Genomic DNA, 54576 nt, shown 5'->3' with positions numbered 1-54576 from the left:
ATAGGTCATGGTCAGGCGCACCTTTTTGTCCGGCCCGATGATGAACACCGTCCGCACGGTGGCCGAGTGTTGGGGCGTGCGGCCTTCGTTCGGCAGGTAATAGTCGGCGGGCAGCATGTCATAGGCCTTGGCGACCGTCAGATCGGTGTCGTCGATGATGGCGAAATTGGCCGGAACGCCAGCGACTTTTTCAATGTCGGCCTTCCATTTCCCGTGATCCTCGACCGAATCGACCGAGACGCCCAGCACCTTGGTGCTGCGCTTTTCGAACTCGGGGACCAGTTGCGCCACGGCACCGAATTCCGTGGTGCAGACCGGGGTAAAGTCCCGCGGATGCGAGAACAGGATCGCGTAACTGTCGCCGATCCAGTCGTGGAAGCTGATCTGCCCCTCGGTCGAGTTGGCAGTGAAATCGGGGGCGATATCGTTGATGCGCAGGGACATTGCAGGTCCTTTCGGTTGGCTCTCCCGCGTCAAGATAGTCATGCGTATCGGATTGTCCAACACGATCTTTCAAGTCGTGATAAAAATCGGGGCGGCTGCTGTGGCTTGCAGCCCGGCTGTCCGGGTGCCAGTCTGCTGGCCAATCGCAGATCAAGGGAGGCTCTCATGAGCGGACTTGCCGACAAGCGGAAATTTTACATCAACGGCGCCTGGGTTGCGCCCAGCCAGCCGCGCGATCTTGAGGTGATCGACCCCTCGACCGAAGAGCCGGTGGCGGTCATCAGCCTTGGCGATCAGGCGGATACCGATGCGGCGGTTGCGGCGGCCAAGGCGGCTTTCCCGGGCTGGTCCCGGACGTCTCCGGCCGAACGGCTGGCCTATGTCGAACGGATTCTGGAGATCTACAAGCGCCGCGCCTCTGATATGGCCGCCGCGATCACCGCCGAGATGGGCGCGCCGCAGGACATGTCGTTGAACGACCAGACCGCAGCCGGCAGCTATCATATCGAGACCTTCATCGAGGCGTTCCGCAACTTTGAATTCATCCGCCCGCTGGGTCCGCATGCCCCAAACAGCATGGTCGCGTGGGAGCCGGTTGGCGTTGTCGGGCTGATCACGCCGTGGAACTGGCCGATGAACCAGGTGACGCTGAAGGTGATCCCGGCGTTGCTTGCGGGCGATACCGTTGTGCTGAAGCCCAGCGAGATCGCGCCGCTTTCCTCGGTCGTCTTTACCGAAATCGTGGATGAGGCCGGGTTGCCTGCGGGTGTGTATAACATGGTGAACGGGGACGGCTTGGGGGTAGGGACCCAGCTTTCCACCCATCCTGATGTGGATATGATCAGCTTTACCGGCTCGACCCGCGCCGGGATTGCGATCACCAAGGCTGCTGCCGACACGCTGAAGAAAGTGGCGCTGGAACTGGGCGGCAAGGGTGCGAACCTGATCTTTGCCGATGCCGACGAAAAGGCGGTGGTGCGCGGGGCCCGGCATTGCTTTTACAACAGTGGCCAGTCCTGCAACGCGCCGACGCGGATGCTGGTCGAGCGTTCGTTCTACGAAACCGCGGTCGAGCAGGCCCGTAAGGTTGCCGAGGAAACCCAGGTCGCCAGCGCCCATCAGCCCGGCCGTCACATCGGTCCGGTGGTCAGCAAGCAGCAATGGGACAAGATTCAGGGTCTGATCCAGCAGGGCATCGACGAGGGCGCGCGTCTGGTCGCCGGTGGTCCCGGCCTGCCCGAGGGCGTCAATCGCGGCTATTTCGTCCGGCCGACCGTCTTTGCCGATGTGACCAATGAGATGACCATCGCGCGGCAAGAGATATTTGGTCCGGTGCTGTCGATCATCCCATTTGACAGCGAAGAAGAGGCGGTCGAAATCGCCAATGACACGATCTATGGGCTGACGAACTATGTTCAGACGCAGGATGGTGCCCGTCGCAACCGACTGGCACGCCAGCTGCGTGCCGGCATGGTCGAAATGAATGGCCAGTCGCGCGGGCGTGGCGCGGCCTTTGGCGGGGTCAAGGCTTCGGGCCGGGCGCGTGAGGGTGGTGTCTGGGGGCTCGAAGAGTTCATGGACAGCAAGCAGATCAGCGGCTGGGACCCCGAGGCCTGATTCCCGCGCCTTTGCCCGAGCGGCCCTTTTCCTGGGCGGATGTTGTCGCTAGCATCCGCCCACGACGGGAAAAGGGGGGCATGCGATGAAAACGATCCTGATTACCGGCGGTGGCAGCGGCATTGGTCGGCTTACCGCCCGACGGTTTCTTGATGGGGGTTGGAAGGTCGGGCTGATCGGCCGACGCGAGTCGGCTTTGGCCGAGACGGCGGATGGCCATCCTGATGCGCTGATTCTGCCCTGCGACGTGACGGATGAGGCGGCGGTCGATGCCGCCTTTGCCCGTGCGGTGGCCGAATGGGGGCGACTGGATGTTCTGTTCAACAATGCAGGCGCGATCCTGATTTCGCGCCTGATCGACGAAATTTCCTGGCAGGACTGGCAGGGCGTTGCGCGGGTCAATATCGACGGTATGTTCCTGTGTGCCCGTGCAGCCTTTCGCCAGATGCGGCGGCAGGACCCGATGGGCGGGCGGATCATCAACAACGGCTCGATCGCTTCCGAGGCGCCGCGCCCCGGTTCGGTTCCCTATACGGTTTCCAAACATGCGGTGACGGGGCTGACGCGGACGCTGGCGCTGGATGGGCGGCCCTTTAACATCGCCTGCGGTCAGATTGACGCCGGCAATGCCGCGACCGAGATGATTACGGGTGTGGCGACGCAGGGTGCGCCCCAGGCCGATGGCTCGATCCGGCCCGAACCGGTGATGGACGCGGCGAATGTCTCTGAGGCGGTGTTTCATATGGCGAACCTGCCCGAGGGCGCAAATGTCCTGCATATGACTGTCATGGCGACCAACATGCCCTTTGTCGGGCGCGGTTGATACGCCGCCCGAGCCATAGGCGAACAAGCGAAAGGATCAGCGATGAAACTGCTGCGCTATGGCCCGGCGGGTCAGGAAAAACCGGGGCTTCTGGATGCCGAGGGGCGTATTCGCGACCTTTCGGCCCATATCGCCGATATCTCGGGCGAGGTGCTGGGCCCCGATGGGCTGGCGCAGTTAGCGGCGCTGGATCTTGATGCGCTGCCCATCGTGTCGGGTCAGCCGCGCCTTGGGCCCTGCGTCGGCCATGTGCCGAAATTCGTGGCTATCGGGCTGAACTATGCCGATCACGCGGCCGAGGCCGGTTTGCCAGTCCCGGCCGAACCGGTGGTGTTCAACAAATGGACCAGCTGCATCATTGGCCCGGATGATGATGTGATCATTCCGCCCGGCGCGCAAAAGACCGATTGGGAGGTCGAGCTGGGCGTCGTCATCGGCGCGCGCGCAAGTCAGGTGTCCGAGGCGATGGCGCTGGAACATGTCGCGGGTTATTGCGTCGTCAATGACGTGAGTGAGCGCGAATGGCAGGCCGAACGCGGCGGCACCTGGGACAAGGGCAAGGGTTTTGACACCTTTGGCCCCATCGGCCCGTGGCTTGTCACCCGGGACGAGATCCCCGATCCGCAGGCGCTGGACCTGTGGCTTGAGGTGGACGGGGTGCGTCGCCAGCATGGCTCGACCGCGACGATGATCTTTGGCGTGGCCGAGATTGTTGCCTATTGCTCGCGGCTGATGACGCTGATGCCGGGGGATGTGATCACGACCGGCACGCCCCCGGGTGTGGGCATGGGCGCGAAACCCCCGGTCTTTCTGCGCGGCGGCGAGGTGATGCGGCTTGGTATTTCAGGCCTTGGCGAACAGTCCCAGAGGGTACGGCGCTCGTGACAGGCCGGGCGCGGCTCAGCTTTCAGCGGCGAGGGTTTCGGCCAGCGTGTCGGTTTTGGTGAAATAGTTCGGAGACAGGCGCAGCACGCCCGGCAGCTCCATCAGTACCCGGCGCAGGTGGTCGCGGATCGCGGCCTCGGCCCGGTCGGGGTCCTGGGCGGCGATGGCCTGGGCGATCTCCCGGTGCTGGGCCAGCATATCGTCCTTGGGCGTCATCGCCGCCAGCAGGTGGCGGGCACGGTCCAGATGCACCTTGAGCTGTTGCAGATGGTTCCAGACCATCACCTTGCCCGAGATCCGGGCCAGCATGGCGTGAAACTCTTCGTCAAGCTGGGCGAGGTTGGCGGGGTCGGTTTCGGCCTCGTGCCGCGCGATCTGGGCGAAAAGCGCCTCGTGGTCCTGCGGCTGGGCGCGGGTCGCCGCCAGCCGCACAATGTCGGATTCCAGCGATTCGCGAATAAAGCGAGTACAGAGCACCCATTCCATATCAATGCGGGTGACAAAGGTGCCGCGCTGGGGGCGGATCTCAAGCAGGCCCTCTCCGGCAAGGCGGATGAAGGCTTCTCGCACCGGCTGGCGGGAAAGCTCGTATTGATCGGCGATTTCCTGTTCGGACAGGCGCGTCCCGGGCGGCAGTTCGCCGCGAATGATGCGTTTCCGCAGCCGGATCTGTAGCTGCACCGCAAAGGGCGCCTGCACGAAAGGCTCGGAATAGGCGTTTATAATCGGTGCAGGGTCCATGGCTCCTCCCTGTCCCGCATTAGGGGCTTGGTTGATGTAAGGTCAAGCTACCCTGCCACGAAAGCTCATGACCGTGGTTTGGCGGTAAAGCCGCCCCGGCTCTAACCGCGCCGAGGGATAATCGGCGTGGTTCGGTGCGTCAGGCCATATCTGCGATTCCAGCGCGACCCCGGCATGACGGTCATAGGGCCTGCCGCCGTGGCCCGGCGCCCCGGGGGACAGATGTTCAGCGGTATAGACCTGCAGGCCCGGTTCAGTCGAGCTAAGGTCCATACTCAGCCCACCTGCCTGCAGGGTTGCGACCTTGCGCGGCAGGACATGGCGCTGGTCCGACAGGCAAAGATTGTGGTCGATACGCGGCCCGCCCAGCCTTTCCCCCAGACGGGTGGGGTTCTGGAAATCCAGATGGGTGCCCTGAACAGGTGCGGGCGCACCAAGGGGAATCAGGTCATCATCCACCGGCAGATAGGTCGCAGCGGGCACGGACAGGCGGTGATCGGCAATCGTATCCGAGCCGTCGAGGTTGAAATAACTGTGCTGGGCAAAGTTGCAAAAGGTCGTGTCGTCCGATGTGGCCAGAATGGTCAGCATCAGGACCGGTCCGGGCAGGATCGACCAGGTCGCCCGAATCAGCATCGCCCCCGGAAAGCCCATGTGGCCGGCAGGCAGGTGATCGGCCATCGCAACCGAGCTTTTGTCCCAGTCGGCAAGTATCCAGTTGCGGGTGCCGCAGCCGTCATGGCCGCCGTGCAGCATGTGGCGACCGTCCTGATTGCGGTCAAGCTGCAGCTTTTGCCCGTCAAGGACGGCCCGGCCATGGGCGATGCGGTTGGCATAGCGCCCGACCACGGCCCCGAAATAGCGCCCTTCGTCAAGATAGGGTTCAAGCCGGGGAAAGCCCAGCACCAGAGAATGCCCGATCCCGTCGAGCCGCAGTTCCTGAAGCGAAGCCCCAAGCGTGATGATCGAAGCCCTTAGCCCGTGCCCCGAGATTGTGACCTGCATGACCCTTTGCCCATCGGGCAGAGTGCCGAATTCGCTGGCCATCACGCGTGGACCCGTGGTTCGGCCCGCCCCCGTGCGTTGGGGGCCAACAGCCAGGTGCGACCGTCATCGGGGCCGTGCCGGCCTTCGGCGGCGCTGGTGACGATCAGCCGTGTCAGGTCGGGTCCGGCAAAGACCGGGCAGCTTGGCTGGACGGCGGGCAGGGCCAGCTGTTTCAGCAACCGTCCGTCGGGCGCGTGGCAGGCGACCGTGCCGCTGCCCCAGCGCGCATTCCAGAACCGGCCCTGATCGTCGGTCACGGCCCCGTCCGGGAATTGATCGGTGCCGCTCAGGTCCAGAAAGACCCGTGCCTCGGCCAAGGGCCAGCCCTGCTCATCAAGGTCTTGCGACCAGACGACCTGGGCGGCGGTGTCGGCGAAATAGGCCAGTCGGCCATCAGGAGAAAAGCAGATCGCATTCGGAATCGACATGTTTCCCCGCAAAAGGCGCAACTCTCCGTCAAGATAGCGATAAATTGCGCCCTGGCCAGCCTGAGCGTTCCGCGCCATCGTGCTGATCCAAAATCCGCCGAAGGGATCGGCGCGCCCGTCGTTCGAACGGTTGCCGGGCCGGTCGGCCTCAAGCGCGATCAGCCGCTTTTGCTGGCCATTGCGCAGGTCAAACCGGATCAGCGCGCTTTCGCTTGCGATCAGCAACTGGTCGCGGCCGATCCACCCTGCGGCCGAGACCATTTCGTCAAAGCGCCATTCCAGTTCGGCCCCGTCCTGACGCGACAGCAGTCGCCGGCCAAGGATGTCGAACCAGAAAGGCTGGCCGCGTTCGGGGTGCCAGAATGCGCCTTCGCCCAATTCACAGATGCGAGGGTCAAAGACCTGCGCACTCATGTCAGGGCCTGTAGTGCCGCCACTACCTCTCGTGCCCTTGCTGCGACTGTTTCGGGGGTGTCGCCGGGGCGATAAAGGGCGCTGCCGATGCCAAAGCCCTGCGCCCCCGCCGCGCGCCACTCGGCGAAATTATCAGGGCCGACGCCGCCCACGGCATAGACTGCGACCTCGCTGGGCAGCACCTGCCGCAGCGCCTTCAGCGTTCCGGTTCCGGCCTGATCGGCGGGGAACAGTTTCAGCCCGGTCGCCCCGGCAGCGATGGCGGCAAAGCATTCGGTGGCGGTATAAACGCCGGGCCAGGCTTGCATCCTGCGCGAGCGCGCCTCGCGGATAACCGCCGGGTCGGTATTGGGCGAAACGATCATCCGCCCGCCGGCATCGGCGACTTGGGCCACTTGTGCGACTGTCAGAACGGTGCCCGCCCCGATTGTTGCCTGCCCTGCCAGCGCCGCCGCCATCAATCGGATGCTGTCGAGCGGCTGGGGTGAGTTCAGGGGCACCTCGATACAGTCGATCCCCGCTTCAACCAGAGCGCGACCAATGGGTAGGGCCTCCGCGGGGGTCAACCCGCGCAGGATGGCAATTATAGGCTGGTTCATGTGTTCTCCGGCAACGCTAAGCTGGCGGCGACAAGACCGGCAAGGACAAGGGCCGCGCCATCCTTTTGGCACGCCTTTGCGCCCGCTGCCAGCAGCAGATCTTCGTAAAGTTGTGCCAACCCTGCTGTGCCAATTATCACGGTTGAGTTACCTTGCCAGAGGTCGCGCGCTGCGGCGAGTTCGGCGCCGATCAGCAGGCCTGACAGCCGCCCCGCCGCCTGTTCCGGCGTAAGCCCCTGCAACAGCGCGGCGGCGCGCAGCGTGAAAAGCTGCGCGTTCGCGGCATGGGGGTCAGCCAGCGCCAACGCGCCGGCCCTGGCAAAGGCCGTGGCGTCGGGCTTTGCCGTCCCGATCGTCAGCCGCAGTACCGATTGGCCGGCGAGCAGAGAGAACAGCTCTCCGGTCAGGAAGGTGCGGAAACCAACGACACGCCCGCGCGCCAGCCGGACCCATTTGCAATGGGTGCCGGGCAGACAAAGCGTGCCGTCAAAATCCGGGTTTTCAGCCAGAAAGCCTGCGATCTGGGTTTCTTCGCCGCGCATGACATCGGGCGGATCGTTCTGTGACAGGCCGGGCAGGATGCGGACATCCAGCCGTGGATCAATAGCGGGGGCGTGAATGGCTTGCAAAGGGTCAAGCGGGGGGCAGGGGATGGCGCGGTAGGCGGCTTCGGTCCAACCGCCCCGCGCGCCGACCATGCCGCAGGCGATGACCCGTATCCGACCCGAGGCGGGCAGCCAGTCGCTGACAAGATCAAGCAAGGCCGGCTCGAACCCTGCGGGGCTAAGTGCACCCATCCCCCTGTCCGAGGCCCGTGCCTCGACCGCTTGGGTCCCGCGCATGGCCCAGGTCCGCAGCCGGGTGGTGCCCCAGTCGACAGCGATCCAGTCGACAGCGATCCAGTCCGGGGTCACGTCTTGCTCTTGTTCGAGACGTCGAAGATCACGGCGGCCATCAGCACCAGCCCCTTGATGACCTGCTGATAGTCGATGCCGATACCCAGGATCGACATGCCGTTGTTCATCACGCCCATGATAAAGGCTCCGACCACTGCGCCGATCACCGTGCCGACGCCGCCTGCCATCGAGGCGCCGCCGATAAAGACCGCCGCGATCACGTCAAGTTCGAACCCGACCCCGGCCTTTGGCGTGGCCGAGTTCAGCCGGGCCGAGACTACGATCCCTGCCAGCGCCGCCAGCATCCCCATGTTCATAAAGGTCAGGAATACCACACGTTCCGAGTTGATGCCCGAAAGCTTGGCCGCCTTGGCGTTGCCGCCGATCGCATAGATGCGCCGCCCCAGCGTCGTGCGCTCAGAGATAAAGGCGTAAAGCGCGACCAGCACCGCCATGACGATAAAGACGTTGGGCAGACCGCGGAAATTCGCCAGCACCCAGCTGATCCACACCAGTGCCAGAAAGATCAGCGTGTTCTTGGCGGCAAAGAAGGCAAAGGGTTCATCCGCGATACCGACGGCCTCTTCGCGGCGGCGGGCCCGGATCTGTAGCCACAGGATCAATGCCGCCGCCCCCCAGCCAAGCAGCAACGACAGGGTGTGCTGTTTGTCGGGGCCAAAGATATCCGGGATGAAGCCCGAGGCGATCATCTGAAAGCCACGCGGAAAGGGGCCGATATTCTGGCCCTGCAGGATCCACATGGTCAGCCCGCGGAAAATCAGCATACCCGCCAGCGTGACGATAAAGCTGGGGATTTTCCAATAGGCGATCCAATAGCCCTGAATGCCGCCGATAACTGCGCCTGCGGCAAGGCTAAGGACAACCACGACCGGAATGGGCAGTCCCAGCCGTACCACCATCAGCGCCGCCAGTGCCCCCACAAAGGCCGCGACCGAACCGACCGACAGGTCGATATGGCCCGCGACGATGATCAGCAACATGCCTACCGCCATGATGACGATGTGGCTGTTTTGCAGGAACAGGTTGGTCAGGTTGACCGGCCGGAACAGGATGCCGCCGGTGACCACCTGGAAAAAGGCCATAATGATGATCAGCGCGAACAGGATGCCATATTCGCGGATGTTGCGGCGGATGAAGCCGAACGTATCGCCGGAGCGTTCAGTGGTCGTGTCAGACATGTGCGGCCTCTGCCTCGATTTGCTCGGGGGTAACGTTTTCGTCGGTCAGGTCCTGGCCCGACCTGATGATGACCTGCATGATACGTTCCTGCGTGGCCTCTGCGGTCGGCATCTCTCCGACCAGACGGCCCTCGTTCATGATCAGGATACGGTCGGTGATGCCCAAAAGCTCGGGCATTTCTGACGAGATGACGATGATCGACTTTCCAGCGGCGGCGAGGTCGCGGATGATCGTATAGATCTCGTATTTCGCGCCTACGTCGATGCCGCGCGTCGGCTCGTCAAGGATCAGGATCTCGGGCCCGGCGAAAAGCCATTTCGCCAGCACTACCTTTTGCTGGTTCCCGCCCGAGAGGTTGACGGTCCTTTGCTCGACCGAGGGCGAGCGGATGTTGATGCGCTGGCGAAAGTCGCGCGCGACCGCACCTTCGCGCTGACGGTCCACCACCCCCTGGCGCGAGATACCGGGCAAATTCGCCAGCGGAATATTGCGGCGGATCGTGTCCTCAAGCACGAGGCCCAGCGATTTTCGGTCCTCGGTCACATAGGCAAGGCCGGCCCTGATCGCCGCGGGCACCGTGGACAGATCGACGGGCTTACCGTGCAGCGCGACCGATCCGGATCTGAACTCGCCCATCGAGCGGCCAAAAATGCTCATCGCCAGTTCGGTCCGGCCAGCGCCCATCAGTCCGGCGATGCCCAGCACCTCGCCGCGCCGCAGTTCAAAGCTGGCCTCTTTGACCAGCAAACGGCCATCGCGCGCGGGATCTGCAACGGTCCAGTCGCGCACCTGCATCACCACCTTGCCGATCTGAGGCTGGCGCGGCGGATAGCGGTCATTCATCGAGCGACCGACCATATCGCGAATGATGGCGGATTCATCGACCATACCGTCGTGATGTGCGACCGTCGCGCCGTCGCGCAGCACGGTGATACTGTCGCAGACCTGACTGATCTCGTTCAGCTTGTGCGAAATCAGGATCGCGGTCATCCCCTGTTCGCGGAACCGCTCAAGCAGCCGCAACAGCGCGTCCGAGTCATGTTCGTTCAGCGATGAGGTCGGCTCATCAAGGATCAGAAGATCGACTTTTTTCGACAGGGCCTTGGCAATCTCGATCAGTTGCTGCTTGCCCATGCCCAGCGTGCCGACCTTGGTCTCGGGGCTTTCTCGCAGCCCGACCTGGGCCAAAAGCTCGGCCGTGCGGCGGTTGGTCTCGCGCCGGTCGATGACGCCATGTCTTGCGATCTCGTTGCCAAGAAAGATGTTTTCGGCGATCGACATCTGCGGCACCAGCGCCAGTTCCTGATGGATGATGACGATGCCTTGCTCTTCGCTGTCCCTGATCGAGCGAAAGGCCATCGGCTTGCCGTTATAAAGGATATCGCCCTGATAACTGCCATGCGCATAGACGCCCGACAGCACCTTCATCAGCGTCGATTTTCCGGCACCGTTCTCGCCCACCAAAGCACGGATCTCTCCGCGCCGGATGGTCATGTTCACATTGTCGAGGGCTTTTACACCAGGGAATTCCTTGGTGATTCCCCGCATTTCCAGAATAGCGTCCATGGCCACCCCTTGCGGTCACGCCGAAGGCGCCGCCGCGAGAGGGTCCGCGACAGCGCCGGTTGGTGTCACTTCAGCTGGTCTTCGGTGTAATAGCCTGAACCGATCAGCGCCTCTTCGAGGTTCTTTCCGGTCACGGCCACCGGCTCCAGCAGGTAAGAAGGCACGGTCTTGACGCCGTTGTCATAGCTTTCGGTGTCGTTCACCTTGGGCTCTTCGCCCTTCATCATGGCATCGACCATGCTGACGGTGACTTTGGCCAGTTCGCGCGTGTCTTTGAAGATGGTCGAATACTGCTCGCCCGACTTGATCGACTTGACCGACTGGATTTCTGCATCCTGACCCGAGACGATGGGCATTTTCAGGTCGCCCGAGCCATAGCCGACCCCTTTGAGCGAGCTGAGGATACCGATGGACAGCCCGTCATAGGGAGACAGGACACCATGCACCTGTTTGTCGGTATAGTTTGCGGACAGGATGTTATCCATGCGCGCCTGAGCGGTGGCGGGGTCCCAGCGCAGGGTGCCAACCTTGTCCATGCCCATCTGTCCCGAAGGGATCACGATCGAACCGTCATCAATCAGCGGCTGGATGACCGACATCGCGCCGTCATAAAAGAAATAGGCGTTGTTGTCGTCCGGGCTGCCGCCAAACAGCTCGACGTTCCACGGCTTCACCTCCGGGAAACGTTCCTTGAGGCCGTCTACCAGAGTGGTCGCCTGCTCGACCCCGACCTTGAAGTTGTCGAATGTCGCGTAATAGTCGATGTCGGGCGTGTCGCGGATCAGCCGGTCATAGGCGATGACCTTGATATCGGCGGCTTTGGCATTGGCCAGTGCGTTCGACAGCGTGGTGCCGTCGATCGCCGCGATCACCAGAACGTTCACGCCCTTGGTGATCATATTCTCGATCTGCGCAAGCTGGTTCGGGATATCGTCGTCAGCATATTGCAGGTCGGTCTGGTAGCCCGCATCCTGGAACTGCTTGACCATATTGTTGCCGTCGTCGATCCAGCGCGCCGAGGTCTTGGTCGGCATCGAGATCCCGACCATGCCTTCGGCCACAGCAATGCCGGGCAGCGAAAGTGCTGCCGCCGAGGCCAGCGCCAGGGCGTATTTCCTGAGGTTCACCATCATTCCTCCCACTCCATTTGCCCGGGTGGCGGCTGCCTCCACAGCCGGGGTCCAGCCCGTGCCTTCCCCTTTCTGCGCGGGTGCAGGGCGGTCCTTTCGGGACGCATCCGCGACGCGGCGGTGGCCAGGCCACCTGCCTCCCCGCGAAGCTAGACATGGACGACATGTCCGTCAATTATTCAGAAATTGAGTTTACATACCGGTACTGATATGTTTGTTTGCGCTAACATAGCAAAGCGTACAATGTGACGGCGCGTCAATCGCGGTCAGACCTCTGCCTGAAGGTCGGACCATTCGGGATGGCGCCTGAACTGGGCACGGACATAGGAACAGGCCGGGATGATGCGCAGGCCACGCTCACGGGCATCAGCGATCAGCCGCTGAACCATCGCTGAAGCCGCGCCGGTGCCGCGCATCGAGTCGGGGGCGTAGGTATGGTCGGCCACGATGATCCCCGGGCCGGCACTGCGCCAGGTCAGCTCGGCCTCGCCCTCGACCCCGGGCAAGGTGACGACGTAACGGCCTGAATTTCCTTGATCTTCATGCGCGACATGGATGGTTGGTTGCGCCATGTTGATTTCCCTGTCCTTGATAAAAAATTACGGGGAAACCTGATCCTGCCATATCGGCTGATTTCCCGTCATTGACTAAATCTACGCTAATTCTAGGCTTGCAAACCTGCGCTTGACCATAGCCGGAATAAAAACTGGCGGAATATCTGTTATGCGCAACCATTGCAGTAAGCTAAAGAATCGCTGATAATATCGTTGCGCGTTATTTGCAGACGGCGCAATTAATGGCGGGCAAGCCCGCATAATTCCGCGACAGCTTTGACAAGCTTGCAGGAATTCCGCCTCGCGAGGCTTGAACCGTGGGGGTAAACGCCTATATCCACCCCCGTGTCCTTCGGAAACCCGATCACGCTTGCAGCGTTGTCAAGGGGGCCTGCGAACTTCCGCTTGTCGCAAGACCGTTGCTTTTGGCGGCTATTCTTTACATCCGCCGGGGTTTGCACAGTGTGCATGGCGGACATGCGGTGGGGGGCATACCGAATCATGGCCTGGATCGGCTAAGCCGACCAGCGCCGCCTGGAGGCAAGACCATTAAGCAGCCTTGGCATTGTTCAAGGTGCGGTGGCACCGCAAGAAAAACAGGATAACGATGATGCGCGATTTCGTGGATGGCTCGGCTTTCAACTTTGAACAAGGACAGCGGGCCCGCAAGCTTTTTGCTGCGGTTGTGCTGGCCGCGCTGGACGATGCGATCGCCGATGATAAAAAATACGGCAACGGGCCTGAACAAATTGCACGTTGGGCACGGTCGCGCGACGGTCGCGAGGTTTTGTCCTGCGCCGGAATTGATCCGAACGAACGCGTGGTGAAAGGTCTGATGGAATTCGTGGCCAAGGGTGTGCGCACCTCTGTCGCGCTGTCGCGCGAGGAAAGTGAGCGCCGCCATGCCGCAGAAGAGGCCGACGCCGCATAAGCGCGCCTTTCATTCCTACTGCGATGGGCCGTCCTGCGGGCGGCCTTTTTCGTTGGGTGATCGGGCCCGGTCAGGGGATCAGCGCCAGGGCGATCCCGCCAGGCACCGACAGGATCACCACGACCCATGGCGGCGATTTCCACGCTGTCAGCAGCACGAAACAGATCAGGGCCAGTGCGAAATCCCGCAGATCCCCGATGGCGCTGGAAAAGACGGGCGTGTAAAGGGCCGCGCCCAGGATACCGACCACGGCGGCATTCGCGCCCTGCATCAGCGATTGCGCCTGCGCTATTGATCGAAAGCGGTTCCAAAAGGGCAGGGCGGCGATCAGGATCAGAAATCCCGGCAGAAACAGAGCCAGCAACGCGAGAACGGCTCCGGTCAGGCCATTCGGCGCAGGTCCCAGAACAGCGCCGAGATAGGCGGCAAAGGTAAAAAGCGGCCCCGGCACCGCTTGCGCCGCGCCATATCCGGCCAGGAACTGATCTGGTGTAACCCAACCAGTAGCAACCGTTTCGGCCTGCAAAAGCGGCAGGACGACATGCCCACCCCCGAACACCAGGGCCCCGGCGCGGTAAAAGCTGTCGATGACGGCCAGCGCCTGCCCTTGGGTCGCAAGCAGTGGCAAAAGGGTGAGCAGACCCAGAAAGGCAATCCCCGCCCCGGTCGCCAGTTTGCGGGAAATAGGCAGGATGGCGGGGCCATGGACCTTGGTCACTGTCCCCCGGCCCAGTGCCAGGCCAAGGATTGCGCCAATCAGAATTGCCCCGATCATCCCCAAGGCCCCTGGGACAAAGGCCAGCACTGCCACTGCGACGGCTGCAATCGCCGCGCGTTCTTTATCCGGGCACAGGTTGCGGGCCATGCCCCAGACAGCCTGTGCAACGATTGCCACTGCGACAATCTTTAACCCGTGCAGTGCGCCGTCTCCGACCGGGCCAGAAATGCTTGCCGCCGTCATGGCAAAGACCAGCAACACCAGCGCCGAGGGCAGTGTGAACGCGGCAAATGCTGCCAGCGCACCTGCCCAGCCCGCGCGCATCAGTCCCAGCGCAAAGCCGACCTGGCTTGAGGCCGGGCCGGGCAGGAACTGGCAAAGCGCCACCAGATCGGCATAGGCGCTGTCGTTCAGCCATTTGCGCCGCGTCACCAGCTCGTCGCGGAAATAGCCCAGATGGGCGATCGGGCCGCCAAAACTGGTCAGGCCCAGTTTCAGAAAGGCCGCAAAGACCTCGGCCGGCGTTCCCTGCCGGGGCGGTATGTTTGTCGGCTGATCTGTCATCCGGCCTCTCCGCTTTGATTGGCAGGGGCTATATCGCTGGCGCGTTTCCCGGATATGACATTCCGCGCAGAGGGCGCGGCAATCTTTACTGGAACAGATAAAGAGCGAGCGGCGCAATGATCGCGGTCAGCACCGCGTTCAGCCCCATGCCGATTCCGGCAAAGGCGCCGGCGGTCTCATTCACCTGAAAGGCGCGGGCAGTGCCGATGCCATGCGCGGCGACCCCCAGTGAAAAGCCGCGTGCCCGCCAGTCGGTGATCTTGAGCGCGTTCAGCAGCGGTGTTGCTATAATCGCGCCAAAAATACCGGTCACCAGCACCAGAACGGCGGTGATGGTCGGCTCTCCGCCCAGACCTTCGGCGATGCCGATGGCAACAGGTGCTGTGGTGGATTTGGGGGCAAGGCTTGCCAGCATCACCTCGGACAGGCCAAAGGCCTTGGCAATCGCCAGCGCCGAGACCACTGCAGTTATCGACCCCGCCAACAGTGCCGCAATCAATGGCAGCAGTGCCTTTTTGACCCGGTGGAGGTTGTCATAAAGCGGCATCCCCAGCGCCACCGTCGCCGGGCCCAGCATGAAATGCACGAACTGAGCGCCTTCGAAGTAGGTTTGGTAGCTGGTGCCGGTCACCCCCAGCACGCAGGCCAGGATAATCACCGCACACAGGACAGGGTTCGCCCAGCTTTGCCGGCCCATGGCGCGAAAGAAGGTATCGCCCGCCCAATAGGCCAGCAGGGTCGCCGTCAGCCACAAAAGCGGGCCTTCGGTCAGATAGCTCCAGATCAGGGCTGCGTTTGTCATTCCCTGGGTCCGCCCATCCACTTAACCACGGCACAGAATACAAGCGCCCCGGCAGCAATTGCTAATGCGGTCGATACCGCCAGCGCCACCGCCACGGCTAACCCATCGCTGCGGAACTGTCCCAGATGCGCGATCACACCGACACCAGCAGGGACAAAGAACAGCGACAGATGCCCAAGGATCCCATTCACAACCGGGCGCAGCAGTTCAGCCAACGCCGGGCGCAGACTGCACGACAGCACCAGCAGCAGCAGCCCCAGAACCGGCCCCGGCAACAACAGGTCCAGACTGCGGGTCGCGATCTCGCCCACAAGTTGAAAGATCAGAATGATGGAAAGCGCTGGAATCATGGCGCCAGATTAACACCAGTTTTCCCGGCGTGAACCAGAATCTTGTGGATAGATCGGTTAAACCCCGCGATATATGGGGTTTGTGTTGACTTGTTGGCCGGTATGGCCAAAAATCCCCAGCATCTGGATGACCCTCAGGGACCCCCCTTTTGCGCTTTGACCGCCTGCGCCTCAATGGTTTCAAAAGCTTCGTGGATCCGACCGATCTGGTCATCCGCGAGGGCCTGACCGGTGTGGTCGGGCCGAACGGCTGTGGCAAGTCGAACCTGCTTGAGGCATTGCGCTGGGTCATGGGCGAAAACCGTCCCACCGCCATGCGCGGCGAGGGGATGGAGGATGTGATTTTTGCCGGCACGGCCCGCCGCTCGGCCCGCGCCCATGCCGAGGTCACGCTGACCATCGACAATAAGGACCGCCTTGCCCCCGCCGGGTTGAACGACAGCGATGCGCTGGACATCACCCGCCGCATTACGCGCGATGCGGGCTCGGCCTATCGCATCAATGGCAAAGAGGTGCGGGCGCGCGATGTGCAGATGCTGTTTGCGGATGCCTCGACCGGGGCGCATTCGCCGGCTCTGGTGCGTCAGGGGCAGATTTCCGAACTGATCAACGCCAAGCCCAAGGCCCGCCGGCGGGTGCTGGAAGAGGCGGCAGGGATCTCGGGCCTTTATCAGCGTCGGCATGAGGCTGAGCTGAAGCTGAACGCGGCCGAGGCGAACCTGACCCGTGTCGACGACACGCTGGACCAGCTTTCCAGCCAGGCGGCGAGTCTTGCCCGTCAGGCCCGTGCCGCCGCCCGCTACCGCGAAATCGGCGCTGCTTTGCGCCGGGCCGAGGGGATGTTGCTTTACCGGCGCTGGGCCGAGGCAGACCGTGCCAGGGCTGCGACCGCCGAGGCGCTGCAGGCTGCGATCCGCGCCGCTGCCGAGGCCGAGGGTGCCGCCCGCCGCGCCATTGCCGCCCGGCAAGAGGCCGAAGAGAAACTGCCCCCCCTGAGGGAAGAGGAACAGGTCGCCGCCGCGATCCTGTCCCGCACCGTCGTTGAGCGCGAGGCTTTGGATGAGGCCGAGACCCGCGCGGCGCAAGCGATCCAGACGCTGCTGGCGCGCATCGCCCAGCTTGACCGCGATATCGAGCGCGAGGCGGCGCTGAACCGCGACGCTGGCGAGGTGATCGAGCGGCTGGTCTGGGAAAAACGTGAGCTGGAAAAGGCCGGACAGGGCCATGATGAACGGTTGCAGGCCGCGGCCGATGTTGCCGATGAGGCCGCCGAGACGCTGCGCGAGGTCGAGGCCAAGCTGGCAGAGCTGACCGACGAATCCGCCCGTATCGCCGCCCGTCACCAATCGGCCGAGCGGCTGGTTCACGATCTGCGCCAGATGCAGGAACGCGCGACCCGCGCTGCGACTGAGGCTGAAACCGCCGCCGTCCGCGCCGCTGAAACCGGTGCCGAGGCCGAGGCCGCCCGCGAGGCTGCCGAAGAGGCCCAGGAAGAAGCCCGCGCCCGCGTCGAAGCCGCCGAAGAGGGGCTGGCCGAAGCTGAGGAAACCCGCGCTGCGCTGGAGGCTGAGGAGTCTGCCGCCCGCTCGGCCCGCGCCGAGGCCGAGGGCGAGGTTTCGGCGCTGAAGGCCGAGGTGGCGGCGCTGAAACGGCTGGTCGAACGCGGGCAGAGCAGCGATTCTATTCTGAATCTGGTCCGCGTCGGGCGTGGCTATGAAACTGCATTCGGCGCGGCACTGGGCGACGATCTGGGCGTCGGACTGGCCGAGGATGGCTCGGGCTGGCACCTGCTGCCGTGCTATGACGCGCCGCAACCTCTGCCCGATGGGGTCGAGGCCTTGGCGCCCCATGTGGACGGGCCTGCCGCCCTGGCCCGCCGTCTGTCGCAGGTCGGGCTGGTCGCCGATGTGGCAACAGGCGTGGCCCTGCAGGCGCAGCTTGCCCCCGGTCAGCGGCTGGTGACCCGGGAAGGTGACCTTTTCCGCTGGGACGGGATGCGGGTGATGGCGGGCGAGGCCGCATCTGCGGCTGCATTGCATCTGCAAAAGGTTAACCAGCTTGCCGAAATGAGCGCGCAGGCCGAGGTGGCACAGGCCCGCGCTGATGAGACCCTGTCCGCGCATGAGACGCTGCGCGCCCGCTATCTGGCGGCGACCGAGGCCGAGAAATGCGCCCGCGACGCAAGGCGCGAGGCCGAGCGCGGACTGTCCGACGCAGTCCGGGCCGTAACGCGTGCCGAATCCGAGCTTGCCATGGCGCAAAGCCGCGCCGAATCCGCCCGCGCCGAACTGGCGCGCAACCGCGAGGACGCGCTTGACGCCCGCACCCGGCTGACCGAGGCCGAACGGGCGTTGGCCGAACTGCCCGACCGGGGCGCGGCGGCTGCGGCGGTCGAACATGCCCGTACCGCTGTCGAGGCTGCGCGCATCGCCACCCTGACCCGGCGCGGCGCGCTTGAGGAACTGCGGCGCGAGGCCAATGCCCGCATCAGGCGTCTGCAGGAAATCGCCAAGGAGGAATCGGGCTGGCGTCTGCGGCTGGATCAGGCAGGTACCCGCGCCGCCGAGCTTGCTGCCCGCCGCGAAGAAACCGCCCTTGAACTGGAAGAGGCCGAGGCCCAACCCGAAATCCTTGCCGGGCGTCGCAGTATTCTGATCGACGCCGAAGCTCAGGCCGGGGCGCGGCTTGCCCGGGCCCGCGATGCGCTGTCAGCCGCCGATCAGGCGCTGCGCCACGCTGCCGAGGCCGAGCGCGAGGCGGAACGGGCGGCCTCAGACGCGCGCGAAACCCGTGCGGCCTGCGAGGCCCGCGCCGAAGCCTCGGTCACGGCCGAGGCGAATGCCCGAGCCCGCATTCATGAAGAACTTGAGGCCACGCCCGGGACGCTGCTGGAATCGCTGGGCGAGATCGACGAGATCACCCCCGATGCGCTTGAGGCCGAGATTGCCCGCCTGCGTCAGGGCCGCGATGCGCTTGGGCCGGTCAACCTGCGTGCAGATGAAGATAAGCGCGAGCTTGAGGCCGAGCGTGACCGCCTTGGCGCCGAAAAAGAGGACCTGACCGAGGCGATCCGCAAGCTGCGGCAGGGCATCGGCAGCCTTAACCGCGAGGGGCGCGAACGTCTGCTGGCGGCCTTTGACACGGTGAACGCCAATTTCGCCAATCTCTTTACCCATCTGTTCGGTGGCGGCGAGGCGCGGCTGGTGCTGGTCGAATCCGACGACCCGCTTGAGGCCGGGCTTGAGATCATGTGCCAGCCTCCGGGCAAGAAACTGTCGACGCTAAGCCTGCTTTCGGGGGGCGAACAGACGCTGACCGCGCTTGCGCTGATCTTTGCGGTGTTCCTTGCCAATCCCGCGCCGATCTGCGTTCTGGACGAGGTGGACGCGCCTTTGGACGATGCCAACGTCACCCGTTTTTGCGACCTGATGGACGAGATGACGCGGCGGACCGAGACGCGCTTTCTTGTGATCACGCACCATGCCGTAACCATGTCGCGCATGGACCGGCTGTTTGGTGTGACCATGGTGGAACAGGGCGTCAGCCAATTGGTCAGCGTGGACCTGAAGCGTGCCGAAGCACTGGTAGCCTGAGGCGCAAACCGTTAAGCAATCAGCTGTTCCCGTGACGGAGAAGAGTATGCGTACCTTGGTTTCCCTTGCGTTGGCGATGCTGCTGCAGGCACCTGTCGCACAGGCGCAGGTCCTGGGCGATCCCGATGTGATTCGCTTGTTGATGATGGACTTTGGTCTGCCGGTAGAGATGACCAAAGACGATTCCGGCGATCCGATGATCGAAAGCCGTATCGACGGCACCAGATTTCAGGTCTATTTCTACAGCTGCGAAAAATCCTGCCAGTCGATCCAGTTCTCGGCTGGCTTTGACCTTGACGATCCGATGAACGCGACCAAGGCCAACCGCTGGAACCGGGACAAGCGTTTCGGCAAGGTCTGGCTGGACGAAGAGGGCGATCCCTTTATCGAAATGGACATCGGCCTTGCAGGCGAAGGTGTGGGACGCAAGAATTTCGAGGATACTCTGGACACCTGGCGCATCGTCCTCAGCGACTTCCGCGGGTTTATCGACTGGTAGGAGAAACAAGCATGTCCATCGAAACGAAACTGGCAGATCTGGGAATCACGCTGCCCGACGCGCCGGCTCCGGCGGCGAATTACGTGCCCTTTGTGATCACGGGCAACCTGCTGTTCGTTTCGGGGCAGATCAGCCCGGCCAAAGGCCGTCTGGGCGCAGATCTGGCTGTCGAAGAGGGCGCCGAGGCGGCGCGGGCCTGCGGTCTGGCGCTGCTGGCGCAGGCACGGGCGGCGCTTGGCTCGCTTGATCGGGTGACGCGCGTGGTCAAACTGGCTGGCTTTGTCAATTCGACCCCGGAATTCACCGACCAGCCCGAGGTTATCAACGGTTGCTCAAACCTGATGGTCGAGGTGTTCGGCGATCTGGGCCGCCATGCCCGCGCCGCCGTCTCGGCCCCGGCCCTGCCGCGCGGGGTCGCCGTCGAGATCGAGGCCGTGTTCGAGTTCGCATGATGAGTCTGCACCCGGATTTTCTGAACATGCCCATTGCCCATCGCGGGCTGCATGGGCCGGGTATGCCGGAAAACAGCATGGCGGCCTTTCGCGCCGCTATCGCTGCGGGATATGGCATCGAATGTGACATCCAGCGCACGGCCGATGGCACGGCGCTGGTGTTTCACGACGACGACCTGCCGCGGCTGACCGGGGCTGAGGGCCCCGTTGGCGCCAAGGGCATGGATGATCTGTCGCAACTGCGCCTTCTTGGCACCTCGGAACCCATCCCGACGCTGGCAGATCTGCTTGCCGAAGTTGCAGGCCGGGTGCCGTTGCTTATCGAGATCAAGGACCAGAGCCTGCGTCTTTCCGATCAGGTCGGCGATCTGCAGGACGAAGTGGCGCGGCTTGTCTTGGCCTATGGCGGTCCGGTCGCGGTCATGTCCTTCAATCCTCATACGATCGCGGCCTTTCACGTCGCAGCGCCAGACGTGACGGTCGGTCTGACCACCTGCGACTATAAGGATGAGGAATGGGCCGTCGCGGGCGAGGCTGCCCTTGCGCATCTGGCCGCCATCGGTGATTTCGACCGGGTCGGTGCCAGCTTCATCTCGCATGACCGCAAGGATCTGGACAATCCGGCGGTGACGGCGCTGAAACAGCGCGGCGTGCCGGTACTGTGCTGGACCGTCCGTTCGCCCGAAGAAGAGGCAGCTGCCCGCCGCGTGGCCGATAACATCACCTTCGAGCGTTACTTGCCCGCAAGGCCCTGACAATCGTCGCGCCCGCCCCTATGTTGCTGCCATGAGCGAGCTTGCCGTTTCCGTCCTGCCCGCGATTTCCGGGATCAAGGCCCCTGAATGGGATGGCTGCGGGGCGGGCACCAACCCTTTCACCACCCATCGCTTTCTGTCGGCGCTTGAGCAGTCCGGCTCGGTCGGCGAGGGCACGGGCTGGCATCCGGCCCATCTGGTCGCCCGGCTGGATGGCAGGGTAGCGGGCGTTGCGCCCTGTTACATCAAGACCCATAGCCAGGGCGAATACATCTTTGACCACGGTTGGGCACAAGCCTATGAGCGGGCGGGCGGGCGCTATTACCCCAAACTGCAATGCGCGGTTCCCTTTACCCCCGTCACCGGGCCGCGGCTGATCGCGCCCGATCCGGCGGTGCAGCGTGGTCTTTTGGCCGGGATGGTGCAATTTGCGCAGCAATCGGGGTTGTCGGGGGCGCATGTCACGTTCTGTACCGAAGCCGAGGCCGGGTTGGGTGAGGCGGTCGATTTCCTGCCTCGCGCCAGCGAACAGTTCCACTGGCTGAATCAGGGCTATGACAGTTATGACGATTTTCTGGGCCAGCTTTCGTCTCGCAAGCGCAAGGCGATCCGCAAAGAGCGTGAGCGTGCTCAGGCCTTTGGCGGCACTATCCGCAGCCTGACCGGGGATGAGATCAGGCCCGACCACTGGGGCGCGTTCTGGACCTTTTATCAGGACACCGGCGGGCGCAAATGGGGGCGGCCTTATCTGACCCGGGCGTTTTTCGACATCCTGCATGACACCATGCGCGACGATTGCCTGCTGGTTCTGGCCGAGCGTGACGGCATCCCGATTGCCGGTGCGCTGAATCTGATCGGGCCGGATGCGCTTTACGGCCGTTATTGGGGCTGTATCGAGGATCACCCCTTTTTGCATTTCGAGCTGTGCTATCACCGTGCCATTGACTGGGCGATCAAGCATCGCCTGTCACGGGTCGAGGCCGGCGCACAGGGCGAGCACAAGCTGGCGCGCGGCTATTTGCCCAGCCAGACCCATTCGCTGCATTGGGTCGCGGACCCCGGCTTTTACGGTGCCATCGCCGATTATCTGCAGCGTGAGCGCGAGGCGGTGGACGAGGAAATGGCGGTCCTGACGGAACTTGGCCCGTTCCGGCGCGGCCAGACCGGTCCGCTCAGGTCCGCTTGATCAGCCGGAAGGCCGCCGATGCCGCCCAGCCTGCTGCCATTGCGATGGCAAGCGACATGATGCCATAGACAAACGGCTGTTCCAGGGCGAGGCGGTAAAGCCAGCGCTCCAGCCCGACCTTGCGTACGTCGATGGGCGCGCGGAACGTGTCGATTACCTTGCCGTCGCGCAACAGGAAAATGCGGGTGCTGTAGAACCCCTCGATCAGGTTCGCGGGCAGGCCGATATCGGCGCGAAACAGCGTCTGTTCCGCCAGCAGGACCGAGCCGTCATCCTGCCGGTAAAGGTCTGCGGCGCGACGCAGGCGGATCAGGGCCTCGGTATAGGGGACGACGTCCTCGACCTCGGTCGGTCCGGCAAAGGCCCGCATCGCCAGCGGGATCGATATCCGGTAACGCTGGTCCTCTTCGGGCGGCAGGATCAGGTGCAGGGGCCGGGTCGTTGCCACGACATAGAAATTCGGGGCCGAGCCGATGTTCACGCGGCCGGTATTGACCCAGATGCCCAGCCGCCGCTCTTTGTGGCGGACGGTGACGGGGCGGTGTGGGCCCTCGACGGTTACGATCACATCAAGGGGCTGGCCGGGCGGGATGCGGCTTTCGCGTTTGACGGCGCCGTAGATGATGATCTCGGACCCGTCAAAGCTGGTGGTGATATCGATGTCGTCGCGCGACAGGCCCGCAACGATCCGCTCGGGCGTGGTCTCGGGCTCGGCCTCGATTGTGGCCGAGGTCGCGCCCTCTGCCGGGGTGGGTGGCGGGCTTTCCTGCGCCTGCAGGGGCAGGGCCAGCATCGCCAGCGCCAGAAGGGCGTGACAGGACTGCCGGATCATGCCTTGCCCCCTTGTGTGATCGAGTAAAGCTCATCCGGGCGCAGGAACAGATCCAGCGCCAGCTTGCCACAAACGCCCAGAACCAGCAGCGCCAGCAGAATGCGCAGCTGCTCGGCCCTCAGCCGTGCGCCAAGATGGGTGCCGACCTGTGCCCCGATCACGCCTCCGACGATCAGCAGCACTGCCAGCATCACATCGACGGTGTTCGACGACACCGCGTGCATCAGTGTCGTATAGGCTGACAGGAACGTGATCTGGAACAGTGAGGTCCCGATAACGACCTTGGTCGGCATGCCAAGCAGATAGATCATCGCCGGCACCATGATAAAGCCGCCGCCGACGCCCATGATCGCGCCAAGAACGCCGACCGCTGCGCCGACCATCAGCACCGGAATGGCGCTGATATACAGGCCCGAGGCGCGGAATTTCATCTTCAGCGGCCATTTGTGCACCCAGCCATGCTGGTGACGGCGCATGGGCTTGATCGGTCCGCTGCGGCGGGCGCGATGCAGGGCGCGCAGGCTTTCCTGCAGCATCATCGCGCCGATCAGGCCCAGGAAGATGACATAGCACAGCTGAACGACCAGATCGACCTGCCCCAGCCGCGACAGCAGGTTAAAAATCAGCACGCCCACCGAGGACCCGACCAGACCGCCCGCCAGCAGGACCCAGCCCATGCGGAAATCGACCGCCTTGCGTTTGACATGGGCCAGCACGCCGGAAAAGGACGAGGCCACGACCTGGTTTGCGCCGGTCGCCACCGCGATGGCTGGCGGAATGCCGATAAAGAACAGCAGAGGCGTGATCAGAAAGCCGCCGCCGACCCCGAACAGGCCCGACATCAGCCCGACGATGCCGCCCAGCCCGGTCAGCACCAGCGCATTGACCGCCACCTCGGCGATGGGAAGATAGATCTGCATGTCCTGCCCGGCCTTTTGCCTTGTTCCAATGCTGCCCCGAGCGCAGCCGCGCGTCAAACGCTTCCATGGCTGTTCCTGCGGGTTGTCGCAAGGCTGTGGCCCGGATAAGCATGCAAGATGAGGGCAAAAATGCCTCGGGCGCAGGCGGCCTTGCCGGGCAGGCCCGTCACGGCAGGTCGGACAGGAAAGAACATGCGTATTCTGATTACCAATGACGACGGCATCAACGCTCCGGGGCTGGAGGCGCTTGCCGCCATCGCGGCCGAGGTTGCCGGGCCCGGGGGTGAGGTCTGGACCGTCGCCCCGGCCTTTGAACAGTCCGGTGTCGCGCATTGCATCAGCTATGTTCACCCGACCCTGATCGCCGAACTGGGGCCGCGCCGCTTTGCCGCCGAGGGCACCCCCGCCGATTGCGTGCTTGCCGCGATTGCCGATGTGATGCGGGATAACCCGCCCGATCTGGTGCTCTCGGGGGTGAACCGCGGCAATAACTCGGGCGAGAACGTGATGTATTCGGGTACCGTCGGCGGCGCGATGGAGGCCGCTTTACAGGGGCTGCCCGCCATTGCCCTGTCCCAGTATATGGGCCAGCGCACCGCCACGCTTGATGACCCGTTCGAGGCGGCGCGCGTGCATGGACCGCGCCTGATCCGGCAGTTGCTGGAATATGGCGACTGGACCTCGGACGAGGATTTCCGCCTGTTCTATAACATCAACTTCCCGGCCTGTGACGCCGCCTCGGTCAAGGGCACGCGGGTTGCCCCGCAGGGCCGCCGGCGCGGCGTCCGTTTTGAGGTCGAGCCTTATCACGCCCCGAACGGGCGGCGGTTCCTGTGGGTTCTGGGCGGATCACAGACCGCACCCGCGACGCCAGACAGTGACGTTGATGCCAATATGCGCGATTATATCTCGCTGACGCCGATGCGGCCGGATCTGACCTGCCACAAGACCCTGGCCGAACTGCGTGGCGTTCTCGAAGAGGGCTAAGCAACAGATGAGCGACGATCCCGAGACTGCCGAACGCAAGATGCGCTTTTTATTCGCGCTGCGGCAGCGCGGGGTTACCGATCCGCGGGTACTCGAAGCGATGGAGCGCATCGACCGCGGCGAATTCGTGCGCGGCCATTTCGAAGACCGCGCCTATGAGGATACGCCCCTGCCCATCCCTTGCGGCCAGACCATCAGCCAGCCTTCGGTTGTCGGGCTGATGACCCAGGCGCTGGAGGTCGGGCCGCGTGACAAGGTGCTCGAGATCGGAACCGGCTCGGGCTATCAGGCGTCGATCCTGTCGCTATTGTGCCGGCGGGTATATACCATCGACCGCCATCGCCGGCTGGTGGCAGAGGCCGAGGCGCTGTTTCGCGACCTGGGCCTGACCAATATCACCACGCTGGTTGCCGACGGTTCGCGCGGGTTGCCCGAACAGGCGCCCTTTGATCGCATTATGGTGACGGCTGCCGCCGAGGATCCGCCGGGCCCGCTCTTGGCGCAGTTAAAGATCGGCGGTATTATGGTGGTGCCGGTCGGTCAGTCGGACGCAGTTCAGACGCTGATCCGCGTGCGCCGTGGCGAAAACGGTTTTGACTACGACGAATTGCGGCAGGTGCGTTTCGTGCCGCTGGTCGAGGGGTTGGGACAGACATGACCCCCGACCGTCCAGAGTGAGGAACGGGCAGATGATCAAGATCAGGCAGTTGGCATTGGTTGCCGGAACTGCGGTGACTCTGGTGGCTTGCGGGCCGCAGGGTGGCCTGGACTTCAGCAATTTCGATCCCGACCTGCGCGGCTGGGGCGGCGGGGGGCTGGACACCGCCGGCGCGGCCGCGCGCGCGCAGCCCAGACCGACGCCGGATCAGCGCGGGGTGATTTCCTATCCCGGCTATCAGGTCGCCATCGCCCGTCAGGGCGATACGGTGACCACCATCGCCGCACGGCTGGGGCTGAGCGCGGGCGAACTGGCCAGCTACAACGCGATCGACGCGAATACTCCGCTGAACCCCGGGGCGGTGGTTGCCTTGCCGCGGCGGGTTGCAGCAGGTGCGCCTGCCGCACCTGTCACCTCCTCGACCGGGCAAGTCACCGATCCCTTTGCCGGTCAGGGCGTCAAGCAGCCAGCGGTGCCCCCGGCAGAAGGAGGGGTGACTGCGCAGACCCTGCCGGCCTCGAGCCAACCCAAGCAGCACGTTGTTGCTGCGGGCGAGACGGCCTGGTCCATTGCCCGTAAATACAATGTCTCGGTCAATGATCTGGCCCAGTGGAACGGCCTGTCGCAGAATATGGCTTTGCGTACCGGCCAGCGCCTGCTGATCCCGGTCGTCGGTCAAAGCCGCCCTGCCAGCGGTGCCGTGACCGCTCCCGGTACCGGCAGTCCGACCCCGCGCCCGCCTTCGGCAGCCGAGCCGCTGCCAAAGGAGCAGACCAAGCCCGCCACCAGCAAGGTCGACACCCCCGCAAGCCCTGATCTGGGCAAGACGCGGACTGCTGCTTCGGGCAATGGCAAATTCCGTATGCCCGCCAATGGTTCGATCATCCGCACCTATGAGAAGGGCAAGAACGACGGCATCGACATTGCTGCCGCGCCGGGTAGCACCGTGACAGCTGCTGGCAGCGGGACGGTCGCCGCCATCACCCGCGATACGGATCAGGTGCCGATTATCGTTGTTCGGCACGACGGCAATCTGATGACTGTCTATGCCGGTCTTGATGATGTTACCGTCACCAAAGGGCAATCGGTCAGCGCAGGAGCCGCACTTGGCAAGGCGCGCAATCAGGGCGTGGTGCATTTCGAGGTGCGCAACGGTTTCGATAGCGTTGATCCCGAAAAATACCTGAACTAGCGGGCTCTGCCCGTTGTCGCAGTGGCCGCGCCTTAACGGCTGGCCGCTGCGACAGTCGCTGACCGGCAGATCCAATCCATCAGTGAATGGCAGCTTGAGCAAACCAAGTCAGGGCAAGCCTTTTCAGGGTATTGTGGACGGGTTCTGGTACTTGACCGGCCCCAGCACCACCATTCGCGATGGGCGGGGGCCGCTACCCCACCCTATGCGGCATTCAGGCGGTTGCCTTGCTCAGTCTTGTTCGCACATCTGACGCAGCGCCAGCTCGATCTCGTGGCGGATCATTTGCTGCAGATTGCGGCTAAGGCGGTTGCCGATCTCTCCCTGAAGCTCTTGCCGGATCGCCTCGCGAATCAGGCCGCGCAGTTGGGGGCCGTTCTGCGGTCCTTTGTCCCTGGGCGCAAAGAGATGCGGCTCGCTACTATCGCGGGCAGAGGCAATGCTGTCCTCCATCTCGACGACAGGAGTTGCGGGGGTTGCGGGTGTGCTCACATGCAGCATGGCTTCTTCCATTTCCGTGATAGTAGCGGGTCCTTGCAGCGAAAGGTCGGGGGTGCTGCTGCTGATCATTTCGATCGCAGCAGGGGCCGCCGTATCGAACGACGGCGGTTCCGTGTCACTGTCGGAGGTAAGATCATCCGCCCGTTCTGGCTTGGTCACGCGCGCCTCGGGCAGGGCGTCGGAGAGCATTTCAGGCTGATCGGTGTTTTCCATCACAGCATGCACCTCTGGCAGTGCGGCTGGCGGCTCAGCCTGATCCTCGGGATCGGGTGCGACCATGGCGTTTACATCCAGCACCAGCGGTGTCACGCGCGCTGCTGTTGCGGGTGGCTCGGATGACACCAGCTCGATCCGGGCGCTGGTCGGACCTGCGAGGTCGCGGGTGATCCGCGGGCCAGAGGGATGATCCGGGCTGTGGCTGCCGGCAGTGTCCTGATCGATAAGCTTGCGGATCGAGGATAGGACATCGCCGATATGATCCGGCATCGGGGCCGGAGTCGGTTGGCGCATCATTTCATGCTGCATGATGCGCCCCCGTAGCAGGGGCGGGATTAGTCCCTGCCGATGGCGCGCAGGACCCGGTCCAGGCTTTTGCCCTGCCTGCTGGTATAAGGTGCGTCCTGCACCGCGTTGTAATAGGCCGAAGGGTCATAGGTCGGTATCCCCAGTTTCAGGTTTTCCACCGTCAACAGACCCATAGCAGCCAGAAGTTGATAATGTGCTAATTGCAGATTGGCTTCCGCCGAGATTTTATTGGCACGCGCCTCAAGCAGCGACTGCTCGGCGTCCAGCACGTCCAGAGTGGTGCGTGCACCCAGCGTCGCCTCTTCGCGCACGCCTTCGTAGGCTTGCCGTGCTGCGACGATCTGTTCGTCAATGGCGCGAATCTGCGCCTTTGCGACGTCGATTCCCGCCCAGGCCTGACCGACCGCCTCGTTAACCTGACGCGAAACCTGCAGCAGCGACGCCCGTGCCTCGTCCCGTCGCGCCATGGCCTTGCGATGGGCCGCCGGCAGGCGTCCACCGGAATAGATCGTCTGCGACATGCTGACCGACGCGCCAATATCGTTCGTCGTCGTTTCGCGTTGCGTCTGCACCGACATATCGTGCGAACGGCCAATGCCGACCGTACCGCTGAGGGTCGGGTTACGCTCGGCCTCGGCCGCAGCGACGCCCAGTTCGGCCGCGGCGGCCAGACGTTGCGCCTGCTGGATCGCCGGATGGCTGCGCTGTCCAATCTGCCGCGCCGCCTCCAGCGTGGCGGGCAGGGCGGGCGTGGGCGGGGGCGGGGAAAGCTTGCCCGGCGCACGGCCCGTAGCGGTGCGATAGATTTCGCGTGCTATCTCAAGCTCTCCTCGCGCAGAGGCGAGGCTGGCGCGCGCGGCGGCAAGGGCTGCGTCGGCCTGTGCGACGTCGGTCTGGGTGATCTCGCCCACCTCGAACCGGTCCGAGGCGGCCTGCTGTTCCTGACCGATCACCCGCACCGAGTTTTCCTGCAGATCGACCTGTTCAGTCGTGCTGCGTACGTTCAGATAGGCCTGGACGGCCCCCAGGAGGACATCCTGTTCAACCCCGACCAGCGCGGCGCGGGTGGCCAGAACGGTTTCCTTGGCGGCGTCGATGGCGATGGCGTTGCGGCCCCAGTCGTAAAGCGTGATCTGGGCTTGCAGCGCGATGCTGGTCGAACGGCCGATCCGGCTGTTATCGACCTTTTGAAAGCTGTGCTCGGCGATCCATTGCACCACCGGGCGAAGCTGGGCGAGGGCCGTCGCCACATCTTCGTCCGCGGCACGCAGGACGGCGCGATTCTGCTCAAGCAATGCCGAGTGGCGATAGGCCGCGACCATGGCATCGGCCAAAGTCTCGGCCGAGGCGGGCAGGGCGGTCGCCCCTGCAACAATGGCTGCGATCAGTGGTCGCCGCAGGGTTTCGAACGTTCTGCGAAACATGCCTTGGCCTTTCGTGTCGGCAGTCACAAGACGAAGCCTCTGGGCCGTACGAACCCCGGCAGAACCGGGGCGTCGGCATTGAAGGCAAAGCGCCAGTTCACCCGGCCGTCCAGCTTCTGGCCGATGCGGGCGGTACCCAGATTGCCTTCGCGGAACAGCGCGACGATGCGGCCGCCTTCGCTTAGCTGCTCAATCAGGCCTTCGGGCAGTTCTTCGATGGCGCCTTCGATCAGAATGGCGTCATAGGGGGCCTGACCGGCACAACCTTCGGCCAGCGGGCCCTGAACCACGGCGACGTTAAAGACGTCCTGCGCGGCAAGCCGGCTTTCAGCCTCGGCAGCCATGCCGGCATCTTCTTCGACCGCGACGACGGCTTCGACGATGCGGGCCATGACGGCGGCTGCATAGCCGTAGCCACAGCCGATATTCAGAACCAGATCTTCGGACTGAAGGCTCAGCGTGTCGATCATCTTGCCCAGCGTGCGCGGCTCTAGCAGCACGCGGCCGGGGATGAGGTCGATGTTGTTGCCGACATAGGCAACTTCACGGCGTGCCTCGGGGACGAACTGTTCGCGCGGGACGTTCAGCATCGCCTCGATCACGGGGTAGCTGGTCACATCGTTGGGGCGAACCTGGGTATCGACCATATGGGTGCGGCGCTGCGCGAAATCGGTCATTCTGAGACCCTGCTCTCGGTTGGCTTTGATGCTCTCTTGCCATGAAATTCCCGGTTGGGCAACGGCAGCCGGCACGCTTGCCGCGACGGTGTTGCCGTGGCAGGGTCGCACCATGACCGGATATCTGTTCCCTTTGCCCCCGCCCGCTGCACTGCCCATCCTGGGGCAGAGTACTGAATTCCCCGTCAATCGCATCTTTTGCGTCGGGCGCAACTATGCCGCCCATGCCGCCGAGATGGGGTCCGAGGTTGACCGCGAAGCGCCTTTCTATTTCCTCAAATCTGCCCATGCGGTCAGAAAAAGCGGCACGATTCTGCCCTATCCGCCCGGCACGGCCGACCTGCATCACGAAATCGAGCTGGTCGTTGCCATCGGCCTTTCGGCCTTTCGCATCGGTGCTGATGACGCGATGTCAGCAGTCTGGGGCTATGGTTCGGGGCTGGACATGACGCGGCGCGATTTACAGGCGCGGGCCAAGGACAAGCGCCACCCCTGGGATCTGAGCAAGAATTTTGAAGGCGCGGCGGCGATCTCGGCCCTGACCCCGGCGGCGGGCTTCACCCCCGGTGCCCAAAGCATCCGGCTGGAGGTGAACGGCGATCTGCGGCAAGAGGGTCAGGTTTCGGACATGGTCTGGACCATACCCGAGCTGATTGCCGATCTGTCACGATATTATCATCTCGCGCCGGGGGATCTGATCATGACCGGCACGCCATCCGGTGTCGGGGCGGTCGGACCGGGTGATCGTCTGGCTGGCGGGGTCGAGGGGCTGGCGCAGGTCGAACTGACCATCGGCCCGGCTGAATAGCGGGCCGGTTCAGGCCGGTTCCTTCCATTCAATCACCAGTTGCGTCTGGATCACCACGGCGGCAAGTTTGCCGTCGCCACGCAGGATATCGGTCTGCCAGATCATCGTGGTGCGGCCCAGATGCAGCGGTTTCGGCCGCGCCTCGGCCACATCGCCCAGCCGGATCGGGCGCAGGAAGTTGGTCTTGCTTTCCATCGTCGTGGTCGTCGCCCCAGCCGGCAGGCGCAGATGGGTTGCGGTGCCAGCGGCATGGTCGGCAAGGCTCATGATCGCGCCGCCATGCAGGACGCCGTTGCGATTGGTCAGGGCCGTGGTCACGGGCATGTGCAGGACGACCTCGTCCAGCGTGGCCGAGATGACCTGCATCCCCAGCGATTCGGAATAGGGCGCATGCACATCAATGGTGGCGGCTGGCTGGCTGTCGGGCATCGCGGCTGTCTCCCTGCTTCGCCCGCATCTTGGGCGGGGGCGGGGACCGCGTCAATCGCTGTGCCCTGTCAGCAGGGTGCCGTCGGTTCGGGCCGTCCGGCAAGATCAAGGCCCCGCGCGGTCGGCGGCTGCCATGTCCGGGTGGCATGATGCGCGCCCGAAGGGTTGGTCCCGATCTGAGAGCCTCCGGTCCCGCCCGTCCAGCCGGTCGAGCCCGAGTTGGCGGGCGCGGTGCCGTCAGTCGAGGCGGTCTCGGGCGTTGCCGGTTCGGCCTTGCCAGCGGCGGGCGGGCATTCGCCAGCGGATGCTGCTGCTGTCTCGGCCGGTTGCGGCGCTGGTGCGGGGGTAGCCCCGGCAGGGACGGTTTCCGTGGTCGCGGGCTCTGTTGGTGCTGTCTGGGCGGACAGAGGCGCGGCCAGGCAGGCCAGCGTCATGCTGAGCACGGCAAGGCGGGGCAGGGAAATCTGCGGCATGGTGCGTTCCTCCTTTGCCCCAACGCCCGCCCGGGCGCCGGGGTTCCGCACCGTCCCGCCGCCCGGTCCGCCAGCCTTATTCGACCACGATGCCAGCCGGGCCTTCCTCGGTCTGGCCGATGATCGCTGCCAGCGGGAAACCGGCGGCACGGACCATCGCCAGTACCTCATCGGCTGAACCGGGCGCGCAGGCGACAAGCAGCCCGCCCGAGGTTTGCGGATCGGTCAGCAGCGCCTGTTGCCATGGGGTCAGCCCCTCGGGCAGCGTGACCTCGGCCCCATAGGCGGCCCAGTTCCGATTCGATGCGCCGGTGACAAATCCCGCCTCGGCCAGTTCGGCGGCGCGGGACAGCAGCGGAAGCTCTGCCAGTTTCAGCCGCAGGCGCAGCCCCGCACCCCGTGCGATCTCCAGCCCATGGCCCAGGATGCCAAAGCCGGTCACATCGGTGATGGCGTGGACGTCCTCGCGTTTGGCAAGATCGGCCCCCACCTGATTCAGCGTGGTGGCCGATGCGATCATCTCGGCCACTCCGGCTGCGTCCAGAACGCCTTTCTTGATCGCGGCGGAATAGATCCCGACGCCAAGACCCTTGGTCAGGATCAGCGTATCGCCGGCGCGCGCATCGGCGTTACGCCGCAGCTCGGACGGGTGGCAGATGCCGATCACCGCAAGGCCATAGATCGGCTCGGGCGAGTCGATGGAATGGCCGCCGGCGACAGGGATACCCGCCTGCAGGCAGATCTCGCGCCCGCCTTCAAGGATGTCGCGGATTTGCGCGGGGGCAAGCTTGTCGATCGGCATGCCAAGGATCGCCAGCGCCATGATCGGCCGCCCGCCCATGGCGTAGATATCCGAAATCGCATTGGTGGCGGCGATGCGGCCAAATGCGCGCGGATCGTCCACCATCGGCATAAAGAAATCGGTGGTGGCGATGACGCAGGTGTTGTCGTCGACCTGCCAGACCGCGGCATCGTCCGAGGTTTCGGTCCCGACCAGCAGTTGCGGAAAGGCCTGCGCCACCGGCTGATTGGCCAGCAATTCGCGCAATACCGAAGGCGCAAGCTTGCAGCCGCAACCGCCGCCATGCGCCAAAGAGGTCAGTCGGGGAAGATCTTTCATGTCCGGGCACTCCTGTCGGTCAGCCGCCGCACGGTAACGTAGAAAGCCGGGACCATGAAGATGCCTAGGAAGGTTGCCGCCATCATACCGCCCATGACCCCGATCCCGATCGAGTTCTGCGCGGCCGCCCCGGCCCCTGTGGCGACCGCCAGAGGCAGCACGCCAAGGATGAAGGCCAGTGAGGTCATCAGGATCGGCCGCAGCCGCAGCCGCGCGGCCTCGACCGCTGCTTCTACGGCGCTACGACCCGCGGATTGTTGCAGGTCCCGGGCAAATTCGACAATCAGGATGGCGTTTTTGGCGGCAAGGCCGATGGTGGTCAGGATGCCGACCTTGAAATAGACGTCATTGGCCTGACCAAAGGCCAGCGCCGCGACGACCGCGCCAAGAACACCCACCGGCACTGCCAGCATGACCGAAAACGGGATAGACCAGCTTTCGTAAAGCGCGGCCAGCGACAAAAACACCACCAGCGCCGACAGCGCGAACAGAAATGGCGCCTGATTGCCGGCCTGGCGTTCCTGATAGGACAGGCCGGTCCAGGCGGTGGCGTAATTGCCCGGCAACTGCGAAACCAGCTCTTCCATCGCGGCCATCGCCTCGCCCGAACTGGCGCTGTCGCTTTGCTGGCCGCTGAACTCGATCGCGTCGATACTGTCCATGCGCGACAGGCTGGGTTCGACCGGTTCCCAGCGGGTGGTCATAAAGGCCGAAAAAGGCACCATCTCACCATCGGCATTGCGGGCATACCAGCTGTCCACGTCCTCGGGCTGCATGCGGTTTTCGGCGGCTGCCTGCACGATGACCGGGCGCAGCTGGGCGCCAAGCGCAAAGTCGTTCACCTCGGTTCCGGCAAAGATGGTTGAAAGCATCGCGTTCACGCCCGACAGGCTGACGCCCAGGCTTTCGGCCTTTTGCTGGTCGATGTCGATTTTCAGCGCGGCCTCGTTCTCGGCACCGCTGCTTTCGACGTTTTGCAGGCGCGGGTCAGCAGCGGCCGCCTGTTCCAGCGCCTCGGCGGCGCGGGTCAGCGCCTCGGTCCCGGCGCCGGCCTGATCCATCAGATACATGCTGAAGCCCGCGGCATTGCCAAGCCGAGGAATGGCGGGGGGTTGCAGGAAAGCGATCCGTCCCGCCCGGTGCCCGGCAAAGCGCGCATTGGCGCGCGAAGCCACGGCGCTGGCCGCAAGTGCGGGGTCCTGCCGTTCGTCAAAGTCGCGCAGCTTGACAAAGATCATCGCCCGGCTTTGCGAATTACCCGAAAAGCCAAAGCCCATGGCGACAAAGACCGACTCGACTGCCTCGCTTTCCTCGTTAAGCATATAATCTTCGATCTCTTGCACGACGGCGGCGGTCTGTTGGGCGGTCGAGCCTTCGGTCAGGGTGATGCGCGATTGCAGCACGCCCTGATCCTCGGACGGGATAAAGGTGGTGTTCATCCGCCCGAAAAGCTCGGCCGCGCCAAAGCTGATTGCGGCCAGCACCAGCATGACCAGCAGCGGGCGGCGCAGGGTACGGCGGACGGTGGCCGAATAGCCGCGCGTCATCCGCTCGAACCCGGCGTTGAACCAGCGCGCGGGGGCAAAGCGGGTCGGCCCGTGGCTTTGCCGCAAAAGGCTGGCGCACATCGCAGGCGTCAGGATCAGCGCCACCAATAGCGACAGCACCATGGCAGTGATGATCGTGACCGAGAACTGGCGATAGATCACCCCGGTCGAGCCGGGCATGAAGCCCATGGGCAGAAACACAGCCGACAGGACCAGCGCGATGCCGATCAGCGCGCCGCTGATCTGGCCCATGCTTTTTTCGGTGGCCTCGACCGGGCCAAGCCCGTCCTCTTCCATCACGCGCTCGACGTTCTCGACCACGACGATGGCGTCATCGACCAAAAGGCCGATGGCCAGCACCATGGCAAACATCGTCAGCGTGTTGACCGAGTATCCCAGCGCCGCCAGCATTCCGAAGGTGCCCAGCAGCACCACCGGAATGGCGATGATCGGGATCAGCGTCGCGCGCCAGTTCTGCAGGAACAGCAGGATGACCAGAAACACCAGCACGATGGCCTCGATCAGGGTGTGATAGACCTTTTCTATCGACAGCTCGACAAAGGGGGCGGTGTCATAGGCGATATGGATCTCGACCCCTTCGGGCAGGGCGTTTTTCAGGCCATCCAATGTTGCCCGCACGGCGTTTGCCGTTTCGACCGCATTGGCACCGGTGGCGAGGTTCACCGAAAAGCCCGAGGCGTTCATGCCGTTAAAGCGTGAATCCCGGCCATAGCGGGTCTGGCCGATGGCGACTTCTGCCACGTCCCCCAGCCGCACGGCTGCGCCATCCGACCCGGTTTTCAGCAGGATGTTGCGGAAATCCTCGACCGAGGTCAGCTGGCTTTGCGCGGTGATATTGGCGGTGAACTGCTGGCCGGGCACCACCGGCTGTTCCCCCAGCGCCCCGACCGATACGGTGCTGTTCTGCTGGGCGACCGCAGTGGTGATATCGGTCGGAGTCAGCTGGAATTGTGCCAGCCGCAGCGGGTCCATCCAGATCCGCATGGCATAACCCGAGCCAAAGACATCGACACCACCGACACCCTGCGTGCGCTTGACCGGACCTTCGACCACCTGTTCCAGCAGGTTGCCAAGCTCGATGGTCGAGTGCTGGCCGGTGGTCGAGACCAGCGCCCCCACCATAAGGATCGACGAGGATGATCGCGAGACCGAAACGCCATCATTCTGCACCGGACCGGGCAGGCGGCCTTCGACCGAGCGGACCTTGGACTGTACCTCGTTCAGTGCATCGACCGGGTCCACACTGTCGTCAAAGGTCAGCGTGATGACGCTGCGCCCGGTTGATGAGGATGAGACGGTGTAAAGCAGCCCGTCCAGCCCGGTCAGCGCGTCCTCGATCGGTGTAGTGACCGAATTCTGCACCGCCCGCGCTGTCGCCCCGGAATAGCCGGCGCTGATGCGGATCGTCGTCGGGGCGATGTCGGGGTATTGCGAAACCGGCAGGCTCAGCAGCGACCAGGTGCCGATCAGCATGGTCACGATGGCCAGCACCCAGGCAAAGACCGGGCGGTGAATGAAAAATCCAGCCATGCCCTAGCCTTCCTTGCTATCCGTGGCCTCGCGTACCACGCCTTCGGCATCGATGGTGACCGGGATGGTGGTGACCTCTGATCCGGCGCGCAGGTTGTCCAGCCCGTCAAGGATCAGCTGTTCGCCGGGGTTGATGCCCTGGGTCACGATCCAGCTGTTGCGGTAGCTGCCCTGTTCGATCAGCGTCACCTGCTGGGCCTTGCCATCGCGGGCGACAAAGGCGGTCAGCGTGCCGTCCGAGGCGCGGCTGGTTGCGCGCTGGGGCACCAGTACCGCGCGGGTCGTGCCGAGCGTCAGCTTTACCCGCAGGAACTGGCCGGGCAGGATCATCCGGTCGGGGTTATCGAACTGCAGCCGGATCGGCACCGTGCCCGTGGTGGGCGAGACGGCGATGCCGGGGCTGACGATCCGCCCCTCTCCCTGATATTCCCCGCCGGTTTCAAGGATCAGCTGGGTCTTGACCCCGCCGTTGACGACCAGAAGGCCGGCCTTGATCCGCTCGCGCACCCGCAGCATCCGGGCGCTGGATTCAGAGACATCGACATAGATCGGGTCAAGCTGGGTGATGGTGGTCAGAACCTCGGACTGGTTTGCCGTGACCAGATCCCCGACCGACACCGCCGCTACATCGGCCATGCCGTCCAGCGGGCTGCGGATCTCGGTCCGTTCAAGCGCAAGGCGGGCGGCGTCCCGCGAGGCCTCGGCGGATTTCAGATTGGCCTCGGCCTCTTTCAGGGCCACTTCGGCATTGGCGCGCTCGACGGCCGAGACACCCGACCCCTCAAGCCGCCGATAGCGCGTGACGGTGTTCTGGGCCTGGGTAAGGCCAGCCTCGGCACCTGCAACGGCGGCCTCGGCGGCGGTCAGTGCAGCGGCCAGCGTTTCAGGGTCGAGGCGGAAAAGCACATCGCCCGCCTTGACGGGTTTGCCGGGGTCGTAAGAGATTTCAAGCACTTCTCCGCCGACCTGCGGGCGGATACCGGTTTGCTGATAGGCAATCGCGCGGCCGGGCAGGGTAACGGTATAGGGGACGTCCTCTTCGGTGGTGACGATCACCCCGACCTCGATCGGGCCCTGTGGCCCGCGCCTGTCCGGACCTTGCTGTGCCAGTGCCTGTCCTGCCAGCAGCAGCGTCAGCGCCGCCCATTTCAAAATCCCCTGCCCAGAGGCCATCTGCCGTTCCTTGCGGTTTGGTGGTTGGCGCATTCTTTAAGCGGCGAACCCCAATGGCAAGTAAACGGCGGACCCACCTCTGTTCACGGATTCGCCATCACGGCAGAGTGGGCAGAATATGTCCAAATGCTCGCGCAGCGAGGCGCGCGAGGCTTAGAAATCGACGCAGAGGCCCTTACGCTCATAGTCGCCATAGCGCACCGGCTCGGGCCCGTCGCGCCCGCCCAGTTCAACCGGCAGGTCCAGCGGTTTGGCCTTGCGGCGGCGTTCTTCGGCTTCGGCCAGGGCGCGCTGGGCGGCAGGCGGCAGATCCTTGCGGTCGGTCATGGCAGTTTCCCCTGCTACACGCTAGACCAGACCAATCTAGGCAAGAGGCAGGCTTTGGACAAGTCACGCGGCAAGATGGTCAGGGATGGGGCGCGTTCGGGCGCCCTGCGGCTGCTCGGAGCGGTCGAGGCAGGTGCGACGCTGGACGAGGCCGCCGCGCAGGTTGAGCGTCTGCCGCCGGCCGAGCGTGCCCGCGCCCGCCGTCTGGCGCTGGAGGTGCTACGGCGCATGGATCGTGCGGACCAGCTGCTTGCACCGATGCTGGCCCGTCCCCCGCGGCCCGAGATCATGCGCATCCTGCGGCTCGCGACGATCGAGATGCTGGCGCTGGCCGAGGCTCCGCATGGCGCGGTGAATGCTGCTGTTGCGCTGGCGCGCGCCATGGGCCCCAAAGGGCAGGCGGCAGCCGGGATGGTGAACGCGGTACTGCGTAAGGTCGCGGGCACTGGTCAGGTCTGGGCCGGGCTGACGCCGCAAAAGATGCCGTCATGGCTGCGTGGCCCGGTCGTTGATGCATGGGGCGAGGATGCCGCGCGTGCCATCGAGGCCGCACACGAGGCAGGCGCGCCCCTTGATCTGACGCCCAAGGGTGCGGATTGCCCAGGAGAGGCGCTGCCGACCGGTTCACACCGCATGTCTGTGGGGACGCAGGTTTCTGCACTGCCGGGTTATGCTTCGGGCGACTGGTGGGTGCAGGATGCCGCTGCCGCGCTGGCGGTACGGGTGCTTGACCCGCGCCCGGGTGAGCGGATCGCCGATCTTTGTGCCGCGCCGGGCGGCAAGACGCTGCAACTGTCTGCCGCCGGGGCCGAGGTCACGGCGCTGGATATCTCTGAGCCCCGTCTGGCGCGGGTGGCTGAAAACCTTGCCCGCTGTGGTCTTTCGGCGCGGCTGGTGGCGGCGGATGCGCTGGAATGGTGGCCAGAGGCACCTTTGGATGCGGTTTTGCTGGATGCACCCTGTTCGGCCACCGGCACCATTCGCCGTCATCCCGAACTGCCGCGCATCCGCGATGACAGTGCGCTGGCCGAACTGACCGATCTGCAGGCGCGGTTGCTGGACCACGCGCTGACGCTGCTGAAACCCGGTGGGCGGCTGGTCTATGCCACCTGCTCATTGCTTTGCGCTGAGGGAGAGGACCAATTGGCCGCCCTGCTTGTCCGCCACCCCGGCCTGATGGTCGAGCCGCCCGAGGCACCGGGTATCGAGCCGGGCTGGATCACCCCGCAAGGCGGGCTGCGCCTGCGCCCGGATCTGTGGCCGGAACGCGGCGGGATGGATGGGTTCTTCATCGCGCGCTTGCGAAAATCCGCTGACCAGACCTAAGGTTAAGCCGTCCTTAGTCAATGCGTTGCCCATGACCGAAAGTTCTGTTGCGCCAAGGGGGTTTCTGCGCCGCCCCGAACCCAAAGCCATCGGCCATCCCGGTCGCGGCGAACAGATCGTCGGCGGCACGCTGCATCTTGGCGGCTTTACGCTGAGCGATGATTTCTTTGCCGCCGACCTGCCGCCCACCGTCGCGGCCGAGCTGCACGGCTTTGGCTGGCTGGACGATCTGGCCGCGGTCGGTACGCCCAGGGCCCGGGCGGTGGCCCAGAACCATGTCATGCGCTGGTTGCGCCTGCACCCCGAACCGGCGCCCGGCACGCCGGAATGGTCGCCCGAGGTTTCGGGACGCAGGGTGTTGCGCTGGATCTTTCACGCCGGGATGATTCTGCCCGGTCTGGACCGTAGTGGGGCCGAACCCTATTTCGACGCGCTTGACCAGCATCTTAGCCACCTGCGCGATTGCTGGTATGACGCCGCCGACGGGCTGTGCCGGCTTGAGGCGCTGGCGGGGCTGGCGATTGGCGCCATGCTGCTGCGCGACCGTCACGCCATGGCCCAGCCGGCGTTGATTGCCCTGGCCGAAGAGGCTGACGCCATGGGTATTGCCACCCTGTCCGAAACGCGCGCCCCCGAATCGCTGCTGGAGGCGATGGCGCTGCTTGTCTGGGCGCAGGAGGTCGCTGATGAGGTGGGGCAGGAATCCCCGCCCGAACTTGGCGCCATCATCTCGGAAATCGCCCCGATCCTGCGGGCGCTGCGCCATGCCGACGGTTCGCTGCCCTGTTTCCATGGCGGCGGCCGGGGCGCGGCGGGGCGGCTGGATCGCTGTCTGCGCGCTGCCGAGGGGCCCGCGCTGCCGGTCAGCGGTCTTGCCATGGGCTTTGCCCGCATGACACGGTCGCGCACCACGCTGATCCTTGACGCGGCACCTCCGCCCGGGGGTCCGGCTGCCGTCCGCGCCCATGCCTCGACGCTGGCTTTTGAGCTGACGGTAGCGCGCCAGCCCCTGATCGTGAACTGCGGCCCGGGCGACGGTTTCGGCCCGCTATGGGCCAGGGCCAGCCGCGCCACGCCCTGCCATTCGGCGCTGTGCCTGGCCGGGCTGTCTTCGTCACGGCTGAACCCCAACCGTCAGGAGGGAGAGCCCGATATCCTGACCGAGCGTCCCGATCTGGTCTGGGCCGGCGATTGCGATGCGCTTGGCAACCTGACCACCCCGGATTGCGGCCCGGCGCATTCGCCTGAACCCGCGCATCTGCTGGCCGGCCACGACGGCTGGCTGGCCAGCCACGGACTGACCCATCTGCGGGAATTGTGGCTTGATCCTGACGGTCTTGGGCTGCGGGGCGAGGATTCGCTTGCGGCGCTTGATGCCAGTGCCCAGGCCCGGCTTGAGCAGGTCCGCCCCGAGGGCGGTCTGGCCTTTGACGTCCGTTTCCACCTGCACCCCGAGATTCAGGCCCGCCAGCAGGGGCAGGAAATCCATCTGACCCTGCCCGGCGGCGATGAATGGCTGTTTTCGCATGATGGCGTCGGAGAGCTGCGGCTTGAGGCGTCCTGCCTGCTTGACCGGGCACTGGCCGAGCCGCGCCCATCGCGTCAGATGGTGATTTCTGCGCGATTGCAGGGCCGCGCCATCCAGATCTGCTGGACCTTGGCGCGCTCCGGCGCTAGGTGACGGGCCAAATCTGTCATCCATTTCACGGGGCCCAGACCGATGACCGACCGCATTCCGCTGAAGCGCGCGTTGATTTCCGTTTCCGACAAGACCGGGCTGATCGATTTCGCGCGGGCGCTTTCGGCGCGGGGCGTCGAGATCCTGTCCACCGGCGGCACTGCCAAGGCGCTGCGCGAGGCAGGGCTGAGTGTCGTTGACGTCGCCGATGTCACCGGCTTTCCCGAGATGATGGACGGCCGCGTCAAGACGCTGCACCCGGTCGTGCATGGCGGCCTGCTGGCCCTGCGCGACAACGAAGAGCATATGGCCGCTGCCAGCTCGCATAGTATCGAGATGATCGACCTGCTGGTCGTGAACCTTTATCCGTTCGAGGCGACGGTCGCCAAAGGCGCAAGCTACGAAGACTGCATCGAAAACATCGATATTGGCGGCCCGGCGATGATCCGCGCGGCGGCCAAGAACCACGCCTTCGTGACTGTGGTGGTGGACGTTCAGGATTATTCCGCCGTCTTGGCCGAGCTGGATGCCAACGACGACGCCACGACCCTGGGCTTTCGCCAGCGTCAGGCGCAGATCGCCTATGCGCGCACGTCTGCCTATGACGCTGCGGTCTCGGGCTGGATGGCCGGGGCGATCGGCGAAGAAACCCCGCGCCGCCGCAGCTTTGCCGGCACCCTTGCCCAAAGCCTGCGCTATGGTGAGAACCCGCACCAGTCCGCCGCCTTCTACCGCGACGGTTCGGACCGGCCCGGCGTTGCCACCGCGCAGCAGTGGCAGGGCAAAGAGCTGAGCTATAACAACATCAACGACACCGACGCGGCCTTTGAACTGGTGGCCGAATTCGACCCGGCCGAAGGGCCGGCGGTGGCGATCATCAAACACGCCAACCCCTGCGGTGTGGCGCGCGGCAAGACGGCGGTCGAGGCCTATCGCCGCGCCTTTGACTGCGACCGCACCTCGGCCTTTGGCGGCATCATCGCGCTGAACACGGTTCTGGACGGTGAAACCGCGCAGGCAATCACCGAGATCTTTACCGAAGTGGTGATCGCGCCCGATGCCACCGACGAGGCAAAGCAGATCTTTGCCGCCAAAAAGAACCTGCGCCTTCTGACCACTGGCGGGTTGCCTGATCCGGCGGCCCCTGGGTTGGCCTTCCGGCAGGTCGCGGGCGGTTTTCTGGTGCAGGGCCGTGACAATGGCCGCATCCTGCGCGCCGATCTGAAAGTCGTGACCAAGCGCCAGCCGGGCGAGCAAGAGCTTGAGGACCTGCTTTTCGCCTGGACCGTTGCCAAGCACGTCAAGTCGAACGCCATTGTCTATGCCCGCGATCTTGCCACCGTCGGCATCGGCGCCGGTCAGATGAGCCGCGTCGATTCGACCCGGATCGGCAAGCGCAAATCCGAGGACATGGCCGAGGCGCTGGGTCTGACCGAGGCGCTGACCATCGGTTCGTCGGTTGCCTCTGACGCCTTCTTCCCCTTTGCCGACGGGGTCGAGGCGCTGGCTGCAGCCGGGGCGCGGGCGGTGATCCAGCCCGGCGGCTCGATGCGTGACGCTGAGGTGATCGAGGCGGCAGACCGTCTGGGCCTTGCCATGGTCTTTACCGGCCAGCGGCATTTCCGTCACTGATGGCCGAGACCGCGACCCCCCAGCCGCGTAAGAAATCTGCGGCACCCCGGCGGCGCTCAAAGAAACCGGCGCCCCCGGTCTGGCGTCCTGTCATCCTGACGGCGGGGGTGATTTTCCTGCTGGATCAGGTGCTGAAATATCTGGTCGTGCATATGATGCGGCTCGACCGGGTGCGCGAAATCGACCTGTTCGATCCGTGGCTGAACCTGCGCATGGCCTGGAATCAGGGCATGAACTTTGGCCTGTTCGCCAGCGATGTCGACATCATGCGCTGGGTTCTGATCGCGATTGCGCTGGCGGTCTGTCTGTGGGTCGTGATCTGGATCCGACAGGCAAAGCCTTCGCGCTTTGCCCAGATCGCGGCGGGGCTGCTGATCGGCGGGGCTTTGGGCAATGTCGTGGACCGGCTGACCTATGGGGCGGTCGCGGATTTCCTGAACATGTCGTTGCCCGGCTGGCGCAACCCCTATAGTTTCAACGTCGCGGATATTGCCATCTTTCTTGGTGCTTTGGGGCTGGTTCTGCAGCCGCCGGAAAGCAAGAAGGGTGCAAAAAAGCGCAAGGCTCCGGCCAAGCCCCGGCAGGCCAGATCCCGCCAGCCCGAACCTGCGGCGCAGCCCGAGGCGTCGGGCGATGCGGCCTTTGACGACAAGACCCGTGACGAGGACGGGAATACGCGCTAAGAACGGCGCGGGACGAATAAGAGGGACGGAAGATGCGGGCGATCGCACTGATCTTGACCATGCTGGGCCTTGCCGCCTGCAGCACCGATCCGCACCTGATGAACATCAATGCCGGGCGGACAAGTCCCGACGAATTCGCCATCCTGCCCACCAAGCCGCTGCAAATGCCGACGGATCTGAACGACCTGCCGGCTCCGACGCCGGGTGGCTCGAATATTACCGATCCGACGCCGCGCGCCGATGCCGTTGCCGCCCTGGGGGGTAACCCGGCGCAGCTTTCGGCCCAGGGGGTCGGGGCAGCGGATGGGGCGCTGATCGCCTATAGCTCGCGGCTGGGCCGCGACGGCACCATCCGCCAGACCACCGCGCAAGAGGATGCCCAATGGCGTAGCCGTCATTCGCGTCGCCTGCTTGAGGTGCTGGCGCGGACCAATGTCTATTACCGCGCCTATGAGCCGATGACGCTGGACAGCTGGGCCGAGCTTGAGCGTTGGCGCCCGACCGGCGTGCTGCTGCCCGCCGCGCCGCCGCGCAACCGGGGTGTGCCTGCGCCGGCAGCCCCTGAAAGAAGCGTGTTGCGCGACTGATTCCGCGCGTATCACGCTTAGGTGACGGGCGGCAGGCTTGCGCGCCCGCGCCGGGCAAGGCAGCTTTTGGGCGCGCACCCGGAACCGGAGCCTGCCCATGAATATCCTTTCCCGCCTGACACCTTTTGCACTGGTGCTGGCCGCCACGCCTGCACTGGCCGAGATGCCAAAGGGAATCAGCCACTTCACGCTTGATAACGGGCTTGAGGCCGTGGTGATCGAGGATCACCGCGCCCCGGTTGTCGTGCAGATGCTGTGGTATCGGATCGGCTCGGCTGATGAACAGCCCGGCAAGTCGGGCATTGCCCATTATCTCGAGCATTTGATGTTCAAGGGCACTGACAAGCTGGCAGCGGGTGAGCTGTCCAAAACCGTGACCGCCAATGGCGGCATGGACAACGCCTTTACCAGCTATGATTTCACCACCTATTTCCAGCGTATCGCCAGCGATCGCCTGCCGCTGATCATGGAGATGGAATCAGACCGCATGGCGAATCTGCGTATTGGTGAGGATGACTGGCAGGCCGAACGGCAGGTGGTGCTTGAAGAACGCTCGCAGCGCACCGACAGCGACCCCGGTTCGCAATTCGCCGAAGAGCGCAGCGCGGTTCAGTTCTATAACCATCCCTATGGCCGCCCGGTGATCGGCTGGCGCCAGGAGATGGAGGGTCTGACGCGCGAGGACGCGATCGCCTGGTACGATGCCCATTACGCGCCCAATGCCGCCGTGCTGGTGGTGGCGGGCGACGTAACCGCCGATCAGGTCCGCGAACTTGCGCAGAAATATTACGGTCCGGTGCCGCCCAAACCCGACGCCGCCCGCAAACCGCGCCCGCAAGAGCCGGTCCAGCGCTCGCCCCGCCGCATTGAGCGTGTTGACGCCCGTGTGGCTCAGCCGGTGCTGATCCGCACTGTGATTGCGCCCGAACGCAACCCCGGTGACCAACAGACCGCCGCTGCCTTGACTGTGCTGGCCGATCTGTTGGCCGGCTCGGCCCAGACCTCGGTTCTGGCGCGCGATCTGGTGCTGACCGGCAAGGCGCTTTACGTCAATGCCTTCTATGACGGGCTGTCGGTCGATCCGACCACCTTTGGCATCTCGCTGGTGCCGGTGCCGGGCGTCCCGAATGACGAGGCCGAGGCGGCTCTGGACGCGGCGCTGACGAAATTCCTGACCGACGGTCCCGACCCTGCCCAGCTTGAACGGGTCAAGACCAGCATCCGCGCCGCCCGCGTCTATGCCCAGGATTCGGCGCATGGCCGCGCCTATGATTATGGTCAGGGCCTGGCGGTCGGTCTGACGGTCGAGGATGTGAACGACTGGCCGGATATCCTTGCCGCTGTAACGCCCGAGGATATCCGTGCCGCCGCAAAACTGGTGCTCGACAGCAAGGTCAGCGTCACCGGCTGGCTCTTGCCCGCGCCTGGCACGACGGACGAGGCTGCAAGATCGGCCTCGGCAGACGCCGCCAAATCAGGGGAAATCGAATGATCCGCGCTGTCTTTACCCTCGCCTTTGCTGCGCTGGTCAGCCTGACTGCCATGGGTCAGGGTGCGCGCGCTATTGATATTCAGGAGATTACCTCGCCCGGTGGCATCAAGGTGTGGCTGGTCGAAGATCACTCGATTCCCTTTACTGCGCTGTCGCTGATGTTCAGGGGCGGCGCCAGCCTTGATGCGCCCGGCAAGCGCGGCCAGATCAGCCTGATGACCGCCTTGCTTGAGGAAGGCTCGGGCGACATGAGCTCGGTCCAATATGCCGAGGCGGTCGAGGGGCTGGGCGCGCAGAACCGCTTTGACGTTGGCGATGACGCGCTGATCGTCAGCGCCCGTATGTTGACCGAAAACCGCGATCAGGCAGCCGGGCTGCTGCGTCAGGCGCTGACCGAGCCGCGTTTTGACCCCGACGCGGTCGAGCGGGTGCGCGGACAGTTGCAAGCGGTGATCCGTTCCGAAGCGACCGATCCCAATGCCATTGCCGCCAAGGAACTGGCCCGACAGGCATGGGGCGATCATCCCTATGCCACCTCGGTCAACGGCACTGCCGGATCCGTTGCCAGCCTGACCCGTGATGATCTGGTCGCCGCCAAGGATCGTATCCTCGCCCGGGATCGCGTGGTCGTCGCGGCGGCGGGCGACATCACTGGCGAGGAACTGGGCAAGCTGATCGACAGCGTGCTGGGCGGGCTGCCTGAAACCGGCTCGGCCCCCTTGCCCCAGCCCGCCAGCCTGCAACTGACCGGAGGCGTGACGGTGATAGATTGGGACAGCCCGCAAACCGTGGTGAATTTTGCCCAACCCGGTCTGCCCATGTCCGACCCGGATTATTTCGCGGCCTTCGTCGCGGATCACATTCTTGGCGGCGGCGGTTTTTCCTCGCGCCTGATGGAAGAGATCCGCGAAAAACGTGGCCTGACCTATGGCGTGGGCACCGGTCTGTCGAATGGTGTCTATGGCGAGACATGGCAGGGTGGCATGGCCAGCGCCAATGACAAGGTGGCCGAGGCGGTTGATCTGATCCGGCAGGTCTGGGACCGTTTTGTCACCGAAGGCGTGACCGAAAAGGAACTGGCCGATGCCAAGACCTACCTGACCGGGGAATATCCGCTGCGTTTCGATGGCAATGGCAAGATCGCGTCGATTCTGGCGGGGATGCAGCTGATCGGCCTGCCGGCTGATTACGTGAATACCCGGAACAGCAAGATTGAGGCCGTCACTGCCGAGGATGTGCAGCGCGTCGCGCGTCGCCTGCTGCATTCCGATCAGATTCGCTTTGTTCTGGTCGGTCGGCCCGACGGGGTTGAGGCGACCGACTGACGAATCCTTTCCCGCCTTGCCCGAAACTGCTAAATATGGGGTTATGAACACCCATGACCCCAATATGCGCCCGGTGATCCGGCAACTGGACGAGGCGGCCGCCAACCGCATTGCCGCTGGTGAGGTGGTCGAGCGGCCGGCCTCGGCGGTCAAGGAACTGGTCGAGAACGCATTGGATGCCGGTGCCACCCGCATCGAGGTGGCGATTGCCAAGGGTGGCAAGGCGCTGATCCGCGTTACCGATGACGGTTGCGGCATGACTGCCGAGGACTTGCCTCTGGCGCTTGCCCGCCATGCGACCAGCAAGATCGACGGCAGCGACCTGCTGGATATTCGCAGCTTTGGTTTTCGCGGTGAGGCTTTGCCCAGCCTGGGCGCGGTCGGGCGACTGCGTATTGCCAGCCGTGCTGCGGGGTTTGACGGGGCTGAAATCTCGGTCTCGGGCGGTCGTATCGGTTCGGTCAAGCCTGCCGCTGGCAATCGGGGCACGGTGGTCGAACTGCGCGATCTGTTCTTTGCCACCCCTGCCCGGCTCAAGTTTCTGCGCACGGACCGGGCCGAGACGCAGGCCGTGGCCGATGTCATCCGCCGCCTTGCCATGGCCGAACCCTATGTCGGCTTTATCCTGACCGATGAGGACGAGGCGCGGGTACTGTTCCGCGCCGATGCCGAACAGGGTGATCTGTTCGGCGCCCTGCAAACACGGCTGTCGCGGGTCATGGGTCGCGATTTTATCGACAACGCCCTGCCGATCGACGCCGAGCGGGACGGTATCACTCTGACCGGCTTTGCCGCCTTGCCGACCTATTCGCGCGGCGCGGCGGTTGCGCAGCATCTTTACGTGAACGGTCGTCCGGTTCGCGACAAGCTGCTGACCGGGGCGCTGCGGGCCGGTTATATGGATGTGCTGCCTTCGGGGCGTCACCCGGCGGCGGTGCTGTTTGTGACCTGCGACCCGCATCAGGTCGATGTTAACGTCCACCCCGCCAAGGCCGAGGTGCGTTTCCGCGAACCGGGGATCGCGCGCGGGCTGGTCGTTTCGGCCCTGCGTCACGCGCTGGCGGGGGCGGGGCATCGTGTCTCATCGACTGTGGCAACGGCGGCGCTGGGTCTTGCGCGGCCTGAGCCGCAGCCCGAAGCTCCGCGCCGCTATCAGGCAAGCTACGCCCCCTCTCGCCCCTCGGCTCCGGCGATTGCAGCCAGCCTTGCCCTGCAGGCGCCGGGCTTTGCCGAATCGCCCTCGGCCCGCGTCGAGCCGGAGCCCGGGGGCGAGGCGCAGACCGACGCCCCGCTGGGCGCGGCCCGCGCGCAACTGCACGAAAACTGGATCATCGCCCAGACCGCCAATGGCATCGTCATCGTCGACCAGCACGCCGCGCATGAGCGGCTGGTTTATGAGCGGCTGAAGGCGCAGCAAGAGACGAACGGCATCGCCAGTCAGGCCCTGCTGATCCCCGAGATCGTCGAACTGTCCGAGGCCGACGCCCAGCGGATTCTTTCAATCGCCGGGGATCTGGCCGAGCTGGGTCTGGTGATTGAACCTTTCGGCGGCGGTGCGGTGGCGGTACGCGAGGTGCCGGTGCTGGTCAAACGGCTGAACGTCCAGCGACTGATCCGCGACATTCTCGACGATCTGGCCGATCAGGGCACATCCGAGCGGCTGCGGGCGCGGGTCGACGCGGTCCTGTCCTCAATGGCCTGTCACGGCTCGGTCCGTTCGGGACGGCGCATGACGGCGGATGAGATGAACGCCCTGCTGCGCGAGATGGAGCGGGTGCCGAAGTCGGGCCAGTGCAACCATGGCCGCCCGACCTGGATCGAGCTCAAGCTTTCGGATATCGAGCGGCTGTTTGGACGGTGACCGTACGGCCGTGATTGACCCCGTCGTTGCCCGGCGCGACAAAGGGGCAAAGACCGGAGGTGCAGCCATGCTGGAAATCAGCCCCGAAAAGATCGCCCATGTCATCATCCGCGCGCGCGAATATGACAGCGGGGTAAACCCTTGGGCGCATAGCGGGCAGCGCAGGGGCCATGGAACCGAAACCGAGCTTGCCGAATTCATCGCCGGTCTGAACGAGGATGAGCAGGCAAGCCTTGTCGCGGTGATGTGGATTGGCCGCGATACCTTTGCCGCCGAAGATCTGACCGAGGCGATTCGCACCGCCAAGGCCGAGCGCCGCACCCCGACCGAGGATTACCTGATGGGCGAGCCCCAGCTTGCCGATTACCTCGAAGCCGGGATGGAGGCTTTGGGCCTGTCCCCCGAAGAGGAAGAGGACAACCTGCAACGTCCGGTCTGACCCTCAGCCCCGGGCAAGCCGGATCAACGCTCCGCCGTCGGTCAGGATCAGGATCGCGCCATCGGGGGCAACCTCGATATCGCGGACGCGGCCGATGCCCTCGACAAGGCGCTGTTCGCCGCTGACGCGGTCGCCGGTGATCCGCAGGCGCACCACGGCCTGTGCTTGCAGGCCGCCGATCAGCGCGTCGCCGCGCAGCTCGGGAAACATTGTGCCCTGATAAAAGACCATGCCGCTGGGGGCGATGACCGGGTCCCAGTAATAGACCGGCTGCTCCATCCCCTCGCGTTGGGTGATGCCCTGGCCGATGGGCGCGCCGCTGTAATCCTGCCCATAGGTGATGATTGGCCAGCCGTAGTTGCGCCCTGGCTGCGGGCGGTTGAGCTCATCCCCGCCGCGCGGGCCGTGTTCGACCGTCCACAGCCGACCCTGTGCGTCAAGCGCCGCTGCCTGAAGGTTGCGGTGGCCAAGGGACCAGATCTCGGGCCGCGTGTCACCCTGAGCGGGGGGATTGCCCGGTGCAGGGCCGCCGCTTGCCGGATTGATGCGCAGGACCTTGCCCAGATGGGTGTGCGGGTCCTGGGCCAGCTTGCGTGGCTCGGGCAGCGATCTTTCGCCTGTGGTGACGAAAAGCTGCCCTTGCTGGTCAAAGATCAACCGCGAACCGAAATGCAGGGTCGAGGCCCATGCCGGCTCTTGCCGAAAGATCACGCGCACGCCCTCAAGCGCCTTTCCGTCTGCTGATAGCTTTCCGGTGCCGACCGAGGTGCTGTTGCGCCCCTCGCCGCGTGGTTCTGAAAAGCTGAACCAGACCTGCCGTGTCCGGGAGAAATCCGGTGCGACTGCCACATCCAGCAGACCACCCTGGCCGCGGGCGTCGACAGCGGGCAGGCCCTTGATCGGGTCTGAAAGCTTGCCATCGCGGAAAAGCCGCATCCCGCCACTACGCTCGGTGATCAGCAGCCCGCCATCAGGCAAAAGCGCCATCCCCCATGGGCTGTCGAGCCCGCGAATAAGCGTGCTGCGGGCAATCGGGATGTCCTGATGGATTTCGGGCGCACGGGTCTGGCCGGGAAAGGCCGGGCTTTGGTCACGGGCATTCGGGGGACGGTCGTTCAACTCGGCCATCGCTGCAGGCGCAGCAAGGCCGAGGACGAGCGTGGCGGCAAGGGTGCGTCGGATAGTGTTCATGATCGCCTCCGGTCCCGGATCGGTTCGCAAGCTCAACGGTCCGGGGCGGCTTGTGTTCCCCTTTACGCTGAAAGCGCCGCGAGATGGTCGCGAAACAGCGCGCCGGCCCGGCCCCATGCGCCCTGATCTATATGATCAAGCTGCTTGAGGACTGGCAAAAGCTGTCCGGCATAATCAAGCGAGCTTTCGCGCGGCAAAAGTGACGGCAGATTGTCGATTGCCATCACATCCAGCGGTGGTTGCTCGGCGACGCGTATCACCGGCCGGGCCCAGTCCGTCACCCGGTCATAGACCTTGACCGGGTTGAAGCTGCTGGAGGGATCGCAGGCCACATCGCCGATCACGGTTAGCAGGCGGCCGGGATTGACCGCATTGGGCGGGACAAAGACCGGAGTTTGCGGGCTGGCGAGAATGCAGTTGATGAACATCTCATGGGCAAGGACCTCTGGGAACGGGCCGCCGCCTGCGGTTTCGGCCATGTCCCATTTCGTCACCCGTACCCCCATCCGCGTCAGCAGGTCCGAGGCCCCGCTACCCACCCGCCCCAGCGCACCGATGACGATGGCATGGGGACGCGGGGCGCCGGTCGCGTCCAGTTCGGCCCGTAGCTCTGTCTCAAGCGCGTCTTGCGAAGGCCAGGTATCAACCGGCCCGCAGATGCCACCCCTTCGCTGGGCCGCCCATGCCTTTAACGTCACTGCTGCACCGGCATACCCGGCCCAATAACCAAAGGCTGCCAGCCTGCGGCCATTGTCGTCGGTCAGGTATTCCAGATCGTAAAGGGTGCCGCCCCCGTCGCGGAACCGGCGCAGCAGCGCTTGCCCGGCGGGCTGTCCCTTATAGGCGTGGCCGAACATGATGTGCCGATGAGCAAGCGGCGCACCGTCTTCGGGCAGCTCCTTGATGCCAAAGATGATCGCATCGGCTGGGGCGTCGGGCCAACTGTCATTGGGGGCGATCGCGGCCCCTGCTGCCCGGTAATCGGCGATAGGCAGGATGCGATGCGGGCTTTCCTCGACCGTGACGCGGAAGCCTTGGTCAATCAGCGCGGCCACGCCTTCGGGCGTGACGCCGACCCTTTGCTCATTGGCGCGGCTTTCCGCGCGGACCCAAAGATGAACCAAGCATGCCTCCTTTGTTATAGGGGGTCAGGGATAGGTGGCCCCTCCCGGTGGTGGCGGGCGATGGGCGCCAAGAAACGGCCCGTTTCCAGCCGTATCGATTCGGGCGACAGCTTCGGCGATAGGCTCGATGATCACCGCCATGGCATAGGCGGTGGCATGAATTATACGCTGCGAATCCAGTGCAAGGGCGACATGACCGGGCCAGAACAACAGGTCGTTGCGGCGAATCTCGTCCCCTATCTCGGGAAAGGCTTTCCGTTGCAAATCGCTGTCGCCGGGGCAGGGGATCGCACAGGCGCTTAGTGCCGCCTGCGCCAGACCCGAGCAATCAATCCCGCAGCGGCTGTTGCCGCCCCAGAGATAGGGCGTGCCGAGCAGAAGCCCGGCCACCGCCGCAGGGTCGGCTTCGGGCCGGTCCGAGATATGCTGGACCGGGACCCAGCCGCCTTGCGCCAACCGGGCAAAGCCGTCCTTTATCCCGGTCACCGACAGCCGTGCGCCCAGTGACAGATGCATCGTTTCGGGCGTTTTCAGGTCCGGCCCGGTATAGGCGTGGCTCGCGGGGGCGCTGAGGCGATGGGTAATTTCCGGGTGTTGCGGGCCGAGCCCAGCCGCCTGCACCCAGCCGCAATAGCTATCGGATGTTGCCTGGACAAAGGCCCAATCCCCCTGCCGTTCAATCACAGTCAGATCGGCGCCAAAGTTCAGTTGGCGGTCGCGCGCGCCTTGCGGTGCGCGGCACAGATCGGCCACCGGCACTGCCAGACGCGCTGGCTCTCCTGCCGTATAGCTGGGACGCTGCAGGGTGCCGCGCAATGTTTCCAACGCGACCCGCTCGGTCGCCGGGATCAGGCGGCGGTCGGGTACGGTCATGACAAAATCTCCGGCAGGGCATGCAGAAGGGCGCGCATACCCTGACCCGCGCCGCCCTTGGGTCGGCCGGGCGCGGTGCTGGGTTGCCATCCATAGATGTCAAAATGCGCATAGGCCCGGGCCTGGCCAGTAAAGCGGCGCAGGAACAGGGCGGCGGTAATCGCGCCCGCAAAGCCGCCCGATGGCGCGTTGTCGAGATCGGCGATGGCGGGTTCGATCATCGCCTCGTACGGTTCCCAAAACGGCATGCGCCAGACCGGATCATCGTGGGAAAGCCCGGCCGACTGGATTGCCGCCGCGACTGCATCGCTGTCGCAGAAAAAAGGCGGCAGTTCAGGGCCAAGTGCGACGCGGGCCGCGCCGGTCAGCGTTGCCATCGAGATCAGCAGATCGGGCGCCTCTTCATCTGCCAGCGCCAATGCGTCGGCGAGCACGAGCCGGCCCTCGGCGTCGGTATTGTTCACCTCGACCGTCAGTCCCTTGCGGCTGGTCAGGATGTCGCCGGGGCGGAATGCATTGGCGGAAATGGCATTTTCCACTGCCGGGATCAGAACGCGCAGCTGCATGCTCTGGTGCAGGCCCAGGCGGGCCAGCGTCTCGGCCAGGCCCAGGACATTGGCCGCGCCGCCCATATCCTTTTTCATCAGCCCCATCGACGAAGGGGGCTTGATATCGAGCCCGCCCGTGTCGAAACAGACGCCTTTTCCAACCAGCGTCAGCCGTGGCCCCTTGCCCTCAAAGCGAAGGTCGATCAGCCGCGGTGCCTGCGCGGCGGCACGGCCGACCGCATGGATCATCGGGAAATTCGCGGTAAGCAGATCTTCGCCGTGGATCACCTCGACCGCTGCACCATGACGTTGGGCAAGCGCGCGGGCGGCTTGCTCAAGCTCGTCGGGGCCCATATCCGAGGTGGGGGTGTTGATCAGGTCGCGTGCCAGATATTCGCCCGCCGCCATGGCGATCAATCGCCTGGGCTCCAGCTCTTCGGGGCATATGAGCCGGGCTTTCGGCGGTTCGATTCGCTTGTAACGGTCAAAGCGGTATTGTGCGAAAAGCCAGCCAAGCGCGCCGTTGGTCAGATCGAACCCGTCAGGCCGGTTTGCAATCCGCCAGCTGCCTGGGGGCAGCGCCTCGGCTGCCCGTGCCAGTGAAAAGCGCTCGCGTGCTGGTCGGCTGGATGGTTTTGGTGCCGGGCCTATGCCGAAAAGCGCCCCTTCGATCCCGCCCTGGGCCGAGGGCAGAAGGCAGATTTGCCCCGGTCTGCCGATGAAACCCTGCGCCTTTGCCCAGTTCGCTGCCACAGAGCCAAGCTCTGGAGGCAAAACGGGTTCGTTCTCGCCCTGGCGAATCAGCCATAGGGGTAGCGAAGAGGTACTCGGGTCCGCGAATTCGGGTGTCATTGATATGCTCTGTTTTGCATTTCTGACCACAGCCTAGCGCCCGGGTCGGGGGCTGCAAGGGCTGAGCTTCATGGTGTCTCTCGCAAGTCCCACAGTTCGGTCAGCGAATGGTTTCCGATTCGCTCCAAGCGACCGACGGTGGCGGCGAGGGCGGTGAAATCCTGCCGCTCGGCACAGGCCCCGACATCGATGGCGACAGCTGCCAGTGTCACCATCCCCATTTGCCAGGCCAGCCGGGAAAGTTTGTCTGCATGGGCGACGATCATCCCCGGATCACCCCTCTGGAACGCAGAGACGGTACGATGCAAGGTCAGGGCCATCTGCTCAAGTGCCATGCCGATGATCTGACCGGCTGCGATTTCCCCCAGTTCCTGTATGATTTGCTCAAGCCTTTGCACATCTATCCGCGCGGCCTCACTTACAGTCAGAACTGAAATCCTGGTCATAGCCGCTCATTTGCCGGGTCATAAAAATTGAGGTGGAAACTGGCACCAATCCCTCAAGAAAAGGTTATGAGGATGGTGCCAAAACGCTCGAACTTTACGGGTTCTGCGGTTATCAAGTCGCGGCTGACAGATGAGGAAACGATGAAGCAAGCACGTCCCCTGCCGCAGTATCTGATCCAACGCTATTATGGATGGCGTGCGACAACCTTTCTTGAAAACAAGGTCTGGTATCGCCGCCTTGCCGAGGACGGTCAGCACCCCCGGGCTATGGTCATCGCGTGCTGTGATTCGCGGGTGCATGTGACCTCGATCTTTGGCGCGGACACCGGCGAATTCTTCATTCACCGCAACATTGCCAATCTGGTCCCGCCTTATGCGCCTGACGGAGAGCAGCACGGCACCTCGGCTGCGATCGAATATGCAGTCAATACGCTTAAGGTCGCGCATATTGTTGTCGTCGGACATACCAACTGCGGCGGTGTTCAGGGCTGTCACGCTATGTGTTCAGGTCATGCACCCGAGTTGGAAGAAAAATCGAGCTTCGTTGGACGATGGATGGATATTTTGCGTCCCGGCTATGAACGTATTGCGTCCCTACCGGCCGAGAAGCAAATCCGCGCGCTTGAACGGCAGGCAGTGCTGATTTCTCTCGAAAACATGATGACCTTTCCATTCGTGAAGGAAGCCGTGGAAACAGGAAACCTGTCCTTGCATGGCGTTCTGCACGACATCGCCGAAGGTGTGCTTGAGCAGTATGATAGCCAGCTCAGTAGTTTCATACCGATCCTGTGATCCGTCGAAGCTGACGTGTTCCCTACCCGACCGGGCGCTGCTGGCGTGGGAATCCATTATCGTCGATCTGCAGTGTCGTAAGCTGCTCAGTTCACGACGAATTCGGCGTGCAGCGCGCCGGCGGCGTGGATCGTTTTCAGAATGTCGATCATGTCACGTGGGCGAACGCCAAGCGCGTTGAGCCCAGCAACAACATCAGAAAGAGATGATTCTCCAGTGACTTCGGCAAAACCGATTCCGGGGTCCTGAGTGATGGCAGCCTCTGTCCGAGGTACTACGACAGTTTCACCCGGGGCGAAGGGGTTGGGCTGCGACACTACGGGAGTTTCGCGCACCTGCAGCGACAGGTTGCCCTGTGATACAGCCACGCGCGAAATGCGGACATCTTT

Annotated in this window: 53 protein-coding genes (2 of these 53 only partly in view); 23 read left to right on the top strand and 30 right to left on the bottom strand. The window is 64.3% G+C overall.

What is annotated here, in order from left to right:
* Positions 1-444, bottom strand: partial view of a peroxiredoxin gene (locus tag PARACOCCUSGL_RS0100500; protein ID WP_010391960.1) — the 5' portion only. It extends 213 nt beyond the left edge of the window; only the first 444 of its 657 coding nucleotides appear in the window; its start codon is at positions 442-444; its stop codon lies off the left edge, out of view.
* Between the two features lie 165 nt (positions 445-609).
* Between PARACOCCUSGL_RS0100500 and PARACOCCUSGL_RS0100495 the strand changes: the two genes are divergently transcribed.
* From PARACOCCUSGL_RS0100495 to PARACOCCUSGL_RS0100485, 3 genes are all read left to right on the top strand, one after another.
* Positions 610-2061: an aldehyde dehydrogenase family protein gene (locus PARACOCCUSGL_RS0100495; protein WP_010391959.1), complete on the top strand. Its 1452-nt coding sequence runs from the start codon at positions 610-612 to the stop codon at positions 2059-2061.
* A gap of 85 nt (positions 2062-2146) precedes the next feature.
* The gene (locus PARACOCCUSGL_RS0100490; RefSeq protein ID WP_010391958.1) at positions 2147-2884 is read left to right on the top strand and encodes an SDR family oxidoreductase; all 738 of its coding nucleotides are present in this window, start codon (positions 2147-2149) and stop codon (positions 2882-2884) included.
* Positions 2885-2926: 42 nt separating this feature from the next.
* Positions 2927-3769 carry an ureidoglycolate lyase gene (locus PARACOCCUSGL_RS0100485; RefSeq protein ID WP_010391956.1) on the top strand — a complete coding sequence of 281 codons (843 nt, stop codon included), beginning with the start codon at positions 2927-2929 and terminating at the stop codon, positions 3767-3769.
* Between the two features lie 15 nt (positions 3770-3784).
* On the opposite strand, the gene PARACOCCUSGL_RS0100480 is transcribed toward PARACOCCUSGL_RS0100485, so the two are convergent.
* The 9 genes from PARACOCCUSGL_RS0100480 to PARACOCCUSGL_RS0100440 form a co-directional block, all read right to left on the bottom strand.
* Positions 3785-4510 (bottom strand): GntR family transcriptional regulator, encoded by a 726-nt coding sequence (locus PARACOCCUSGL_RS0100480; RefSeq protein WP_010391955.1) that lies wholly within the window; start codon positions 4508-4510, stop codon positions 3785-3787.
* 42 nt (positions 4511-4552) lie between these two features.
* Entirely contained in the window at positions 4553-5557 is a 1005-nt protein-coding gene (locus PARACOCCUSGL_RS0100475; protein ID WP_010391954.1) for an aldose epimerase family protein, read from the bottom strand.
* Positions 5557-6399, bottom strand: coding sequence for an SMP-30/gluconolactonase/LRE family protein (locus tag PARACOCCUSGL_RS0100470; protein WP_010391953.1), 843 nt, complete (start codon positions 6397-6399; stop codon positions 5557-5559). The genes PARACOCCUSGL_RS0100475 and PARACOCCUSGL_RS0100470 overlap by 1 nt, the downstream gene beginning before the upstream one ends.
* The gene (locus tag PARACOCCUSGL_RS0100465) at positions 6396-6998 is read right to left on the bottom strand and encodes a 2-dehydro-3-deoxy-6-phosphogalactonate aldolase (protein WP_010391952.1); all 603 of its coding nucleotides are present in this window, start codon (positions 6996-6998) and stop codon (positions 6396-6398) included. Before PARACOCCUSGL_RS0100465 ends, PARACOCCUSGL_RS0100470 begins: the two co-directional genes overlap by 4 nt.
* Positions 6995-7912, bottom strand: coding sequence for a 2-dehydro-3-deoxygalactonokinase (locus PARACOCCUSGL_RS0100460; RefSeq protein WP_010391951.1), 918 nt, complete (start codon positions 7910-7912; stop codon positions 6995-6997). Before PARACOCCUSGL_RS0100460 ends, PARACOCCUSGL_RS0100465 begins: the two co-directional genes overlap by 4 nt.
* Entirely contained in the window at positions 7909-9093 is a 1185-nt protein-coding gene (gene mmsB, locus PARACOCCUSGL_RS0100455; RefSeq protein ID WP_010391950.1) for a multiple monosaccharide ABC transporter permease, read from the bottom strand. Before mmsB ends, PARACOCCUSGL_RS0100460 begins: the two co-directional genes overlap by 4 nt.
* Positions 9086-10660 carry a multiple monosaccharide ABC transporter ATP-binding protein gene (gene mmsA, locus PARACOCCUSGL_RS0100450; protein WP_010391949.1) on the bottom strand — a complete coding sequence of 525 codons (1575 nt, stop codon included), beginning with the start codon at positions 10658-10660 and terminating at the stop codon, positions 9086-9088. The genes mmsB and mmsA overlap by 8 nt, the downstream gene beginning before the upstream one ends.
* 65 nt (positions 10661-10725) lie before the next feature.
* Positions 10726-11790, bottom strand: coding sequence for a multiple monosaccharide ABC transporter substrate-binding protein (gene chvE, locus PARACOCCUSGL_RS0100445; RefSeq protein ID WP_029371206.1), 1065 nt, complete (start codon positions 11788-11790; stop codon positions 10726-10728).
* A gap of 266 nt (positions 11791-12056) precedes the next feature.
* Complete coding sequence (locus tag PARACOCCUSGL_RS0100440; RefSeq protein WP_010391946.1) at positions 12057-12362, bottom strand: GNAT family N-acetyltransferase; 306 nt, start codon at positions 12360-12362, stop codon at positions 12057-12059.
* 592 nt (positions 12363-12954) lie between these two features.
* Between PARACOCCUSGL_RS0100440 and PARACOCCUSGL_RS0100435 the strand changes: the two genes are divergently transcribed.
* Positions 12955-13275, top strand: coding sequence for a DUF6280 family protein (locus PARACOCCUSGL_RS0100435; protein WP_010391945.1), 321 nt, complete (start codon positions 12955-12957; stop codon positions 13273-13275).
* A gap of 70 nt (positions 13276-13345) precedes the next feature.
* On the opposite strand, the gene chrA is transcribed toward PARACOCCUSGL_RS0100435, so the two are convergent.
* The 3 genes from chrA to PARACOCCUSGL_RS0100420 all read right to left on the bottom strand — a co-directional run bounded on the left by chrA (position 13346) and on the right by PARACOCCUSGL_RS0100420 (position 15709).
* Entirely contained in the window at positions 13346-14557 is a 1212-nt protein-coding gene (gene chrA / locus PARACOCCUSGL_RS0100430) for a chromate efflux transporter (RefSeq protein WP_010391942.1), read from the bottom strand.
* Between the two features lie 85 nt (positions 14558-14642).
* Positions 14643-15359 carry an LrgB family protein gene (locus PARACOCCUSGL_RS0100425; RefSeq protein ID WP_010391940.1) on the bottom strand — a complete coding sequence of 239 codons (717 nt, stop codon included), beginning with the start codon at positions 15357-15359 and terminating at the stop codon, positions 14643-14645.
* The gene (locus tag PARACOCCUSGL_RS0100420; protein WP_010391938.1) at positions 15356-15709 is read right to left on the bottom strand and encodes a CidA/LrgA family protein; all 354 of its coding nucleotides are present in this window, start codon (positions 15707-15709) and stop codon (positions 15356-15358) included. Before PARACOCCUSGL_RS0100420 ends, PARACOCCUSGL_RS0100425 begins: the two co-directional genes overlap by 4 nt.
* Before the next feature lie 149 nt (positions 15710-15858).
* Here PARACOCCUSGL_RS0100420 and PARACOCCUSGL_RS0100415 point away from each other — a divergent pair, with 149 nt between their 5' ends.
* Genes PARACOCCUSGL_RS0100415 through PARACOCCUSGL_RS0100395 form a run of 5 tightly spaced genes read left to right on the top strand, consistent with a single transcriptional unit; the run spans position 15859 to position 22194 of the window.
* Complete coding sequence (locus PARACOCCUSGL_RS0100415) at positions 15859-19302, top strand: chromosome segregation SMC family protein (protein WP_010391936.1); 3444 nt, start codon at positions 15859-15861, stop codon at positions 19300-19302.
* 46 nt (positions 19303-19348) lie between these two features.
* Positions 19349-19801, top strand: a complete 453-nt coding sequence (locus tag PARACOCCUSGL_RS0100410) for a YbjN domain-containing protein (RefSeq protein ID WP_010391934.1) — start codon at positions 19349-19351, stop codon at positions 19799-19801.
* 11 nt (positions 19802-19812) lie between these two features.
* Complete coding sequence (locus PARACOCCUSGL_RS0100405; RefSeq protein ID WP_010391932.1) at positions 19813-20253, top strand: RidA family protein; 441 nt, start codon at positions 19813-19815, stop codon at positions 20251-20253.
* Positions 20253-21008, top strand: a complete 756-nt coding sequence (locus tag PARACOCCUSGL_RS0100400) for a glycerophosphodiester phosphodiesterase family protein (RefSeq protein ID WP_010391930.1) — start codon at positions 20253-20255, stop codon at positions 21006-21008. The genes PARACOCCUSGL_RS0100405 and PARACOCCUSGL_RS0100400 overlap by 1 nt, the downstream gene beginning before the upstream one ends.
* A gap of 31 nt (positions 21009-21039) precedes the next feature.
* Positions 21040-22194 (top strand): GNAT family N-acetyltransferase, encoded by a 1155-nt coding sequence (locus tag PARACOCCUSGL_RS0100395; protein WP_010391926.1) that lies wholly within the window; start codon positions 21040-21042, stop codon positions 22192-22194.
* Here the strand turns inward: PARACOCCUSGL_RS0100395 and PARACOCCUSGL_RS0100390 are convergent.
* Together PARACOCCUSGL_RS0100390 and PARACOCCUSGL_RS0100385 are read right to left on the bottom strand one after the other, a co-directional pair.
* Positions 22181-23026 carry a TIGR02186 family protein gene (locus tag PARACOCCUSGL_RS0100390; RefSeq protein ID WP_010391924.1) on the bottom strand — a complete coding sequence of 282 codons (846 nt, stop codon included), beginning with the start codon at positions 23024-23026 and terminating at the stop codon, positions 22181-22183. The genes PARACOCCUSGL_RS0100395 and PARACOCCUSGL_RS0100390 overlap by 14 nt on opposite strands.
* Positions 23023-23946 carry a sulfite exporter TauE/SafE family protein gene (locus tag PARACOCCUSGL_RS0100385; protein WP_010391922.1) on the bottom strand — a complete coding sequence of 308 codons (924 nt, stop codon included), beginning with the start codon at positions 23944-23946 and terminating at the stop codon, positions 23023-23025. Before PARACOCCUSGL_RS0100385 ends, PARACOCCUSGL_RS0100390 begins: the two co-directional genes overlap by 4 nt.
* Positions 23947-24138: 192 nt before the next feature.
* Between PARACOCCUSGL_RS0100385 and surE the strand changes: the two genes are divergently transcribed.
* The 3 genes from surE to PARACOCCUSGL_RS0100370 are packed head-to-tail and all read left to right on the top strand — an operon-like array spanning position 24139 to position 26783.
* Positions 24139-24933 carry a 5'/3'-nucleotidase SurE gene (gene surE, locus PARACOCCUSGL_RS0100380; RefSeq protein WP_010391918.1) on the top strand — a complete coding sequence of 265 codons (795 nt, stop codon included), beginning with the start codon at positions 24139-24141 and terminating at the stop codon, positions 24931-24933.
* A gap of 7 nt (positions 24934-24940) precedes the next feature.
* Positions 24941-25591: a protein-L-isoaspartate(D-aspartate) O-methyltransferase gene (locus PARACOCCUSGL_RS0100375; protein WP_010391916.1), complete on the top strand. Its 651-nt coding sequence runs from the start codon at positions 24941-24943 to the stop codon at positions 25589-25591.
* A gap of 31 nt (positions 25592-25622) precedes the next feature.
* A complete protein-coding gene (locus tag PARACOCCUSGL_RS0100370; RefSeq protein ID WP_010391914.1) occupies positions 25623-26783 on the top strand; it encodes a LysM peptidoglycan-binding domain-containing protein in 1161 nt (386 codons plus the stop codon).
* Between the two features lie 231 nt (positions 26784-27014).
* On the opposite strand, the gene PARACOCCUSGL_RS0100365 is transcribed toward PARACOCCUSGL_RS0100370, so the two are convergent.
* The 3 genes from PARACOCCUSGL_RS0100365 to PARACOCCUSGL_RS0100355 are packed head-to-tail and all read right to left on the bottom strand — an operon-like array spanning position 27015 to position 29910.
* The gene (locus PARACOCCUSGL_RS0100365; protein ID WP_010391912.1) at positions 27015-27809 is read right to left on the bottom strand and encodes a hypothetical protein; all 795 of its coding nucleotides are present in this window, start codon (positions 27807-27809) and stop codon (positions 27015-27017) included.
* A gap of 26 nt (positions 27810-27835) precedes the next feature.
* On the bottom strand, positions 27836-29233 hold the full coding sequence (locus PARACOCCUSGL_RS0100360; RefSeq protein WP_010391909.1) for a TolC family outer membrane protein: 1398 nt from the start codon (positions 29231-29233) through the stop codon (positions 27836-27838).
* 23 nt (positions 29234-29256) lie between these two features.
* Positions 29257-29910, bottom strand: a complete 654-nt coding sequence (locus PARACOCCUSGL_RS0100355) for a protein-L-isoaspartate O-methyltransferase (protein ID WP_010391906.1) — start codon at positions 29908-29910, stop codon at positions 29257-29259.
* A 112-nt stretch (positions 29911-30022) separates the two neighbouring features.
* On the opposite strand from PARACOCCUSGL_RS0100355, the gene PARACOCCUSGL_RS0100350 reads away from it, so the two are divergent.
* Positions 30023-30718: a fumarylacetoacetate hydrolase family protein gene (locus PARACOCCUSGL_RS0100350; RefSeq protein WP_029371203.1), complete on the top strand. Its 696-nt coding sequence runs from the start codon at positions 30023-30025 to the stop codon at positions 30716-30718.
* Between the two features lie 9 nt (positions 30719-30727).
* On the opposite strand, the gene PARACOCCUSGL_RS0100345 is transcribed toward PARACOCCUSGL_RS0100350, so the two are convergent.
* The 6 genes from PARACOCCUSGL_RS0100345 to PARACOCCUSGL_RS20140 form a co-directional block, all read right to left on the bottom strand.
* Complete coding sequence (locus PARACOCCUSGL_RS0100345; protein ID WP_010391901.1) at positions 30728-31147, bottom strand: PaaI family thioesterase; 420 nt, start codon at positions 31145-31147, stop codon at positions 30728-30730.
* A gap of 68 nt (positions 31148-31215) precedes the next feature.
* On the bottom strand, positions 31216-31620 hold the full coding sequence (locus PARACOCCUSGL_RS0100340) for a hypothetical protein (RefSeq protein ID WP_010391900.1): 405 nt from the start codon (positions 31618-31620) through the stop codon (positions 31216-31218).
* 76 nt (positions 31621-31696) lie between these two features.
* Positions 31697-32740 carry a selenide, water dikinase SelD gene (gene selD / locus PARACOCCUSGL_RS0100335; protein WP_010391899.1) on the bottom strand — a complete coding sequence of 348 codons (1044 nt, stop codon included), beginning with the start codon at positions 32738-32740 and terminating at the stop codon, positions 31697-31699.
* A complete protein-coding gene (locus tag PARACOCCUSGL_RS0100330; RefSeq protein ID WP_010391898.1) occupies positions 32737-35838 on the bottom strand; it encodes an efflux RND transporter permease subunit in 3102 nt (1033 codons plus the stop codon). The genes selD and PARACOCCUSGL_RS0100330 overlap by 4 nt, the downstream gene beginning before the upstream one ends.
* 3 nt (positions 35839-35841) lie before the next feature.
* Complete coding sequence (locus tag PARACOCCUSGL_RS0100325) at positions 35842-37011, bottom strand: efflux RND transporter periplasmic adaptor subunit (protein ID WP_010391897.1); 1170 nt, start codon at positions 37009-37011, stop codon at positions 35842-35844.
* 153 nt (positions 37012-37164) lie between these two features.
* The gene (locus tag PARACOCCUSGL_RS20140) at positions 37165-37338 is read right to left on the bottom strand and encodes a DUF1674 domain-containing protein (protein ID WP_010391895.1); all 174 of its coding nucleotides are present in this window, start codon (positions 37336-37338) and stop codon (positions 37165-37167) included.
* A gap of 75 nt (positions 37339-37413) precedes the next feature.
* Here PARACOCCUSGL_RS20140 and PARACOCCUSGL_RS0100315 point away from each other — a divergent pair, with 75 nt between their 5' ends.
* From PARACOCCUSGL_RS0100315 to PARACOCCUSGL_RS0100275, 9 genes are all read left to right on the top strand, one after another.
* Complete coding sequence (locus PARACOCCUSGL_RS0100315) at positions 37414-38664, top strand: RsmB/NOP family class I SAM-dependent RNA methyltransferase (RefSeq protein WP_040601613.1); 1251 nt, start codon at positions 37414-37416, stop codon at positions 38662-38664.
* A gap of 31 nt (positions 38665-38695) precedes the next feature.
* Positions 38696-40345, top strand: a complete 1650-nt coding sequence (locus PARACOCCUSGL_RS0100310) for a heparinase II/III family protein (protein WP_029371200.1) — start codon at positions 38696-38698, stop codon at positions 40343-40345.
* 39 nt (positions 40346-40384) lie between these two features.
* Positions 40385-41974, top strand: coding sequence for a bifunctional phosphoribosylaminoimidazolecarboxamide formyltransferase/IMP cyclohydrolase (gene purH / locus PARACOCCUSGL_RS0100305; RefSeq protein WP_010391887.1), 1590 nt, complete (start codon positions 40385-40387; stop codon positions 41972-41974).
* Positions 41974-42657: a signal peptidase II gene (lspA, locus tag PARACOCCUSGL_RS20135; protein WP_010391886.1), complete on the top strand. Its 684-nt coding sequence runs from the start codon at positions 41974-41976 to the stop codon at positions 42655-42657. The genes purH and lspA overlap by 1 nt, the downstream gene beginning before the upstream one ends.
* Positions 42658-42689: 32 nt before the next feature.
* Complete coding sequence (locus tag PARACOCCUSGL_RS0100295; RefSeq protein WP_010391885.1) at positions 42690-43244, top strand: DUF3035 domain-containing protein; 555 nt, start codon at positions 42690-42692, stop codon at positions 43242-43244.
* A 97-nt stretch (positions 43245-43341) separates the two neighbouring features.
* A complete protein-coding gene (locus PARACOCCUSGL_RS0100290; protein WP_010391884.1) occupies positions 43342-44736 on the top strand; it encodes a pitrilysin family protein in 1395 nt (464 codons plus the stop codon).
* A complete protein-coding gene (locus tag PARACOCCUSGL_RS0100285; protein ID WP_010391883.1) occupies positions 44733-46061 on the top strand; it encodes a pitrilysin family protein in 1329 nt (442 codons plus the stop codon). The genes PARACOCCUSGL_RS0100290 and PARACOCCUSGL_RS0100285 overlap by 4 nt, the downstream gene beginning before the upstream one ends.
* A 43-nt stretch (positions 46062-46104) precedes the next feature.
* Positions 46105-47922 (top strand): DNA mismatch repair endonuclease MutL, encoded by a 1818-nt coding sequence (mutL, locus tag PARACOCCUSGL_RS0100280; RefSeq protein WP_010391882.1) that lies wholly within the window; start codon positions 46105-46107, stop codon positions 47920-47922.
* 67 nt (positions 47923-47989) lie between these two features.
* The gene (locus tag PARACOCCUSGL_RS0100275) at positions 47990-48361 is read left to right on the top strand and encodes a DUF3775 domain-containing protein (RefSeq protein ID WP_029371198.1); all 372 of its coding nucleotides are present in this window, start codon (positions 47990-47992) and stop codon (positions 48359-48361) included.
* Positions 48362-48364: 3 nt separating this feature from the next.
* On the opposite strand, the gene PARACOCCUSGL_RS0100270 is transcribed toward PARACOCCUSGL_RS0100275, so the two are convergent.
* The 5 genes from PARACOCCUSGL_RS0100270 to PARACOCCUSGL_RS0100250 form a co-directional block, all read right to left on the bottom strand.
* Positions 48365-49552, bottom strand: coding sequence for a PQQ-dependent sugar dehydrogenase (locus PARACOCCUSGL_RS0100270; protein WP_010391879.1), 1188 nt, complete (start codon positions 49550-49552; stop codon positions 48365-48367).
* A gap of 62 nt (positions 49553-49614) precedes the next feature.
* The gene (locus tag PARACOCCUSGL_RS0100265) at positions 49615-50676 is read right to left on the bottom strand and encodes a saccharopine dehydrogenase (RefSeq protein WP_010391877.1); all 1062 of its coding nucleotides are present in this window, start codon (positions 50674-50676) and stop codon (positions 49615-49617) included.
* A 24-nt stretch (positions 50677-50700) separates the two neighbouring features.
* Positions 50701-51549, bottom strand: a complete 849-nt coding sequence (locus PARACOCCUSGL_RS0100260; RefSeq protein ID WP_010391876.1) for an NlpC/P60 family protein — start codon at positions 51547-51549, stop codon at positions 50701-50703.
* Positions 51546-52949 carry a M17 family metallopeptidase gene (locus tag PARACOCCUSGL_RS0100255; RefSeq protein ID WP_010391875.1) on the bottom strand — a complete coding sequence of 468 codons (1404 nt, stop codon included), beginning with the start codon at positions 52947-52949 and terminating at the stop codon, positions 51546-51548. The genes PARACOCCUSGL_RS0100260 and PARACOCCUSGL_RS0100255 overlap by 4 nt, the downstream gene beginning before the upstream one ends.
* A gap of 68 nt (positions 52950-53017) precedes the next feature.
* The gene (locus tag PARACOCCUSGL_RS0100250; RefSeq protein ID WP_010391874.1) at positions 53018-53395 is read right to left on the bottom strand and encodes a hypothetical protein; all 378 of its coding nucleotides are present in this window, start codon (positions 53393-53395) and stop codon (positions 53018-53020) included.
* Between the two features lie 141 nt (positions 53396-53536).
* Between PARACOCCUSGL_RS0100250 and PARACOCCUSGL_RS0100245 the strand changes: the two genes are divergently transcribed.
* Complete coding sequence (locus PARACOCCUSGL_RS0100245) at positions 53537-54187, top strand: carbonic anhydrase (protein ID WP_010391872.1); 651 nt, start codon at positions 53537-53539, stop codon at positions 54185-54187.
* Between the two features lie 86 nt (positions 54188-54273).
* Here PARACOCCUSGL_RS0100245 and PARACOCCUSGL_RS0100240 read toward each other — a convergent pair whose 3' ends face one another.
* Positions 54274-54576, bottom strand: the 3' end of a protein-coding gene (locus PARACOCCUSGL_RS0100240) for a flagellar basal body P-ring protein FlgI (RefSeq protein WP_050804141.1). 741 nt of this gene lie beyond the right edge of the window; 303 of the gene's 1044 nt are visible here — the last part of the coding sequence; its start codon lies beyond the right edge, outside the window; the stop codon is at positions 54274-54276.

The organism is Paracoccus sp. TRP (genome assembly GCF_000185925.1).
Lineage (GTDB): Bacteria > Pseudomonadota > Alphaproteobacteria > Rhodobacterales > Rhodobacteraceae > Paracoccus > Paracoccus kondratievae.
This window is presented reverse-complemented; position numbering and strand designations above follow the sequence as displayed.

Excerpts from the sequence above, each read along its gene's own strand:
- PARACOCCUSGL_RS0100420 (WP_010391938.1), bottom strand. The coding sequence starts at position 15,709 with ATGATTCCAGCGCTTTCCATCATTCTGATCTTTCAACTTGTGGGCGAG.
- PARACOCCUSGL_RS0100260 (WP_010391876.1), bottom strand. The coding sequence starts at position 51,549 with ATGACCGTACCCGACCGCCGCCTGATCCCGGCGACCGAGCGGGTCGCG.
- PARACOCCUSGL_RS0100385 (WP_010391922.1), bottom strand. The coding sequence starts at position 23,946 with ATGCAGATCTATCTTCCCATCGCCGAGGTGGCGGTCAATGCGCTGGTG.
- PARACOCCUSGL_RS0100325 (WP_010391897.1), bottom strand. The coding sequence starts at position 37,011 with ATGGCCTCTGGGCAGGGGATTTTGAAATGGGCGGCGCTGACGCTGCTG.
- PARACOCCUSGL_RS0100390 (WP_010391924.1), bottom strand. The coding sequence starts at position 23,026 with ATGATCCGGCAGTCCTGTCACGCCCTTCTGGCGCTGGCGATGCTGGCC.
- PARACOCCUSGL_RS0100295 (WP_010391885.1), top strand. The coding sequence starts at position 42,690 with ATGCGGGCGATCGCACTGATCTTGACCATGCTGGGCCTTGCCGCCTGC.
- PARACOCCUSGL_RS0100465 (WP_010391952.1), bottom strand. The coding sequence starts at position 6,998 with ATGAACCAGCCTATAATTGCCATCCTGCGCGGGTTGACCCCCGCGGAG.
- PARACOCCUSGL_RS0100360 (WP_010391909.1), bottom strand. The coding sequence starts at position 29,233 with ATGTTTCGCAGAACGTTCGAAACCCTGCGGCGACCACTGATCGCAGCC.
- PARACOCCUSGL_RS0100475 (WP_010391954.1), bottom strand. The coding sequence starts at position 5,557 with ATGGCCAGCGAATTCGGCACTCTGCCCGATGGGCAAAGGGTCATGCAG.
- mutL (WP_010391882.1), top strand. The coding sequence starts at position 46,105 with ATGAACACCCATGACCCCAATATGCGCCCGGTGATCCGGCAACTGGAC.
- PARACOCCUSGL_RS0100270 (WP_010391879.1), bottom strand. The coding sequence starts at position 49,552 with ATGAACACTATCCGACGCACCCTTGCCGCCACGCTCGTCCTCGGCCTT.
- purH (WP_010391887.1), top strand. The coding sequence starts at position 40,385 with ATGACCGACCGCATTCCGCTGAAGCGCGCGTTGATTTCCGTTTCCGAC.
- PARACOCCUSGL_RS0100330 (WP_010391898.1), bottom strand. The coding sequence starts at position 35,838 with ATGGCTGGATTTTTCATTCACCGCCCGGTCTTTGCCTGGGTGCTGGCC.
- PARACOCCUSGL_RS0100405 (WP_010391932.1), top strand. The coding sequence starts at position 19,813 with ATGTCCATCGAAACGAAACTGGCAGATCTGGGAATCACGCTGCCCGAC.
- PARACOCCUSGL_RS0100495 (WP_010391959.1), top strand. The coding sequence starts at position 610 with ATGAGCGGACTTGCCGACAAGCGGAAATTTTACATCAACGGCGCCTGG.
- PARACOCCUSGL_RS0100470 (WP_010391953.1), bottom strand. The coding sequence starts at position 6,399 with ATGAGTGCGCAGGTCTTTGACCCTCGCATCTGTGAATTGGGCGAAGGC.
- PARACOCCUSGL_RS0100315 (WP_040601613.1), top strand. The coding sequence starts at position 37,414 with ATGGTCAGGGATGGGGCGCGTTCGGGCGCCCTGCGGCTGCTCGGAGCG.
- PARACOCCUSGL_RS0100485 (WP_010391956.1), top strand. The coding sequence starts at position 2,927 with ATGAAACTGCTGCGCTATGGCCCGGCGGGTCAGGAAAAACCGGGGCTT.
- PARACOCCUSGL_RS0100490 (WP_010391958.1), top strand. The coding sequence starts at position 2,147 with ATGAAAACGATCCTGATTACCGGCGGTGGCAGCGGCATTGGTCGGCTT.
- PARACOCCUSGL_RS0100480 (WP_010391955.1), bottom strand. The coding sequence starts at position 4,510 with ATGGACCCTGCACCGATTATAAACGCCTATTCCGAGCCTTTCGTGCAG.
- mmsB (WP_010391950.1), bottom strand. The coding sequence starts at position 9,093 with ATGTCTGACACGACCACTGAACGCTCCGGCGATACGTTCGGCTTCATC.
- surE (WP_010391918.1), top strand. The coding sequence starts at position 24,139 with ATGCGTATTCTGATTACCAATGACGACGGCATCAACGCTCCGGGGCTG.
- PARACOCCUSGL_RS0100375 (WP_010391916.1), top strand. The coding sequence starts at position 24,941 with ATGAGCGACGATCCCGAGACTGCCGAACGCAAGATGCGCTTTTTATTC.
- chrA (WP_010391942.1), bottom strand. The coding sequence starts at position 14,557 with ATGACAGATCAGCCGACAAACATACCGCCCCGGCAGGGAACGCCGGCC.
- PARACOCCUSGL_RS0100285 (WP_010391883.1), top strand. The coding sequence starts at position 44,733 with ATGATCCGCGCTGTCTTTACCCTCGCCTTTGCTGCGCTGGTCAGCCTG.
- PARACOCCUSGL_RS0100340 (WP_010391900.1), bottom strand. The coding sequence starts at position 31,620 with ATGCCGCAGATTTCCCTGCCCCGCCTTGCCGTGCTCAGCATGACGCTG.
- PARACOCCUSGL_RS0100310 (WP_029371200.1), top strand. The coding sequence starts at position 38,696 with ATGACCGAAAGTTCTGTTGCGCCAAGGGGGTTTCTGCGCCGCCCCGAA.
- PARACOCCUSGL_RS0100290 (WP_010391884.1), top strand. The coding sequence starts at position 43,342 with ATGAATATCCTTTCCCGCCTGACACCTTTTGCACTGGTGCTGGCCGCC.
- PARACOCCUSGL_RS0100400 (WP_010391930.1), top strand. The coding sequence starts at position 20,253 with ATGAGTCTGCACCCGGATTTTCTGAACATGCCCATTGCCCATCGCGGG.
- PARACOCCUSGL_RS0100435 (WP_010391945.1), top strand. The coding sequence starts at position 12,955 with ATGCGCGATTTCGTGGATGGCTCGGCTTTCAACTTTGAACAAGGACAG.
- PARACOCCUSGL_RS0100365 (WP_010391912.1), bottom strand. The coding sequence starts at position 27,809 with ATGCAGCATGAAATGATGCGCCAACCGACTCCGGCCCCGATGCCGGAT.
- PARACOCCUSGL_RS0100250 (WP_010391874.1), bottom strand. The coding sequence starts at position 53,395 with ATGACCAGGATTTCAGTTCTGACTGTAAGTGAGGCCGCGCGGATAGAT.
- PARACOCCUSGL_RS0100425 (WP_010391940.1), bottom strand. The coding sequence starts at position 15,359 with ATGACAAACGCAGCCCTGATCTGGAGCTATCTGACCGAAGGCCCGCTT.
- PARACOCCUSGL_RS0100355 (WP_010391906.1), bottom strand. The coding sequence starts at position 29,910 with ATGACCGATTTCGCGCAGCGCCGCACCCATATGGTCGATACCCAGGTT.
- PARACOCCUSGL_RS20140 (WP_010391895.1), bottom strand. The coding sequence starts at position 37,338 with ATGACCGACCGCAAGGATCTGCCGCCTGCCGCCCAGCGCGCCCTGGCC.
- chvE (WP_029371206.1), bottom strand. The coding sequence starts at position 11,790 with ATGGTGAACCTCAGGAAATACGCCCTGGCGCTGGCCTCGGCGGCAGCA.
- lspA (WP_010391886.1), top strand. The coding sequence starts at position 41,974 with ATGGCCGAGACCGCGACCCCCCAGCCGCGTAAGAAATCTGCGGCACCC.
- selD (WP_010391899.1), bottom strand. The coding sequence starts at position 32,740 with ATGAAAGATCTTCCCCGACTGACCTCTTTGGCGCATGGCGGCGGTTGC.
- PARACOCCUSGL_RS0100395 (WP_010391926.1), top strand. The coding sequence starts at position 21,040 with ATGAGCGAGCTTGCCGTTTCCGTCCTGCCCGCGATTTCCGGGATCAAG.
- PARACOCCUSGL_RS0100255 (WP_010391875.1), bottom strand. The coding sequence starts at position 52,949 with ATGACACCCGAATTCGCGGACCCGAGTACCTCTTCGCTACCCCTATGG.
- PARACOCCUSGL_RS0100410 (WP_010391934.1), top strand. The coding sequence starts at position 19,349 with ATGCGTACCTTGGTTTCCCTTGCGTTGGCGATGCTGCTGCAGGCACCT.
- PARACOCCUSGL_RS0100440 (WP_010391946.1), bottom strand. The coding sequence starts at position 12,362 with ATGGCGCAACCAACCATCCATGTCGCGCATGAAGATCAAGGAAATTCA.
- PARACOCCUSGL_RS0100370 (WP_010391914.1), top strand. The coding sequence starts at position 25,623 with ATGATCAAGATCAGGCAGTTGGCATTGGTTGCCGGAACTGCGGTGACT.
- PARACOCCUSGL_RS0100350 (WP_029371203.1), top strand. The coding sequence starts at position 30,023 with ATGACCGGATATCTGTTCCCTTTGCCCCCGCCCGCTGCACTGCCCATC.
- PARACOCCUSGL_RS0100345 (WP_010391901.1), bottom strand. The coding sequence starts at position 31,147 with ATGCCCGACAGCCAGCCAGCCGCCACCATTGATGTGCATGCGCCCTAT.
- mmsA (WP_010391949.1), bottom strand. The coding sequence starts at position 10,660 with ATGGACGCTATTCTGGAAATGCGGGGAATCACCAAGGAATTCCCTGGT.
- PARACOCCUSGL_RS0100275 (WP_029371198.1), top strand. The coding sequence starts at position 47,990 with ATGCTGGAAATCAGCCCCGAAAAGATCGCCCATGTCATCATCCGCGCG.
- PARACOCCUSGL_RS0100245 (WP_010391872.1), top strand. The coding sequence starts at position 53,537 with ATGAAGCAAGCACGTCCCCTGCCGCAGTATCTGATCCAACGCTATTAT.